49 protein-coding genes and 3 pseudogenes (1 of these 52 running past the window's edge) are annotated in these 57,671 nt (G+C 59.3%); 28 read left to right on the forward strand and 24 right to left on the reverse strand.

The window, feature by feature from the left end; translation table 11 throughout:
• Positions 1-109: 109 nt before the first annotated feature.
• The 5 genes and pseudogenes from ACSQ83_RS31000 to ACSQ83_RS31020 all read right to left on the reverse strand — a co-directional run bounded on the left by ACSQ83_RS31000 (position 110) and on the right by ACSQ83_RS31020 (position 4,517).
• Positions 110-568: a CPBP family glutamic-type intramembrane protease gene (locus ACSQ83_RS31000; RefSeq protein WP_436230762.1), complete on the reverse strand. Its 459-nt coding sequence runs from the start codon at positions 566-568 to the stop codon at positions 110-112.
• 125 nt (positions 569-693) lie between these two features.
• The gene (locus tag ACSQ83_RS31005) at positions 694-1,083 is read right to left on the reverse strand and encodes a hypothetical protein (RefSeq protein WP_436230763.1); all 390 of its coding nucleotides are present in this window, start codon (positions 1,081-1,083) and stop codon (positions 694-696) included.
• 149 nt (positions 1,084-1,232) lie between these two features.
• Entirely contained in the window at positions 1,233-2,855 is a 1,623-nt protein-coding gene (locus ACSQ83_RS31010; protein WP_436230764.1) for an FAD-dependent monooxygenase, read from the reverse strand.
• 201 nt (positions 2,856-3,056) lie between these two features.
• Positions 3,057-3,255, reverse strand: a pseudogene (locus ACSQ83_RS31015) (helix-turn-helix domain-containing protein); the annotation flags it as partial.
• A 110-nt stretch (positions 3,256-3,365) separates the two neighbouring features.
• Positions 3,366-4,517 carry a porin gene (locus ACSQ83_RS31020; protein WP_414954511.1) on the reverse strand — a complete coding sequence of 384 codons (1,152 nt, stop codon included), beginning with the start codon at positions 4,515-4,517 and terminating at the stop codon, positions 3,366-3,368.
• 432 nt (positions 4,518-4,949) lie between these two features.
• Between ACSQ83_RS31020 and ACSQ83_RS31025 the strand changes: the two genes are divergently transcribed.
• The 6 genes from ACSQ83_RS31025 (at position 4,950) to ACSQ83_RS31050 (ending at position 12,311) form a co-directional block, all read left to right on the forward strand.
• Complete coding sequence (locus ACSQ83_RS31025) at positions 4,950-5,972, forward strand: IS30 family transposase (RefSeq protein WP_436230765.1); 1,023 nt, start codon at positions 4,950-4,952, stop codon at positions 5,970-5,972.
• 284 nt (positions 5,973-6,256) lie between these two features.
• Positions 6,257-7,585, forward strand: coding sequence for a c-type cytochrome (locus ACSQ83_RS31030; RefSeq protein WP_436230766.1), 1,329 nt, complete (start codon positions 6,257-6,259; stop codon positions 7,583-7,585).
• The gene (locus ACSQ83_RS31035) at positions 7,582-8,037 is read left to right on the forward strand and encodes a (2Fe-2S)-binding protein (RefSeq protein ID WP_436230767.1); all 456 of its coding nucleotides are present in this window, start codon (positions 7,582-7,584) and stop codon (positions 8,035-8,037) included. Before ACSQ83_RS31030 ends, ACSQ83_RS31035 begins: the two co-directional genes overlap by 4 nt.
• Complete coding sequence (locus tag ACSQ83_RS31040; RefSeq protein WP_414954508.1) at positions 8,034-10,298, forward strand: xanthine dehydrogenase family protein molybdopterin-binding subunit; 2,265 nt, start codon at positions 8,034-8,036, stop codon at positions 10,296-10,298. Before ACSQ83_RS31035 ends, ACSQ83_RS31040 begins: the two co-directional genes overlap by 4 nt.
• Positions 10,299-10,530: 232 nt before the next feature.
• A complete protein-coding gene (locus ACSQ83_RS31045) occupies positions 10,531-10,977 on the forward strand; it encodes a helix-turn-helix transcriptional regulator (protein WP_414954507.1) in 447 nt (148 codons plus the stop codon).
• Positions 10,977-12,311, forward strand: a complete 1,335-nt coding sequence (locus ACSQ83_RS31050) for a type II toxin-antitoxin system HipA family toxin (RefSeq protein WP_436230797.1) — start codon at positions 10,977-10,979, stop codon at positions 12,309-12,311. The genes ACSQ83_RS31045 and ACSQ83_RS31050 overlap by 1 nt, the downstream gene beginning before the upstream one ends.
• Positions 12,312-12,437: 126 nt before the next feature.
• Here ACSQ83_RS31050 and zwf read toward each other — a convergent pair whose 3' ends face one another.
• The 3 genes from zwf to ACSQ83_RS31065 form a co-directional block, all read right to left on the reverse strand.
• Entirely contained in the window at positions 12,438-13,901 is a 1,464-nt protein-coding gene (gene zwf / locus ACSQ83_RS31055) for a glucose-6-phosphate dehydrogenase (protein WP_414954506.1), read from the reverse strand.
• A gap of 292 nt (positions 13,902-14,193) precedes the next feature.
• Positions 14,194-14,526, reverse strand: coding sequence for a hypothetical protein (locus ACSQ83_RS31060; protein ID WP_436230768.1), 333 nt, complete (start codon positions 14,524-14,526; stop codon positions 14,194-14,196).
• A 163-nt stretch (positions 14,527-14,689) separates the two neighbouring features.
• The gene (locus ACSQ83_RS31065; protein ID WP_436230769.1) at positions 14,690-15,079 is read right to left on the reverse strand and encodes a DUF1090 domain-containing protein; all 390 of its coding nucleotides are present in this window, start codon (positions 15,077-15,079) and stop codon (positions 14,690-14,692) included.
• A 475-nt stretch (positions 15,080-15,554) separates the two neighbouring features.
• Between ACSQ83_RS31065 and dapA the strand changes: the two genes are divergently transcribed.
• The 5 genes from dapA to ACSQ83_RS31090 all read left to right on the forward strand — a co-directional run bounded on the left by dapA (position 15,555) and on the right by ACSQ83_RS31090 (position 24,063).
• Entirely contained in the window at positions 15,555-16,427 is an 873-nt protein-coding gene (gene dapA / locus ACSQ83_RS31070) for a 4-hydroxy-tetrahydrodipicolinate synthase (protein ID WP_436230770.1), read from the forward strand.
• A gap of 118 nt (positions 16,428-16,545) precedes the next feature.
• The gene (locus tag ACSQ83_RS31075; protein WP_436230771.1) at positions 16,546-17,721 is read left to right on the forward strand and encodes a porin; all 1,176 of its coding nucleotides are present in this window, start codon (positions 16,546-16,548) and stop codon (positions 17,719-17,721) included.
• A 481-nt stretch (positions 17,722-18,202) separates the two neighbouring features.
• Positions 18,203-21,394, forward strand: coding sequence for an efflux RND transporter permease subunit (locus tag ACSQ83_RS31080; RefSeq protein WP_436230772.1), 3,192 nt, complete (start codon positions 18,203-18,205; stop codon positions 21,392-21,394).
• Positions 21,384-22,583, forward strand: coding sequence for an efflux RND transporter periplasmic adaptor subunit (locus ACSQ83_RS31085; protein WP_436230773.1), 1,200 nt, complete (start codon positions 21,384-21,386; stop codon positions 22,581-22,583). The genes ACSQ83_RS31080 and ACSQ83_RS31085 overlap by 11 nt, the downstream gene beginning before the upstream one ends.
• A complete protein-coding gene (locus tag ACSQ83_RS31090; protein ID WP_414954499.1) occupies positions 22,576-24,063 on the forward strand; it encodes an efflux transporter outer membrane subunit in 1,488 nt (495 codons plus the stop codon). The genes ACSQ83_RS31085 and ACSQ83_RS31090 overlap by 8 nt, the downstream gene beginning before the upstream one ends.
• A 187-nt stretch (positions 24,064-24,250) precedes the next feature.
• Here the strand turns inward: ACSQ83_RS31090 and ACSQ83_RS31095 are convergent, their stop codons facing one another.
• From ACSQ83_RS31095 to ACSQ83_RS31125, 7 genes are all read right to left on the reverse strand, one after another.
• Positions 24,251-25,012, reverse strand: coding sequence for an SDR family oxidoreductase (locus ACSQ83_RS31095; protein ID WP_436230774.1), 762 nt, complete (start codon positions 25,010-25,012; stop codon positions 24,251-24,253).
• 800 nt (positions 25,013-25,812) lie between these two features.
• Positions 25,813-26,550 carry an amino acid ABC transporter permease gene (locus ACSQ83_RS31100; RefSeq protein WP_436230775.1) on the reverse strand — a complete coding sequence of 246 codons (738 nt, stop codon included), beginning with the start codon at positions 26,548-26,550 and terminating at the stop codon, positions 25,813-25,815.
• A complete protein-coding gene (locus ACSQ83_RS31105; RefSeq protein ID WP_436230776.1) occupies positions 26,547-27,272 on the reverse strand; it encodes an amino acid ABC transporter permease in 726 nt (241 codons plus the stop codon). The genes ACSQ83_RS31100 and ACSQ83_RS31105 overlap by 4 nt, the downstream gene beginning before the upstream one ends.
• A gap of 94 nt (positions 27,273-27,366) precedes the next feature.
• Positions 27,367-28,182 (reverse strand): ABC transporter substrate-binding protein, encoded by an 816-nt coding sequence (locus tag ACSQ83_RS31110; protein WP_436230777.1) that lies wholly within the window; start codon positions 28,180-28,182, stop codon positions 27,367-27,369.
• Between the two features lie 292 nt (positions 28,183-28,474).
• On the reverse strand, positions 28,475-28,900 hold the full coding sequence (locus ACSQ83_RS31115) for a hypothetical protein (RefSeq protein WP_436230778.1): 426 nt from the start codon (positions 28,898-28,900) through the stop codon (positions 28,475-28,477).
• A 247-nt stretch (positions 28,901-29,147) separates the two neighbouring features.
• Positions 29,148-29,480, reverse strand: coding sequence for a helix-turn-helix domain-containing protein (locus tag ACSQ83_RS31120; protein WP_414954493.1), 333 nt, complete (start codon positions 29,478-29,480; stop codon positions 29,148-29,150).
• 89 nt (positions 29,481-29,569) lie between these two features.
• The gene (locus ACSQ83_RS31125; protein ID WP_414954492.1) at positions 29,570-30,511 is read right to left on the reverse strand and encodes a LysR substrate-binding domain-containing protein; all 942 of its coding nucleotides are present in this window, start codon (positions 30,509-30,511) and stop codon (positions 29,570-29,572) included.
• A gap of 95 nt (positions 30,512-30,606) precedes the next feature.
• On the opposite strand from ACSQ83_RS31125, the gene ACSQ83_RS31130 reads away from it, so the two are divergent.
• Both ACSQ83_RS31130 and ACSQ83_RS31135 read left to right on the forward strand, forming a co-directional pair.
• Positions 30,607-34,206: an ABC transporter ATP-binding protein gene (locus ACSQ83_RS31130; RefSeq protein ID WP_436230779.1), complete on the forward strand. Its 3,600-nt coding sequence runs from the start codon at positions 30,607-30,609 to the stop codon at positions 34,204-34,206.
• 94 nt (positions 34,207-34,300) lie between these two features.
• Positions 34,301-34,582, forward strand: a complete 282-nt coding sequence (locus tag ACSQ83_RS31135; RefSeq protein ID WP_436230780.1) for a hypothetical protein — start codon at positions 34,301-34,303, stop codon at positions 34,580-34,582.
• On the opposite strand, the gene ACSQ83_RS31140 is transcribed toward ACSQ83_RS31135, so the two are convergent.
• From ACSQ83_RS31140 to xdhA, 4 genes are all read right to left on the reverse strand, one after another.
• Entirely contained in the window at positions 34,571-34,975 is a 405-nt protein-coding gene (locus tag ACSQ83_RS31140) for a GreA/GreB family elongation factor (protein ID WP_436230781.1), read from the reverse strand. The genes ACSQ83_RS31135 and ACSQ83_RS31140 overlap by 12 nt on opposite strands.
• Positions 34,976-35,782: 807 nt before the next feature.
• Complete coding sequence (gene xdhC, locus ACSQ83_RS31145; protein WP_436230782.1) at positions 35,783-36,364, reverse strand: xanthine dehydrogenase accessory protein XdhC; 582 nt, start codon at positions 36,362-36,364, stop codon at positions 35,783-35,785.
• A gap of 13 nt (positions 36,365-36,377) precedes the next feature.
• The gene (gene xdhB / locus ACSQ83_RS31150) at positions 36,378-38,783 is read right to left on the reverse strand and encodes a xanthine dehydrogenase molybdopterin binding subunit (RefSeq protein WP_436230783.1); all 2,406 of its coding nucleotides are present in this window, start codon (positions 38,781-38,783) and stop codon (positions 36,378-36,380) included.
• A 27-nt stretch (positions 38,784-38,810) separates the two neighbouring features.
• The gene (xdhA, locus tag ACSQ83_RS31155; RefSeq protein WP_436230784.1) at positions 38,811-40,316 is read right to left on the reverse strand and encodes a xanthine dehydrogenase small subunit; all 1,506 of its coding nucleotides are present in this window, start codon (positions 40,314-40,316) and stop codon (positions 38,811-38,813) included.
• 512 nt (positions 40,317-40,828) lie between these two features.
• Here xdhA and ACSQ83_RS31160 point away from each other — a divergent pair.
• From ACSQ83_RS31160 to ACSQ83_RS31195, 8 genes are all read left to right on the forward strand, one after another.
• Positions 40,829-41,143 (forward strand): DUF4148 domain-containing protein, encoded by a 315-nt coding sequence (locus ACSQ83_RS31160; RefSeq protein WP_436230785.1) that lies wholly within the window; start codon positions 40,829-40,831, stop codon positions 41,141-41,143.
• Positions 41,144-41,488: 345 nt separating this feature from the next.
• The gene (locus ACSQ83_RS31165) at positions 41,489-41,731 is read left to right on the forward strand and encodes a DUF4148 domain-containing protein (protein ID WP_436230786.1); all 243 of its coding nucleotides are present in this window, start codon (positions 41,489-41,491) and stop codon (positions 41,729-41,731) included.
• A gap of 73 nt (positions 41,732-41,804) precedes the next feature.
• Positions 41,805-42,092 carry a hypothetical protein gene (locus ACSQ83_RS31170; RefSeq protein WP_414967746.1) on the forward strand — a complete coding sequence of 96 codons (288 nt, stop codon included), beginning with the start codon at positions 41,805-41,807 and terminating at the stop codon, positions 42,090-42,092.
• A gap of 42 nt (positions 42,093-42,134) precedes the next feature.
• Positions 42,135-42,551, forward strand: a complete 417-nt coding sequence (locus ACSQ83_RS31175) for an organic hydroperoxide resistance protein (protein WP_414951816.1) — start codon at positions 42,135-42,137, stop codon at positions 42,549-42,551.
• A 203-nt stretch (positions 42,552-42,754) separates the two neighbouring features.
• Complete coding sequence (locus ACSQ83_RS31180; RefSeq protein WP_414951815.1) at positions 42,755-43,207, forward strand: zinc-finger-containing protein; 453 nt, start codon at positions 42,755-42,757, stop codon at positions 43,205-43,207.
• A 46-nt stretch (positions 43,208-43,253) separates the two neighbouring features.
• A complete protein-coding gene (locus ACSQ83_RS31185; RefSeq protein WP_414951814.1) occupies positions 43,254-43,718 on the forward strand; it encodes a hypothetical protein in 465 nt (154 codons plus the stop codon).
• 294 nt (positions 43,719-44,012) lie between these two features.
• Positions 44,013-44,624: a hypothetical protein gene (locus tag ACSQ83_RS31190; RefSeq protein WP_436230787.1), complete on the forward strand. Its 612-nt coding sequence runs from the start codon at positions 44,013-44,015 to the stop codon at positions 44,622-44,624.
• A gap of 215 nt (positions 44,625-44,839) precedes the next feature.
• Positions 44,840-45,703, forward strand: coding sequence for a cytochrome c oxidase assembly protein (locus ACSQ83_RS31195; RefSeq protein WP_414951812.1), 864 nt, complete (start codon positions 44,840-44,842; stop codon positions 45,701-45,703).
• 341 nt (positions 45,704-46,044) lie between these two features.
• Here the strand turns inward: ACSQ83_RS31195 and ACSQ83_RS31200 are convergent.
• Positions 46,045-46,194, reverse strand: a pseudogene (locus tag ACSQ83_RS31200) (muconate cycloisomerase); the annotation flags it as partial.
• Positions 46,195-46,514: 320 nt separating this feature from the next.
• Here ACSQ83_RS31200 and ACSQ83_RS31205 point away from each other — a divergent pair.
• On the forward strand, positions 46,515-46,700 hold the full coding sequence (locus ACSQ83_RS31205; protein WP_414951811.1) for a DUF3563 family protein: 186 nt from the start codon (positions 46,515-46,517) through the stop codon (positions 46,698-46,700).
• A 26-nt stretch (positions 46,701-46,726) separates the two neighbouring features.
• On the forward strand, positions 46,727-47,173 hold the full coding sequence (locus tag ACSQ83_RS31210) for a TerB family tellurite resistance protein (RefSeq protein ID WP_436230788.1): 447 nt from the start codon (positions 46,727-46,729) through the stop codon (positions 47,171-47,173).
• 28 nt (positions 47,174-47,201) lie between these two features.
• Here the strand turns inward: ACSQ83_RS31210 and ACSQ83_RS31215 are convergent, their stop codons facing one another.
• Complete coding sequence (locus ACSQ83_RS31215) at positions 47,202-47,960, reverse strand: SDR family oxidoreductase (protein WP_436230789.1); 759 nt, start codon at positions 47,958-47,960, stop codon at positions 47,202-47,204.
• A 60-nt stretch (positions 47,961-48,020) separates the two neighbouring features.
• Positions 48,021-48,770 (reverse strand): SDR family oxidoreductase, encoded by a 750-nt coding sequence (locus ACSQ83_RS31220; RefSeq protein WP_436230790.1) that lies wholly within the window; start codon positions 48,768-48,770, stop codon positions 48,021-48,023.
• 103 nt (positions 48,771-48,873) lie between these two features.
• Here ACSQ83_RS31220 and ACSQ83_RS31225 point away from each other — a divergent pair, with 103 nt between their 5' ends.
• The 3 genes and pseudogenes from ACSQ83_RS31225 (at position 48,874) to ACSQ83_RS31235 (ending at position 51,348) form a co-directional block, all read left to right on the forward strand.
• Positions 48,874-49,791 carry an AraC family transcriptional regulator gene (locus ACSQ83_RS31225; RefSeq protein ID WP_436230791.1) on the forward strand — a complete coding sequence of 306 codons (918 nt, stop codon included), beginning with the start codon at positions 48,874-48,876 and terminating at the stop codon, positions 49,789-49,791.
• A gap of 168 nt (positions 49,792-49,959) precedes the next feature.
• Positions 49,960-50,223, forward strand: a pseudogene (locus ACSQ83_RS31230) (hypothetical protein); the annotation flags it as partial.
• Positions 50,224-50,466: 243 nt separating this feature from the next.
• Positions 50,467-51,348: a response regulator gene (locus ACSQ83_RS31235; RefSeq protein ID WP_436230792.1), complete on the forward strand. Its 882-nt coding sequence runs from the start codon at positions 50,467-50,469 to the stop codon at positions 51,346-51,348.
• Positions 51,349-51,417: 69 nt separating this feature from the next.
• Here the strand turns inward: ACSQ83_RS31235 and ACSQ83_RS31240 are convergent, their stop codons facing one another.
• Both ACSQ83_RS31240 and ACSQ83_RS31245 read right to left on the reverse strand, forming a co-directional pair.
• Positions 51,418-52,359, reverse strand: a complete 942-nt coding sequence (locus ACSQ83_RS31240) for a diguanylate cyclase domain-containing protein (protein WP_414951826.1) — start codon at positions 52,357-52,359, stop codon at positions 51,418-51,420.
• A gap of 8 nt (positions 52,360-52,367) precedes the next feature.
• Complete coding sequence (locus tag ACSQ83_RS31245) at positions 52,368-56,303, reverse strand: response regulator (RefSeq protein ID WP_436230793.1); 3,936 nt, start codon at positions 56,301-56,303, stop codon at positions 52,368-52,370.
• Between the two features lie 327 nt (positions 56,304-56,630).
• Here ACSQ83_RS31245 and ACSQ83_RS31250 point away from each other — a divergent pair, with 327 nt between their 5' ends.
• Both ACSQ83_RS31250 and ACSQ83_RS31255 read left to right on the forward strand, forming a co-directional pair.
• Positions 56,631-57,248: a flavin reductase family protein gene (locus ACSQ83_RS31250; RefSeq protein ID WP_436230794.1), complete on the forward strand. Its 618-nt coding sequence runs from the start codon at positions 56,631-56,633 to the stop codon at positions 57,246-57,248.
• 183 nt (positions 57,249-57,431) lie between these two features.
• A protein-coding gene (locus ACSQ83_RS31255) for a Gfo/Idh/MocA family protein (protein WP_436230795.1) crosses the window boundary here: on the forward strand, positions 57,432-57,671 show its 5' portion. 897 nt of this gene lie beyond the right edge of the window; only the first 240 of its 1,137 coding nucleotides appear in the window; the start codon lies at positions 57,432-57,434; its stop codon lies off the right edge, out of view.

The raw sequence follows: 57,671 nt of genomic DNA on the forward strand, positions 1-57,671 counted from the left end.
TAGAATTGTGGACGTCGTTTTGTGGCCGATTACGACCTGCCGTTGACTAACGGAGCGCGACCCTAAACAACACGTTCGCTCGCCGTCGTCAGGCCTCTGTCAGCTGTATTCAGAGGACGAACATCGTAAGGCCTGCCGTCACCCAATTTCGCAGGGCATGGACTGCGAGAGTCGCTAAAAACGGGTGCCCACCTCTCGCGTCTTCAATTGCAAATACTGATCCCAGCACCAGCCCCACAAAGAACGTCATGCATATATACAAGATGCTGTAGCTGTGGCCCAACCCAAAGAATGCGGCGGATAGCACGACGGCCATTCCGGTGGGAAGCCGCAGCTTTTTCAACAGTCGGATACAAGCCCATTGCGATACTGCCGTCTCCAACAGCGGCGCCAGGATGCAACCCAGCACGATAATTTTGATGAGATCATTCTTCCCCCAACCTGGTCCGCCGAGCGGCGTTCCAGGATGAAAGACGGCGAATGCGATGGTTGGTATGGACGCCACGTAAGTGAATGCGAGCGCAAGCGGAATCAGCCTTACGGTAGGCAGTTCGATCAGCCACGTCACCAATCTCCGAAAGTGTCTACGCGCGGTAATCATTTTTATCTTATAGACGAGCGTCGTATTGCCAACTGCCGTTAAGAACCTCTCAGCCTTGCGCATTAAAGTGGACGCGCATGCAAACCTGGAGACTAACTGGATGCGATTGCCCGCTTTACATTAGGGTCGAAATGGTTCCGATACCAATCCGCCATTGCTTGCATCTGATCGCCCCCGGGGGGGTTCTTCCCTGCGCCAACAAGTTCGGCGCATGCAGCAGCCACGGCCATAATAATCCTTGCTGATTCTGGAACGTATGGACTGTCCAACCCTTTTTCGTGCCGCTGCCGGATCACTGCGTAGCGCGTGTTCTCGGGTAAGGTCCAGGCGCTCACCAGGAATTCTTGAACGCTCACTGGTTGCCCGTTGACCGCGACTGACCGTCCTCTGCGTTCTTCGACATAGCCGGATAGCTCCAATCTCTCGCAACTATCGATCGCCGCATTCAACACTTCGCGTACCAACTGCCAATCGGTTTCCATATGACCTCGTTCTTTCCTCTCGGAAGAAATTCTTCGTGAGGTGCGCGCGGCTCTGAATTGATACGCGATTCTGGCGTCGTCAACCAGCATCCGGCGTTCAGCTTAGTCGCGTCTAACGCCATTCACGCCCATGGTCGCGGAGCCAGAAGCTAAGTAGTCGCCGCGGCATGACCATCACTCATGCGCAGGACGCGCTCAAGATATCGGTCGAGCGTGGCGACATCCTCCGCGTTGCCGCGCACGGCGACGACCTGGTCCGGGCGGATCAGGACATAACCCGGCGCATCGAATCCATAGCGTGTCGCGGGTTCGCCCGTGGCATCGAATCCGATCGTCTGCACGACACCGCTAAACGGTGCGACGCGCCGAGTGATTGCATCGACTTCGCCAAACGTCACGAGCGTGTGGCGCCCTTCGCACAGCGACGGCCATAACGTGCGCGCCGCCCCGCTCTTCGCATCGGTCCAGCGCAGGTCGAGCGCACGCGTGCCGGAAAATCCCCGTGCAGGATGGCGTGAATTGCCGGCATGTTCGACTAGCAGTCCCTCGCCGTAGGTGATCTCCGTCTCCGACATTTCAGTGCGTAACCGCGCCTGCAATGCCGGTACGCGACCCAGTACGGATACAGCCACGTCGCGCGCGAAACGCATGATCGGATTGCCGGACATCGCCGCGTGCATCAACCGCGATGCATGGCCGATCACCTGATGCGCGACCGGACGACGCTCGGCTTCATAGCTGTCGATCAGCATCTGCGCGTCGCCGCGTCCTTGCAGCACATAGGCGAGCTTCCAGCCCAGATTGAACGCGTCCTGTATGCCGGTGTTCATGCCCTGCCCACCCGCCGGCGTATGGATGTGCGCGGCGTCGCCAGCGAGAAACACGCGCTTGCTGCAATAGCGTGCCGCGAGACGCTCGTTCGTGCGAAACGACGAGAGCCACCCCGGTTGCGACAGACGCGCGCCCGGAGGGCCGTGACGGTCTATCGCCAGTTGCAGTTCTTCGAGCGTCGCGGGCGTGTCTTCGTGTGGTGCTTGCCTGTTGCTGTTGCCGTCACCTTCGCGTTCACCGGACTGTTGTCTAGCGCCTTTGCGCTCGACGATGATCCGCCACACTCCGTCCTCGAACGGAAACAGCGCGATCGTGCCGCCGTCATGCCACCAGATGTGGATGCTGTGCCGGTCCAGGTCCGCACCGTCGATACGCACGTCGCCAAGCAGGAATAGTTCGGGCTCCGTATAACCTTCGAAGTCGATGCCAAGCACGTGACGCACGGTACTTCGCGCGCCGTCTGCCCCAACGACCCACGCGGCGTTCGTTGTTTCCTCACGCCCGTCAGCATGGCGCAGAGTCGCGCTGACCGTGCCGTCGCTCTCCTCGAGCGAAACCAGTTCGACACCACGCTCGATCATGCCGCCTGTGCTCAGATACTGCGCGTTCAGGATTTCCTCGGTCTTCGATTGCGGCAACAGGATCGGTTGCGGATACGCGCTATCGATCCCTTCGCTCATGTCCACATGCGCGAGCTTCTTGCCGCCGTCGCCAAATGTGACAGCGCGCAGCGGCGCACCCGCTTTCGCGAAGGCGTCGTGCATGCCGAGCGCAGCGAGCACTTCGAGACTTGCCGGCCAGACGGCGAGTGCTTTGGACAGGCCGGCTGGATGCTCCAGCTTGTCGATGACACGAGCGGCAATACCGTGCCGCTGTAACGTGAGTGCGAGTGTCAGGCCGGTCGGACCTGCGCCGACGATCAGAACGGGGGAAGGGGTCATCGCGTTCTCCTTGCAGATGAGAAAAACGGCGTCTCTCGATAAAAAAACGGCGACAAATGGACACGGTAGCAACCGTTGTGCCGATGCTGCGAATTCTAATCCGAAGCAGTATGACGGATTTGTCGGAGCGTTTGTTGCCCATTGGGAAAATTGACCGCCCACATACCGTCGCGTCCAGTTGGCACTCCGAATTGCGCCCCGTTACCGCAAGTCCGCGCGAAGCTCACGTACTCCCCGCTCTAACCGTTCGCGCAACAGCGTACCCAGCGTCGCGCCGTCAACATACCCGACTTCAGCCGCGATTGCATCGAGGTCGAGGTCGCTGCCGTGGACAAGTGATCTGGCATTCAACACGAAGATCCTGAAAGTAGAACAGCGGCGATTTGCCGAGCACGGCCTGAGACGTTCAGCGCGCCTATTTCTGCTATCCGCTTTCCCGGGTGTCGTCTACCGGGCCATGGGACGCGCGCATGACCGTTTCATGCGCGCGTGTACTAATGCTAAGTCAACTTAGAAGCGGTGACGCATACCCACGGCGACGACCGTCTGATTGGCGGTCGACGACGGCGACAACGTGTTGATCGATGCAACGTTCGCACCAAAGTTGCCGAGCTCGCCCGATGCGTGCTGATACACGCCTTCCAGGTACACGTCGGTACGCTTGCTGAGCGAGTAATCGCCTTGCAGCGACGCTGTTTGCCACTTCGGATCGCCCGAACCGTTCGAACCCGATACCTTGCCGTCGGTGAACGTATACGCCGCAGTGAGGCTCAGGGCCGGCGTCAGCGCATAACGGCCGTTCACTTCGTAGTTGTCCATATGCAGGTTCGTACCGGCCACGCCCGGCAGCGTCGTGCCGCCGACGTTCACGCCGGTGATGCCATCGAGTTGCGTATGCGTATAGACGAGGCCAACGTTAGCCGGGCCGTAAGCGTAGTTGATGCCGGCGCCGTAGGTGCGCTGCTGTTGCGCGGCGATAGCTGCAGTGCCGTCGCCTTGGGATATAGCGCCACCCACGTTATTACTGCCCGAGTTGTTCAGCTGCAGGTAAGCGGCTGCGACGCTCAGCGGGCCGTTGCCATAAGAAGCACCTGCGCTCCATGCGCGATTGTTCGAGAACTGCCCGGCCGCATTGCTGAAACCGTAGAGGCCGCCGAACTTCACGCCGCCGTAATTCGCGCTCTGGTACTTCACTGCGTTCTTGACCGAGAACGAGTTGTCGAGATTGTCGTTATCGAACGGGTGAGCGGCCAGGTTGTTGCCATAGCCTGCGCCGGCTTCTGACAGCGGCGCCAGATAATCAACCACCGAGTCGTATTGACGACCGAGCGTCACCGTACCGTACTGATTGCTTTGCAAGCCGACGAACGCCTGACGATTGAACATCGTACTGTTTTCGCTGAAATTGCCGTTGTTCAGGTTAAAGCCGCTTTCCAACGTGAAGATTGCGTGCAGGCCGCTGCCCAGGTCTTCACTGCCGCGCAAGCCGAAGTAAGTGTTCGATACCGAACCGCTGCCTTGTTGCCAGTTGCTGTGGCCGCCTTCGTTGTTTGCAAACACAAGGCCGGCATCTAATGTGCCGTAAAGGGTGACGCTGCTTTGTGCGTGAGCGGTGATGGCGAACACGCTCATGAGGCTAGCTGCGATGAGGGTTTTCTTCATGATTTGTAAAGCTCCGAAACATTGCGAGAGAATCGTATTCAAGTGATCGTCGATAACCTGATCGGCGATCCGCTGCGCAGTGTATTCCCGCAGACGATTTCTTTAGCCGCGTTTCAAGCAATAGTATTTTCTGAAGCCGCAATGGCGAAAGCTTAAGCAGATAAGTGCAGGTAGATTAAGGAAAAAACACCTTTCACATTGGATGCGTGAAGTTGGTGTCAAGGCCTATTTGTTGTGCATATGCGACGTGGTCGCTAAAGGACTTTGCAGGACGGCTTTGTAAGATCTACGCCGATCAAACTCTGCGAAAAAAGTTTCACGTCATTTAATCAATGGACTCTTCCACTCACTACTGTTGTCATGCACAGGCTTAACTTTTAGAGGGCGGCCTCAAAAGCGAAGTGCAACACCTATCTCGTATAAGGTGTCGCAATGCCCGAAAAAACTTCGTACCAGCAACTCCAACCTGAAGAGCGCCTAGCCATCGCAAGCCTGCGGCTACAGGATGTGAGTATCCGGGCCATGGCCCGGATACTCGGGCGCTCGCCAGCCACCGTTAGCCGTGAACTGACGCGAAACAGCTCTGCGGTTGGCTATTCATCACAGCCGGCTCAAGCACTGAGCGTCGCACGCCGCAGCGCGGGACGCCGCCCCAATAAGCTTTGCCTGCAAACCGTTTGCTGGCGAGTGGTTCTCACCCTGCTCGAGTGGAAATGGTCGCCCCAACAGATATCGGGCACACTTAAACGTATGTATCCGACCGACTCGACCCAGCACGTTTCGCACGAAACCATTTACACGGCTATCTACGCCCAGCCGCGCGGCGAACTGCGTCGTCAGCTCATTGCCTGCCTGCGCCACGGCCACAGCACGCGCATGCCACGTACACGGGGCACAGACCGGCGCGGACAGATTCCCGACATGGTCAGTATCCACGTGCGGCCGCCCGAAATTGAAGACCGACTGCTGCCGGGGCACTGGGAAGGTGACTTCATCAAGGGCGCGGGCAACCAATCTTCTGTCGGCGTGCTGGTCGAACAAACCAGCCGCCTAGTACTGCTCGCCAAGATGGAAGACGCGAGCGCCGAGTCCGCGTTAGCAGGCTTCTCTGCCAAACTAAATTCGATTGTCGCGCCGCTACGGCAGAGCTTGACGTACGACCAGGGTAAGGAGATGTCGCGGCATAAGGAGCTTGCCTGCGCCACCGGCGTGAACATCTACTTCTGTGATCCACATAGCCCCTGGCAACGCGGGAGCTGCGAGAACACCAACGGATTGCTTCGCCAATATCTGCCCAAAGGCACCGACCTCTCGGTCTACAGTCAGGACGAACTCGATGCCATTGCCGACAGTCTGAACAGTCGGCCCCGAGCAACTCACGCGTTCCATTCTCCATTCGAGGTCTTCGCTGCAACACTTGCCTCAGCCAGCCAAACTCAAGGCTCTAAACACTAGAGCCTCCTGTTGCGCTTCGGTTTGAAACCGCCGAGTGATTCGCCCTTTGGACAGGGGCAGTCTTTTTCATCTTTTTAGCGCGGCTTGCGGGCCGCGTTTTTTTATATTAATTCCCGTTTATTGCAGGACTAAGTAGGCGGGACTGGCTGACCATTTCGCCATTTCCATGCCACGTTGATGTCATCGGCCTTATCGATACCTTAATTGAATCCTTTGGCGCAGCGCGATTCGCAAAATCCTGTGCTATATATGACGGCTGAATCGGACGCATCGATGGAGACGCGATGAAGAGGTCGATCGGGCTGGCGGCATTGCTGAGCGCATTGTTATGCGCCGCGTTTTTCGCGGTGACGCTTGGCTCGCTCGCGCATCCGCACTTCACATCGACGGCTAACGCAGCAGAAACGTCCCCTCTATCGCTCACCGACACCACCCTGCTCAAACACGGCGCGAACCTGGCCGCGATCGGCGATTGCGTCGTGTGTCACACAGCAAATCGCAGTGCACCTTTCGCAGGCGGCCGTCCGCTCGACACGCCGTTCGGCACGATCTATTCGACCAATATCACGCCCGATCGCACAACCGGCATCGGTGGCTGGACGCTTGGCGACTTCACACGTTCAATGCGTCGCGGCGTCGCGCGCGACGGCCACCTGCTCTACCCTGCGTTTCCGTATCCGCACTTCACGCACATGACGGACACCGACATCGCCGCGCTCTATGCGTTTCTGATGTCGCGCGATGCCGTGCAGTCCACCGCGCCCGCGAACCGCTTGATATTCCCGCTGAGTATCCGTCCGCTGATGGCAGCATGGAATCTGTTCTTCTTGCATCCCGGCGTCGAAGCGGATGGCGAAGCGGATGTTCAAGCGCCAGCAGAAACCGCAACGCATGGCGCACAACTCATACGCGGCAAATACCTGATCGACGGCCCCGCGCATTGCGCCGCCTGCCACACGCCGATGAATCTGCTCGGCGCAGAAAAGCGCGGCGACGCGTTCGACGGCAACGTGATCGAAGGCTGGGAGGCGCCCGCGTTGACGACGTTGCTGAGCGCGCCCGAACCGTGGACGCGCGATCAACTCTCCACGTATCTGCGCACCGGTTTCGCCAATCAACATGGTGCGGCGGCCGGACCGATGCGGGCGGTGACGCAATCGCTGACGAACGCATCCGATGCCGACATCGATGCAATGGCCGCGTATCTGCTCTCGCTACAAAAACCAGCCGAAGCATCGCCGAAAGCAACGCAGCAAGCGGCCGAGGCAAACACGAGCAACATCCACAACGGCGCAGTGCTTTTCTCAGCAGCATGCGCTTCATGCCACGCAACGAACGCACCGATGACCACGCTCGGCAGCCGTCCATCGCTCGCCCTCGGCACCGCAGTCAACGCGCACGATCCACGCAACGCGCTGCGGATGATCCTCGACGGCATTCCCACCGATCGCAGCACACGCGCCGCCTTCATGCCCGGCTTCGCGGACACGTTCACCAACGCGCAGATCGCCGATCTCGCCGCTTACCTGCGCTCGAATTTCAGCAGCCAACCCGCATGGACGCTCGACGAAGCCGACATCGAACGCCTGCGCAAGGAGTCTCACGAACCATGATGACGCTCATTGTGAACGGCACGCCGCATCAACTCGATATCGATCCGTCGACGCCGCTCCTCTACGCCCTGCGCAATCAGCTCGGCCTGCACGGCGCGAAATTCGGCTGTGGTCTGGGCCAATGCGGCGCGTGTACGGTGATCGTCGGTGACAAGCCGGTGTTCTCGTGCCTGATGCCGGTCGCGGTCGTCGGCACCCGTCCTGTGCGTACCATCGAAGGACTCGGCAGCATGGACGAGCCGGGCAAGCTGCAACAGGCATTCATCGATAAACAGGCGGCGCAGTGCGGCTACTGCATCGCAGGCATGGTGATGCGCGCGCAGGCGCTGCTCGATCGCGTACCGTCGCCCACCGACGAAGAGATTCGCGCGCACATGGAACCGAATCTGTGCCGCTGCGGTACGCACATGCGCATCCTTGCCGCGATTCGTCAGGCGGGGCAACCCGCATGAACGAGCCGCGCATTCCGCCTGACAACCTCAACCGCCGGCGCTTTCTTGCGGCCGGCAGCGTCATGGTCGGCTTCACGCTGCTGCCTGCCGTCCGCGCGCTCGCGCAGACCACGACGACCGAAGCCGGCACGTTCACCGTGTCCGCGCCGCAGCTCCCGGGCAGTTTGAAGACATCGCCCATGCTCGATGCGTGGGTGAAGATCGACGAGGCGGGCCGCATCACGGTGTTCACCGGCAAGGCGGAACTCGGCACCGGCATTCGCACGGCGTTCATGCAGATCGCCGCCGAACAGCTCGGCGTGACGCCCGAACGCATCCTCCTCGTCACTGCCGACACGAACGCGACGCCCGATGAAGGCTACACCGCCGGCAGTCATTCGACCGCCGACAGCGGCACCGCAATCGCCAACGCGACCGCGCAGGTGCATTCGTTGTTGCTCGAAGCGGCGGCCACACGATTGAACGTCGATGTTGCATCGCTGACGACGCAGGACGGCGAAATTATCGCGAACGACGGCCGTCGATTGACCTTCGGCGAAGCGGTGAGCGGCATCAACTTGCATCGCAATGCCATGCCCGGTGCACCGACCAAAGATCCAAAGACGTTCAAGGTGATCGGGCAGTCGTTTCATCGTGTGGATATTCCGGGCAAGGTAACCGGCGCGCCGCGTTATGTGCAGGACTTGAAGTTGCCCGGCATGGTGCATGCCCGCGTTGTACGGCCGCCGTCATACGGTGCAACGCTGCAATCGGTCGATATCAAGCCGGTACGCGCAATGCCCGGCGTGATCGCGGTCGTGCAGGACGGCAGCTATCTTGCAGTCGTCGCCGACGATGAATGGCGCGCCATCGTGGCAATGCGCGCGCTGTCAGACGCCGCGAAATGGCGCAGTGGTCCGCCGTTGCCCGCACAGTCGACAATCCACGAAACGCTCGAAAAACTGCCCGCGCAGGAAATCTCCGTCGCGAATAAAACGGCCGCCGCCGCGCCCGCGACGCAGACCTTGCACGCGCGTTATACGAAGCCGTATCTGACGCACGGATCGATCGGCCCGTCGTGCGCCGTCGCGTGGCTCAACGACGGCACTATGACGGTCTGGACGCACACGCAAGGCGTATTTCCGATGCGCAAAGGCCTCGCCGAAATGTTGTCGATGCCGCCCGAGCGCGTGCATTGCATCCACGTCGAAGGGTCCGGTTGCTATGGACACAATGGCGCTGACGACGTCGCCGCCGACGCCGCGTTGATCGCACGCGCCGTGCCTGGAAAGCCCGTGCGCGTGCAATGGATGCGCGATCAGGAGCACACATGGGAGCCGTTCGGACCGGCGATGTCGAGCGACGTGACGGCATCCCTGGATGCAAGCGGCCAGATCGTCGACTGGAAGTTCGAGGTGTGGAGCAACACGCACAACAATCGTATTGAAAACGCCGGGCGCTTCATGCCGACGTGGTTTCTGTCGAAGCCCTTCACGCCCGCGCCGCCGAAACCGATTCCAATGCCCGAAGGCGGGGGGGATCGCAACAGCATTCCGCTGTATCGATTGCCGAATCTTTACGTGCAGCATCATTTCCTGCCGGACATGCCGATCCGCGTGTCGGCCATGCGTTCGCTCGGCGCGTATCACAACATCTTTTCAATCGAGAGTTTCATCGATGAACTCGCGCTCGCCGCGCAGTCCGATCCGGTTGCGTTCCGCCTGAAGCATCTCGACGATCCGCGCGCGCGTGACGTGATCGAACGCGCAGCGCAGCGTTTCGGCTGGCCACATCGCGTGCATGACGGCGCGCCGTCGCGCGGCGTGGGCTTTGCGTTCGCGATGTACAAGAACCTGATGGCGTACTGCGCGCTGGCCGTTGAAGTCGCGGTCGAACGCGAAACGGGTTACGTAACGATCGAGCGCGTGGCGTGCGCGATCGATTGCGGACAGATCGTGAATCCGGACGGCGTGCGCAATCAGGTCGAAGGCGGCATTGTGCAGTCGGCCAGCTGGACGCTCCTCGAGGCGACCACCTTCGACGCGCACAACATTACGAGTTTCGACTGGAGCCAGTACCCCATCTTGCGTTTTTCGTCGGCGCCGAAGGTGCTCGATGTCGATCTGATCGATCGGCCGGGGACGCCGTTCCTGGGTGTCGGCGAAGCGTCGCAAGGACCGATGTCGGCGGCGTTGGCGAACGCCATCGCTGACGCGACCGGCAAACGCTTCAGGAATTTGCCGCTGTCACCGGACATGTTGCGCGAGGCGTTGCGGGTTTAAGTGGAGAGGCCGTGACCTTCGCCAGCGACGCCGCGCTCATGCCCGGCGCGCGCGGATCGCCATTCATCCGATCCGGATCCGCCGAGCCTGGTTGAGAGTGGCGCAGGCCGGTCTAACAGGTTATTTACTGTATTTGACATTTACAGCCTATTTATTGTAATTTTCAAAAACAGCACATATACTGTTTCTGTCATTTACAGTTCAAACCCTGTTCGGACCACCAAGGCCGCTTGTGGACTATCCCGTCAAAACCCCCTTCCAGCTAAGACCACTCCTTGTTGGTTTCCGCAAAGCCGCCGGGCTCACGCAAGCCCAGATGGCGAGCCATTTGGGGGTCACCCAGCAGACCTACGCCCAACTTGAGGCAAAACCCGAATCCGCCAGCATGGAGCGGCTATTACAGGTTTTGACCGTGCTCAAGGTCGGTATCGTTCTCACCCAGACGTCGGGCCCGGCGAACATCAAGGGGCGCACGCCCGCAGGCATGCGAACCGGGGAGCCGCCGGTGCCGGTGAAAAAGAGCCTGACAAAAATCCGTGCGACTGCGGTGGCAACCAAGACGGCGGGCAAACGAAAGTCCGCCGTTGTCACAGCGGCAAGCGGCAACGCGCAAGGCTCGCCAAAACCGGTCAGGCGCAAGCCGGCGGCCGCTGCCTCCAAGAAGCGCGAGGACTGGTAATAATGGGCCGCCGCGCACAGGCTAAAAGCCTGAACCTCTGGATGAACGGGTTGCCGGTCGGTAGGTGGGAGACCACCCGGGACGGCGAGAAACTCACCTACTTCGAAGAATGGCTAGCTGATCAACAGGGACGTCCACTGTCACTCTCGTTGCCCTTTACAGCCGGCAACCAGCCTTATCGAGGAGCGGTTGTCTCCGACTATTTCGATAACCTGTTGCCAGATAGCCAGACTATCCGTGAACGTATTGCCAGCCGATACAAAACTGGCGGCACGTCGCCTTTCGAGTTGTTGGCCAAGCTAGGCCGCGACTGCGTAGGCGCGATCCAATTGCTACCGCCGGAGGAAACCCCGGCCAATCTCGAGCAGATCAACGGGCGTCCCCTCAACGAGGCCGAAATCGCGCGGCTATTGCAGGAGACAACCGCCCCGCCCGTGTTGGGCCAACATGAGCCTATCGACGACTTACGCCTGTCGATAGCCGGGGCACAAGAGAAAACTGCGCTTTTGCGGCACGACGGCCGGTGGTTCATCCCGGAAGGCAGTACCCCTACCACGCATATTCTGAAGCTGCCTCTTGGGCTGGTTGGAAACATGCGCGCTGACATGCGCACGTCGGTGGAGAACGAGTGGCTGTGCTCGAAAATCGTCGCAGCATATGGTTTGCCCATTGCACACTGCGACATGGCGACCTTCGAGGACCAAAAAGTTCTCGTCGTCGAGCGATTCGATCGCCGGTATGCGAGCGACGGTTCATGGATCCTGAGGCTACCCCAGGAAGATATGTGCCAGGCAACCGGGACGCCCGCTTCAGCCAAATATGAGTCAGATGGTGGACCCGGAATACATAAGGTCATGGAAGTGCTCGCCGGTTCAGAGCGGTCCGCGATCGACCAGCGGAATTTCTTTATGACGCAGATCGTCTTCTGGATGCTCGCGGCAACCGACGGTCACGCAAAGAACTTTAGCATTGCACACCTGAAGTCGAATCGCTACGAAGCTACACCCATCTATGATGTTCTCTCCGCACACCCGATCATTGGAAACGGGCCGAACCTGATTTCTCCGCATCGAGTGAGACTCGCAATGGCAGTGCGAAGTAAGAATGCGCACAGCCTGATCAATGACATCAGGCGCCGCCACTGGATTGCGCAGGGACAACGAGTGACGCTTGCCCCTGCAGACGTGGAGGAAATGATCACGGCACTGGTCGACATGACGAAAGGTGTTATTGAGGAGGTTGAGGCGCTGTTGCCGGCCGGGTTTCCGAAGGACGTGTCGGACAAAATCTTCAAGGGCATGAAGCGACAAAGCGCAAAGCTCGCCGCCCAGTAGACCGGACTCACGCTTGCTCAGGAAGCGGACTGTCTTGGGCAGCCTCAATGAAACGATGCGACGCGAGACGTGCGGCGAGCTGTTTGCGATAGAAACAGCAGGCGCCCACTCTGGCGTCGAATCGAGTCAGCTACCCAGCGCGTTCGGATCCCGCCACGCTCGCTCGAATGGAAGCCGCCACGCCCGGGGTGCAACAAGCTGATGGATAGCATTCGGCCCCCACGAGCCCGGTGCGTAGAAGCGAACCGGGGGAGGAGATTCGAGCAAGGCTGTCGATACTTCCCACAGCCGCTCAATACCCTCAGCAGTCGTGAAAAGCGTGCGATCTCCCCGCATGGCATCCAGGATCAATCGCTCATAGGCTTCCAGCACTTCGCCAATCAGACCGGTATCGCGCATGGCGAACTGCAAGCTTAGTTTGTCCAGCCGCATCCCGGGACCCGGGCGCTTGCCATAAAAAGAAAGCGACATTTTCGAGGCGTCCGCCAGATCGAACGTCAAATGGTCCGGTCCTTGAGAACCAACGCCTGATCCGGCCGGAAACATGCTCTTCGGCGGCTCGCGAAACGCGATGGAAATGATGCGTTGCCCTTCAGCAAGCCGCTTTCCCGTGCGCAGATAAAATGGAACGCCGGCCCAGCGCCAGTTATCGATCGAACATTTCAACGCAATGAATGTTTCTGTTTCCGATTCTGGACTGACTCCTTCCTCGGCCCGATACCCGGTGTACTGCCCCCGGACAACGTCAGTTGGCTGTATCGGCAGCATGCTGCGAAAAACCTTGTTCTTCTCCTCGCTAATGGGCGACGGTTCAAGCGATGTCGGTGGCTCCATCGCCATGAACGCGAGAATCTGGAACAGGTGCGTGACGACCATGTCGCGAAATGCGCCTGTTTGTTCATAGAAGCCCGCGCGCTTGCCGAGACCCAGCGTTTCAGGCACATCGATCTGAACATGGTCGATGAAGTTGCGATTCCAGATTGGCTCGAACAGACCGTTCGCGAAGCGGAAAGCGAGAATGTTCTGGGCGGGCTCCTTCCCCAGAAAATGATCGATCCGGAAGATCTGCTCTTCTTCGAAGACTTCGTGCAAGCGCGCATTCAGCGAGACGGAACTCTTCAGGTCCGTTCCGAACGGCTTTTCCATGATGATCCGTGAGCGATCCACCAGGCCCGCTTCCTTGAGCATGCCGACTGCGGAGAGCGCGGCATTAGGTGGAACGCTCAGGTAGTGCAGCCGCCGGCACTCCCCGTTAAAGCTCAACTCGGCCGTCTGCACCGCCGACTTGAGCGCCTCCGCACCAGCTGTCAGCGGCACATAGTCGAGATTGGCGCAGAAAGTGTCCCACTCCGTCTGGGCGACCTTGCGAGAAGAAAACTCGTCAAGCGCTTCTTTCGCCGTGCGACGAAAGTCGTCAACGTGAATGTCGTCGAGTGCGACGGCAATGATCCTGCAGCCCGGAATGAATCCTGCGCTCGACAGATGGAACAAGCCCGGCAAGAGCTTGCGTCGAGCCAGATCGCCAGTGGCGCCGAATAGAACCACGACTTGTGGGAACTGTGGACCCACCCCTGCAGAGACCTTGGCCATCGTACAAATCCTTTCTGGGTTGTCGACGATTGGCGAAAGGAATGCGAAAGAGTGCATCCGACGCCGAGGCGATTTGCTGCCACAGTATCACGCGCTTATTGATCAAACTCGCGATGCAGTTCGTGCACCGGCGAGGTGTTTAGATACGACTTTTGCCGGACCCGACAAATTGCTGAGTCTTCCTCGCCTGCTTTCTCAGATCCGGAAGCCGGTCAGAAGACCGTCAGGCGCTTGATGCACGGTCGGACGACTCGCGACACGCCTGAGCCAAGCAACGGTTCCGGCCATTCCCTCATTGAAGCCACTTCCTCACGTCTTTCTCCCACTCCGGATCGCCGCAACCTTTCGGATTTTCCGGCCCAAGTACGGTGATGTAGCCTTTGGTTTTCATACACGACTCGTATGCACGAACTTTCGAGCATTGATCCGGACCCGCCTGCTTCGAGACCGTTTTGCATTGCGCGATCGTCCTGTCCATTGGGCCGAAGTCCACATCGCTCGACTGATTGAGCGATGGCGCATCCGCTCCCGATACGGAAAACTCGACGGGGCTGGTCTGCGCGCAAGCGCTCAACAACAAGCCAGCGAATGAGGTAATGAAGAGAAGATGAACACGCGGTCGCATGGATCGGCTCCTGCTAGAAAGAGAGATGTTTCGTGGGAACAATTGCTACCCGACCTGCAATCAACTGATAGCGGGCACCAATGCCAAGGGCACCGCGTACCCGCTTTGTTCCAACTTCCAGTCCGCGCGATTGCCGGCGGACTAGAAAGCCATCCTGCCTGGTTCAGTCGATGCTTTCCGCCTGTGCCCGCTCCAGGTCGGCATGCGCTTCATCCACCTTGCGTTGGCGCTCTGCAATTTTCTTCGAACTTTTCCCTTGAGTCCTGGCTTCCTGCAAATCGTGTTCGCGTTCCGCCAGCTTTTTCTGCGCCGCATCAACTTTACGCTGGCTCGTGCTGCGCAATTCTTCATCGGTGCAGTTCGCATTCAACCGGGCAAGCGCGGTTTCCAGACCATCGACGCGACGTGCATTGCCATGCGCCTGAGCGTACGTAATTTCCTTTTCCACCGAAGCACGCTTTGCTTCGCAGCCACGCACTTGCGCCCAGACAAGAATCGGACACATTACTGAGGACAACAACAGAACCTTGAGGGCAGTCTTCGTTTTTTTCACTTATTACCTCGATAGAGGTTGATTGACGTGCTCGAACAGCTTCGATCGAGCATCGATGATTCGCCATACTATCCGACCGGACACCCCGCGTGAAGGGGGCATGCCAGAAGCCAGAACGCCCGCATTTGCATGCCTTTGATACCGGCAAATACAACAAGAGTGCAACCCCTGGCTTGCACGGTCATTTCTCGCGGCGCACCCCTGCTTTAACCCGCAACCCAGCATCCCGCATCCCGCTCAATAACCCCGCATTCTATATACGAAAATCGCGTTTTTTAACAGGACGTTTACGCTCGATCCGATAGGCTTCGCTTGATCCAATTGAATGGAATTCGAAGCAAACCATCATGACGTTCGACGATGTATTAACGAGCATTCGCGCCGGCCAAAGATCGCGCCCGGCAGCAGTGTCAACCGCCGCAAAGCCTCCAGGTCCTTCGCGTGCAGCCGGTCGCCGCGCGCAGCGGAGTTGAGCATGGTGTCTGGAATATGGTTGCCTATTGTCACGCCGTTCAAGGACGGACAAGTCGACGTGGATGCACTGCAGCGGCTTGCCGAACGCTACCTGAGCCAGGAGATCAGCGGCTTCGTCGCCCTGGGAACGACCGGTGAAGCGGCGTTGCTCGACCACAGCGAGCGGCATAAGGTCCTGCGCTCCCTGTTTGAAGTCATCGGGACACGCCCGACGGTGGTGGTCGGTGTCGGAGGTCTCAATACGCGCGACATGGTGCAGGAAATCCGCGAACTGGACCACTGGGATATCGGTGGATACCTGGTCTCCGCGCCTGCCTATATTTGCCCCGATCAAAACGGCATTCGCTGGCACTTCAGCGAAGTTGCGCGCGCCACCGAGCGGCCCATCATCTTGTACGACGTGCCGCATCGCACCGGTGTTTGCATCGAGACGAACACGGTTGAGCGCCTCGTCGAACACGCCAATATTGTCGCCATCAAGGCTTGCGTGCCCGCGACTTTCCAAAGGCTCTGCCAACTGCCGATCAGCGTGCTGTGCGGCAACGACGACGCCTATGTCGACTGCCTGATCGCGGGTGGATCGGGCGGCATCCTGACCAGCGCCCATCTCTTCGCCGATATTCTTGCCGAGATCCACGAACGGGTTTTATCGGCGAGAACGGACGACGCCGCTGCGTTTTTCGAAGCGCTCAAGCCGGTGATCAAACTCCTGTTCAGCGCACCCAATCCGGCTGGCGTGAAAGCAGCACTGGCGCTTGACGGCACGATCAGAAGCGAGACTCGCCTGCCGATCATGGAAGCGTCGGCGACGCTCAAAGAGCAGCTCCGGATCGCGCTCGACGCCTGCACCCGGCAGCTCGCGATCATGGCCTGAAACACGGCCCTTCCCCTCTTTAAATACCCCGTTTCTGTTTGCTGCCTGGTCGAAGTATCGACCGGGCAGCAAGCAGTTTTAAGCGCGCTTGGCGCCGCAATACCATGGAGCTGTCAAAATGAAAAAATCCCTGAACACCTCTTTCCTGGCCACCGCTTTGACTGCGGGCTGCGCTGTGTCGGCGCATGCTCAAAGCAGCGTGACGCTGTATGGCGTAATCGATACCGGACTTATCTACACCGACAACCAGGGCGGCCACGGCACCTGGCAGGAAACGAGTGCCGCAACCGAAAACACCGTCTACGGACTCAAAGGCGCGGAGGACCTGGGCGGCGGCCTTCAGGCTGTATTCAAACTCGAGAACGGCTTCAACCTGAACAACGGTACCCAGTTCAATGGCGGCGATGCATTCGGTGAACAAGCGTACGTGGGCCTGCAGAGCAGTCAGTTCGGCACCGTGCTGCTCGGTCGCCAGTTCGATTCGGCGAATGATTATCTTGGCCCGTTATCGGCGGCGGGCAGCGGTTACGGCGGCAATCTTTCGGCGCATCCGTTCAACAACGATAACCTCGCGGCCGACTCGTTGAGCCTGAACAACACGGTCAAGTACGTCAGCACGTCTTATGCGGGCATCACGTTCGGCGGCGCTTATTCGTTCAGCAACAACGCAAACAGTTTCTCCAACAATCGCGCCTATGGTTTTGGCGCGACCTATGCGCATGGGCCGTTCAACGTCGCAGCAGCCTACCTCCAGATAAACAACGCGGGCGGTGGCGTGTTGGGCACCAATCCCAACGGCGCGGTGTCATTAGCCGATGGCAGCGCAGACTTCGTCGCAGCGCGTCAGCGGATCTGGGGCGTGGGCGGCAACTATGTGTTTGGCCCGGCAACCGTTGGCTTGCTGTGGACCCATTCGCAAATCGACAACATGGCTAGCGTGTTCGCCGGCGGTGCGGGCAATATGGCGTTGAACGGCGGCTTGCGATTGAACAACTACGAGTTCAACGCGCGTTACGCGTTGACCCCCGCGTTGAGTCTGGCAGGTGCCTACACCTTCACCGACGGCGCCTATAGCACCGGCGGCACGTCGTCATCGCCACGGTGGCACGAAGTGACGCTGCAGACCGACTACTCGCTCAGCAGGCGCACGGACTTGTATGCGGAAGGGGTGTATCAACACGTCAGTGGCGGGACGGATGGCTCGGCGCTGAACAACGCCACCATCAACACGCTGTCACCCTCGTCGACAAACAGTCAGGTCGCGATCACGGTCGGCATCAAGCACGCGTTTTAAGATTGCATAATGTTGCGGAGCACGGTGCAGCGGGGGACGAACTCAAATACTCCAATGCACCGCGCTTTCGTTACGTCAAAAAATCCGCCGCGAATCAGCTCCTTACAAGCCAATCCCGTCTTAAGCAATCCGCGCCGTAAAAGCCGGTAATAAAAGAATCCGTGCGTCTCTCAGCACCGCTTCACAAGCCGGCGCCGACGACGCATAAAAGCCTCAGACCTTTGTGAATAATGGGGTAGGCGCTTATTTACCGCCTTCAATCCGCTGCCAAAAACGGGCCGGAAACCTTCTAAAGCCCGTCCAAAAATGCGATGGCGCGCTGCAGCTTTGTTTTCCTTTGTGTACATTCCCGGATTGTCTTCGTTTCAGACAAAATCACGTACGCTTGGCGATGTCTATTTGAAATCGGTGCTTATCCGGATTTCGAAAGTAATTAGAAAGAATTCATCGGTTCAGTTCAACCCCAAGTATTGGAACGCTCATGCTCGGCCTAGTACGTATCGCCCTCCGACGACCCTACACCTTCGTCGTCCTCGCGATCCTCATCCTGATCATCGGACCGCTTTCCGCGATCAGAACGCCGACCGATATCTTTCCCGATATCCGCATTCCCGTGATCAGCGTCGTATGGCAATACACGGGCTTGCCGCCGGATCAAATGGTCGGACGAATCACGTCGCCGTTCGAGCGATCGCTGACCACTACAGTCAACGACATCCAGCACATCGAAGCTGAATCGGTGAACGGCTTCGGCATCATCAAGATCTTCTTTCAGCCGGGCGTGAACATCAGTAACGCGAACGCGCAGGTGACCGCCGTTTCGCAGACGCAATTGCGTCAGTTGCCGCCGGGCACCACGCCGCCGCTGATCCTGAACTACAACGCATCCACGGTGCCGATCATCCAGCTCGCGCTCTCGGGCAAGGGTCTCACCGAACAAAACCTGGGCGACCTCGGGCTGAATCAGTTGCGTCCGGCGCTGGTGACAGTGGCCGGTGCGTCGATCCCGTATCCCTTCGGCGGCAAGTCTCGCCAGATACAAATCGATATTGACCCGACTGCGTTGCAAGCGCGCGGACTGTCTGCGCAAGACGTCGCCAACGCGCTCGCCGCCCAGAACTTGCTGACGCCGATTGGTACGGAAAAGATCGGCGATCACGAATACACGCTGCAGTTGAACAACGCGCCTTACGCGCTTAAAGCGCTGGGCGACCTGCCGATCAAGGCGGTCAACGGCACTACGGTTTATATCCACGATGTCGCCAACGTCCGAGACGGCAGTCCGCCGCAAACCAACATCGTGCATGTGGACGGCAAGCGTTCGGTGCTGATGTCGGTGCTGAAAAACGGCTCGGTGTCCACGCTCGGCATCATTGCCGGCATCAAGCAGCACGTGCTCGACGCCAAGGCGTCATTGCCCGACGCGCTGCAGATTGCGCCTATCGGCGACCAGTCGCTCTTCGTGCGCGCGGCCATTAGCGGCGTGGCGCGCGAAGGCGTGATCGCGGCCGCGCTGACCAGCCTCATGATCCTGTTGTTCCTCGGCAGCTGGCGTTCGACGGTCATCATTGCGACCTCGATTCCGCTCGCCATTCTCGGTTCAATAGCGACCCTGTCAGCGCTTGGCGAGACGCTCAACATCATGACGCTCGGCGGCCTTGCGCTCGCGGTGGGGATCCTGGTCGATGACGCGACCGTGACCATCGAAAATATCAACTGGCATCTGGAGCAAGGCAAGCAAGTAGAGGAAGCCATTCTCGATGGCGCCGCGCAGATCGTCACGCCGGCGTTCGTGGCGTTGCTCTGTATCTGCATTGTGTTCGTGCCGATGTTCTTCCTCGACGGCGTCGCGCGTTTCCTCTTCGTGCCCATGGCCGAGGCCGTGATCTTCGCGATGGTGGCATCGTTCATCCTGTCGCGAACGCTCGTTCCCACGATGGCGAAGTACCTGCTGCATCCTCACAACCTGGATGAAGATGCGCACGAAAAGAAGCGCCCCGGACCACTTGGACGATTCCAGCAAGGCTTCGAACGGCGCTTCGAAAAGATTCGCGCGGGCTATCACGGCCTGCTGGAACTCGCGCTGAATCATCGCGCACCGTTCGTCAGTTGCTTCCTCGGTTTCGTGCTGGTCTCGTTCGCGCTGGTGCCCTTGCTCGGCCGCAACTTTTTCCCCGATGTGGACGCCGGGCAGATCCTGTTGCACGTACGCGCGCCGGTCGGCGTGCGGGTCGAAAAGACCGCGCAGATTTTTGCGGATGTGGAAGGGTCGATTCGACAGATCATTCCAACCGCTGAACTCGCCACCATGGTCGACAACATCGGCCTGCCGGTCAGCGGTATCAATCTCGCCTATAACAACACCGGCACGATCGGCTCGCAGGACGGCGACATCCAGATCGCGCTGAACGAAGATCATCGTCCGACCGCGGAGTACGTGCGGCAGATGCGCGAGAAGTTGCCGCGCCTTTATCCGGGCGTGACGTTCTCGTTCCCGCCGGCGGACATCATCAGCCAGATCCTGAACTTCGGCTCGCCGGCGCCGGTCGACCTGCAGGTGCGCGGCAACAACCTGTCCGGGAACTTCGCTTATGCGAACCGGTTGTTGCGCGAGATCCGCCAGATCCCCGGCGTAGTCGATGCGCGCATCCAGCAAGCGCAGAACTCTCCCACCTTCAACGTCGACGTCGACCGCACCCGCGCGCAACTGCTCGGCATCAACGAGCGGGACGTGACCAACAGCCTGGTCGTGAACCTCGCGGGATCGAGCCAGGTCGCACCGACGTTCTGGTTGAATAATGCGAACGGCGTGTCGTATCCGATCGTGATGCAAACGCCGCAATACAACCTCGATTCGCTGGCCTCGTTGCAAAACTTGCCGATCACGTCGAGCTTGCAAAGCAGCGGCCAGATCCTCGGCGGCCTCGCGACCGTCCAGCGTACGAACACCAACGCGGTCGTGAGCCAGTACAACATCCAGCCGATGGTCGAGATTTTCGCCACCACGCAGGATCGCGATCTTGGCGCGGTTGCGTCCGACATCCAGCGCGTGGTGCAGCGTAATGCCGGTACATTGCCGAAGGGTTCATCGGTTGCGCTGCTCGGCCAGGTGCAGACCATGAACAGCGCCTTCGCCGGCATGTTGTTCGGGCTGCTCGGCGCAGTCGTGTTGATCTACCTGATCGTCGTGGTCAACTTCCAGTCGTGGGCCGATCCGTTCGTGATCGTCACCGCGTTGCCGGCCGCACTCGCCGGCATCGTCTGGATGCTGTTCGCGACCCACACCACGCTGTCCGTGCCCGCGCTGACGGGGGCGATCATGTGCATGGGGGTGGCGACCGCCAACTCCATCCTCGTGGTCAGTTTCTGCCGCGAGCGTCTGGCTGTTCACGGCGACCCGTTCAAGGCGGCGCTCGAGGCCGGCTTCACCCGTTTCCGCCCGGTGCTCATGACCGCCCTTTCGATGATCATCGGCATGGCGCCGATGGCCCTCGCGATGGGCGAAGGCGGCGAACAGAACGCACCCCTTGGCCGCGCCGTTATCGGCGGCCTGATTTTCGCTACCACCGCGTCGCTGCTCCTGGTCCCGGTGATCTTCTGCATCATTCACTCGCGCCTTGGCCGCGCGGTTGTCCCGACACCCGTTACGGGAGGTCCTGCTCATGTCATCTGAACCTACTATTACCACTCAACCCGTGACCCACCAACCCGTGCCGCGCCGGCGGCTCGTCATGATCGGCGTAGTGCTTGTGGTGGTGGCGTTGCTCGTGGTCGCCGCCGGCGTCACGCTGCGTTTCGTCGATGCCCGCAACCTCAAGACCTGGACCAACGCGCAGGTCGTCCCGACGGTCAACGTGATCCATCCGGTCAGCGCGTCAAACGGTCCGACGCTCGACCTGCCCTCGCATCTCGAAGCGTATTCGCGTGCACCGATCTTCGCGCGCGTGAGCGGTTACCTGAAGTCGTGGAATGTGGATATCGGGGGACCGGTGAAGGCCGGGCAATTGCTCGCGGTGATCGAGTCGCCGGAACTCGACCAGCAGTTGCTGCAAGCACGAGCGGACCTGGCCAGCGCGCAAGCCAACGCGGCGCTGGCGGGAACGACCGCGAAACGCTGGCAGGCGCTGCTCGGCACCGACTCGGTCGCCCAGCAGGAAGTCGATGAACGCACGGGCGACTACACCGCGAAGAAAGCGACCGTGGCGGCCGCGCAAGCCAATGTGGATCGTTTGCTCGCCACCAAGGGCTTCGAGCGCATCCTGGCGCCGTTTGACGGCGTGGTGACGGCTCGTGACACTGACGTGGGCGCGCTCATCAATGCAGGTAGCGGCGGCGTCGGACAGGAGTTGTTCACAGTGTCCGACGTCAAGCAGTTGCGCGTGTATGTACAGGTCCCGCAGAGTTACGCCCCCGATGTCCGCAGCGGAACGACAGCGACGCTTTCCGTACCTGAATATCCCGGCCAGCAATTCACTGCGCGCGTGATTGCATCGGCGGATTCGGTCAATGCAAGTTCGGGCACCACGCTGGTTCAATTACTCGTCGACAACTCCAACGGCAAGCTCCTGCCAGGCGGTTTTGCCAGCTTGCATTTCAAGCTGCCGGTGCAGGCCAACGCGGTACGGGTTCCCGCCAGCGCACTGGTTTTCGACGCGCGCGGCCTGACGGTCGCGACGCTCGGTGCGAACGGTCAGGTCGTGTTCAAGAAGGTGACGATCAATCGCGATTTCGGCGACTCGGTCGAGATCGGCTCGGGGCTCGTTGCAGACGACCGCGTGATCGATACGCCGCCGGATGGTCTGGTTGACGGCGATCACGTGCAAGTCGCCAGCGCCGACAAGAAGGTGGCCGCCAATGGCTAGGTTACGTACGTTGCGCGCTCCGGCTTTGTTCGCCACAACCGTAGCAAGCACCTTCGCGCTGGCCGCCTGCTCGCTTGCGCCGGATTACAAGGTGCCGCCAACGCCCGTCGTCGCGCAATATCACACGGTCGGTCCGTGGATCAGCGCGCAGCCCGCCGACCAGTTGAGCCGCAACGGCTGGTGGAAGATGTACAACGACGCTCAACTCGATGACCTCGAGCAGCGCCTGCTCGCGAACAATACGGACCTTGCCGCGGCATTCGCACACTACCGGCAGGCTCAGGCGTTCGTGGATCAGGTCTCAGCCGGCCTGTTCCCGAAGGTCTCCGCGAATGCAGTTCCACAACGCGACCGGCAGTCGTACAGGCGGCCATTGCGTGTGGGCGGCCCTAACGACTACAACTCCGCCACGCTCGGCGGCGAGGTCGACTACGACCTTGACCTGTGGGGCCGCGTGCGCGATTCCGTGGTAGCGGGCAAGGACGAAGCACAGGCATCGAAGGCCGATCTTGCATCGGTGCAACTGAGCCTGCAGATTCAACTCGCCGACAGCTATATCCGCCTGCGCGGTCTCGATCAGCAGACACAGTTGCTGACCGACACCGTCGCGGCATTCGCGCGTGCGCTGCAACTCACGCAAACGCTGCACGGCGGAGGACTGGTTTCGGGGCTCGACGTATCGCGCGCGCAGACGCAGTTGTCATCGGCGAAATCGCAGTTGTCGCAGAACCTCGCACAGCGCGCGTTGATTGAACACGCGATCGCCGAACTGGTGGGCGCGTCCGCGTCCGAATTCACATTGCCGCAGCAAACCGCCGCGATTCCCCTGCCCGTGATTCCCACCGGCTTGCCCTCTACGTTGCTGCAGCGGCGCCCGGACATTGCAGCGGCTGAGCGTCGCGTGGCTGAAGCCAATGCGAAGATCGGCGTAGCGCGTGCTGCGTATTTCCCGTCCATCACGCTCAGTGCGCAGGCCGGATTTCAAAGCACCGCATATTCGAATTTGATTAGTGCACCGACGTTGTTCTGGGCGATCGGTCCGCAACTCGTGCAATACGTTTTCGATGGCGGCTTGCGCCGCGCACAGCTCGATTCGGCGAAAGCGGCAACCGATGAAGCCGGTGCGCGTTATCGCGGTGTCGTGCTGTCGGCGTTCCAGCAAATCGAGGACAATCTTTCTCTGTTGCAGGACCTTGGCACGGCGCTCGACCAGCAACGCGATGCCAGCAACTCGGCGCAGTATTCCGTTGATCTGGCGCTGCACCGGTATCGGCAAGGCGCGGTGGGTTATCTCGATGTCGTCCAGGCGCAGACCGCCGCACTCGACGCTCAGCGCGGCCTGCTCGATATCCAGACACGCCAGCTAAGCGCGAACGTGCAGTTGATCAAGGCGTTGGGCGGCGGCTGGTCAAGCGAAGAGTTGGCGAGCACGGCGGCGGCTCCGGTGCTCGTAGCAGCAGGCGAGAAACCGAAAGAATAAATGCAGGCTACGCTGTCCTGTGCGCAAACGGGCACCGCTCAGTATTGCAACGGGATGTCTTAGCCAGCCGCGGCTATTTCCATGTTGGTTAGGACGGGAAAATCTTCCCTGCCGTGTGCCAAGTTATATGGACAGCTAGAGCTCTGCGCTCAGCCAAGACGACGCGTCCAATGCCGCACGCTGTTGCTCACTTGCCGCCAGTGACATCGAGGAACGTGCCGGTGATGAAAGAAGCCTCGGCGCTCGCTAGCCAGAGGATCGCCCGCGCAACCTCTTCAGGTTGACCACCGCGTCCCATGGGGATCGAATCTTTGACGCGGTCCACCCGTCCCGGCTCGCCGCCGCTCGCGTGTATGTCGGTGTAGATGTGCCCAGGGCGAATACAGTTGACGCGTATCCCGTCCCGCGCGACTTCTTTTGCAAAACCCGTGGTAAATGTCTCAACGGCACCCTTCGACGCAGCGTAATCGACATATTCGTTAGGACTGCCGAGCCGGGCCGATGCCGACGAAATGTTGATCACGGCGCCGCCCCGCCCATTGTGACGATACGACATGCGCTTCACTGCCTGTTGTGCACAGAGGATAGGACCGATCGAATTGACCACGAAAATACGCTGCATCCGCTCGAATTCGAGATCCTCTATCCGGGACTGCCGCGCGAGTACCGCGGCGTTATTCACCAGTACATCGATCCGGCCGAACTCCCGGTCGATCGCGGCGAATAGCTGAGCGACCTGCTCTGGATCCGAGCTGTCCGCACGCATGGCTAACGCGCGGCGCCCGAGCGCTTCTACATCGGTTGCTACCGCCTGGGCGGCAGATTCGTCGGAGATGAAGCTGATTGCTACGTCGTACCCTTGTGCTGCAGCAAGACGTGCAGTCGCCGCGCCTACGCCACGACCTCCACCCGTTATCAGAATTAACGGCGCTTGGGCGTCGGTATCCATTTAGCAAACCTTCTTGTGGTAGTGAGATAAGAATTGAGTGCCGAGACTGACTGAATGCAGGCGAGCTCATGGGTGGCATTCCCCATTCCATCCCGGCACTCGACGCACACAAGAATAACTACAGCATGATGCAAAGGCAAAGCAGATTAACTGCCGGTCCGAGTTAGAAAAACTCCTGCGATAAAATGTACGCCCTCGTTCTTGCAAGGCCCCGGAATCCAATGTTGGTATGATTTCTCAGTTCATCGAGACGATCTGCATCCTGAAGACCCTGGACTTTTAACGACAAGCAGTTTTGCTTTGAGCTGACTCAAGATGGCAATCGATATTACCGGCCGCACGTTTGGCAGGCTTACCGCCATATCCCGCGAGGACGGTTCTCGCTGGCTTTTCAGGTGCGCGTGCGGCGTCGAGAAGGTTCTTGCGGTTCAAAGCGTCAAGTATCGCAAGACGCTATCGTGCGGCTGCTTGCGTCAGATTGAAATTGCAGCGGGCCATCGTTTTGGCCAGCTCACTGCGTCTCACTATGTGAATCACGGCAAGAACGGCGCACGCTGGTTTTTCCAGTGTGACTGCGGAACCGGAAAGATCTTTGCCTCTAGTTACGTGCGAAGCGGCTTGCGAACGTCGTGCGGATGCCGCGGGCGGGTTGCCAAAGCTGTCCAAGTGGCGGAGCCAAGAGCAGACATCTGGCCGTTTCCAAAGTGGCCCAGGAAGCGCGGCGGCTAAGCGACTTTCAACATCTCTTCGCTATACCAATCAAACGCGCGCCTGGGACTGTTGAGAAAAGGCCTCTTGCCTTACTCCCGCGACGGCGCGATCGCCACGGGGAACGCCGTCACCCGCGATTCGGCAGGTTGCGCGCGGCCCAGCAACAGACGGGTCGCCAACGCATCGAGCGAAGTGCACAGGATCAAATAGACGAGCCCCACAAACAGGAAGATTTGCACGGGATAAATCATCAACCGGCTATTCACCTGGTTAGCGAGAAACGCAAGTTCCGGCACGCCGACGATATAAGCGAGCGACGTGTCCTTGACGAGCGATACCCACTGGTTAATAAACGACGGCGCCATGATGCGGATAGCCTGCGGCAGCAGTACATGACGCATCGCCTGCCAGCGTGTCAGCCCCAGCGAGAGCGCCGCTTGGCGCTGCCCTCGCCCCACTGCTTCGATACCCGCATGAACCGAATGCGACAGGTACGCCCCGCCGATCAGCGATAGCGCGGCTACGACCGTTGCCAGACCCGGTACGTTGACATGAAGCAGTACCGGCAGCAGGAAGAAGGTCCAGAAGATCAGCATAAGCACGGGTATGGCGCGAAAGAACCCGATTACTGCGAGCAGGATCATGTGACCTACGCCGCGCGTCATCGCAAGTCCAATGCCTCCCGCCAACCCGAGGATCGCGGACGACACAGCGGAGATCAAGGCCATCACCAGCGTGAGCGCGGCGCCGCCAAACGGACCATCGGGAAACGTGCCGACGAGCAAGTACGGTAGATTGGACAGGATGGCGGACAAGGCGTCGTTCATCGGCGCACCGCCGCTCGCGAACCGCTGCGCTGCACTACCACGAGCACAACTTCCAGCAGAGCAATCGTCAGTATGTACAGCACCGTCGCCATGCCGAATGCCTGAAACGTCTTGAAGGTCTCGGTATCGACCTGACGCGACGAATACGACAGTTCAGCCAGCCCGATCGCCATGGTCAGCGACGAATTCTTGACGATATTCATGTACTGCCCGAACAAGGGCGGCGTCGAGATCCGCACCGCCTGCGGCAAGATCACATGAACGAATGCGGCCAACGGCGTGAGTCCAAGAGCGGCTGCCGCGTTGTGCTGACCCACGGGTACACCCGATAACCCCGAGCGAAATTCTTCGCCAATGAACGTGGTCGAATAACAGGTCAATCCGATCCACCCGGCCACGAATTCAAACGATGGCCAATACATTTTGAACATGCCAACGTCCGCAAAATGCGGCGTATTCAACCACGTCATGACCGCGTCGGGCAACAGCGTCGCCACGCCGAAATACCAGAACAGCAGTTGCACAATCAGTGGTGAATTGCGAAACACCAATACATAGAGCGCAGCAGCGCGACGCACCGGCGCGGCGCGCGAAGTGCGCGCAAGGGCAAGCAGGCAGCCGCATAACGTCGCCGTAACTATGACTGACGCCGACAATGCCAGCGTCATGCCGAAGCCCTGCAGCAGCCAGATCAGATACTTCGGCGCAAGCCATCCGTTCATTGGAATCATTCAGCTAAACACGAATGAGAAATTAAAATGCCAAGCCCGGTTCGACCGTTTGCGGTCGAACCGGGCTTGGCCGGACACTCGGCGATCAGCTCTTCTGCGGGTCGCCGATCTTGAACAAACGCGGCAATGGCGCGCGGCTTTTCGGTCCGAACCACTGATCGTAGATATGGCCCGCAGTACCGTTTGCCTCGAGACCCGTCAGCGTGTCGTTGACGACACTCAGGCGCGGCTCGCCCTTGGGCACACCCACGCCCTCATAGTCGTTCGAGATGGTGAAAGCGGGAATTTCGTACTTGTCGCGGTCCGGTACGTTAGCGAGCAAGCCGACTAGCTTCGGACCATCCTGCGTGATCGCCTGGACGTTGCCCGTCCGAAGGGCGGCAAATGCAAAAGGCGTGTCGTCATAAGCCACGATAGTGGCTCGCGGAAACTGAGCGCGAACTTGTTGCTCGTTGGTCGTTCCTTTATCCGCGCCGATGCGTAAATCGTTCAGTTGATCCGGCGACTTCAGCGTGCCCTTCTTCGCGATGAATTGCGTACCCGAGGCGAAGTACGGCGTGCTGAAATCGACCTCTTTCTTGCGTTCATCGGTAATGGTGAAATTCGCAAAAACGAGATCCACTTTCTTCGATGTCAGGAACGCAATGCGGTTGGCCGGATTGGTCGGCTGAATATCAAGTTTCACGCCGAGTTTGTCAGCGACCGCTTTCGCATAGTCCACATCCAACCCGACTATCTTGTTCGTCTTTGGATCGACGAAGCCAAAGGGCGGATTACTGTCAAAAGTCGCCACGCGTAGCACGCCTGCCTTCTTGATATCGTCGAGGCGATCGGCATGCGCCAGGCTCGACATGAGCAGCATGGACCCCATGAAGGCTGCAGTGAGAAGATTGATTTTCATTTTGTATTGGTCTGCGCAGTTGTAGATAGAGCGAGCACACGAAGGGTGCATCACAGCCGGAAATGTAGCAGCGCTCCGGGCTGTGACGAACCATCAATTCGTGTTGTGCTAAGCGTCAGACGGAATAATCAATACGGGGGCGGTGAAGGTACAGATACAGATACTGGCAGGGTAATGGCGTCGCGCTCACGCCTGCCAGGACCACGAAGAATGCAATATCGCTTTTTCATGGCGATCGCTTTCCGTCGGAAGTCTGCAGGCGTGACCACTAGAACGGATGCTTCTCCTGAACTCAGGACATCGCGGCCAGGGCATCCATTAACTGCAGGGTCGGATAGTCTTGCACCAGCTTTTCGAAACCGCGCACGACATCCGCTTCCATCTCCCGGATGCCCTTCTCTCCGCTCACAGTAAATTTACCCGTCGCGTTGAATTGCCGGTTGAAATAGTCGCTCACCTCATCGATTCTTTCCGGGTTGGCCGAGTCGGTGTAAAGGACGGATCGCGGCGACGCCGCATCGTAAAACAGGTTGTGTTTCCATTTGGGCACGAACGAAACTGGTTTCGACTCAGTGATCAGGAACGAGCCGATGAGTTGTAGCCGACCCTTCTTTCCCTTCGGCGTCGCAAACGTCCATACCTTGCGCGGCAGGCGTTCTTTTAGTTGCTCGAGCACGGCTCCGTCAGATCCGAGCGTACCAATGCGGCCCTCTTTCACATCGAGCGCGAAGTCCTTCCAATGATAGAAAATATCCACATCTCTCCCAGTTCTTAATCAATTTGCCACAAGGTCTCAGGCCGATAAATCCGGCCGAGAATAGATCAGTCCATTCTAATGCCCACGGCGGTACGCCGTTTGAAACCGTTTCCCGCTGTACGGCGGACGCTCATTCACCGCTCTCGTTTTTTCCGTTGCCACGGCTAAAAAGCCCGCCGGAAGCTGCAAGCAGACGCACGCTTCGCGTTCAGAAATCATAGTCGTCGCTCGCCTTCCTGGGCTTGCCTGCGCGCATTGGGCGACGCGTCGCTTCAAGGGCCTTGCCATGCAGGTCGGCATCCGGATCGGCAACAGCGTCCAGGGCCTGCTCCAGACCGAGCGCGCAGAGAACGGTAAAGCAGACGCCGATTGCCGTGCCTGGCCTGCCGAGTTCCAGTGCGGTCAGGGTATTGCGGTTGATGCCGGCCTTGCTGGCAAGATCCGCGACCGACCAGCCGCGCCGGATGCGCGCGATCCGGACACGCTGACCCAGCTGGACAACCCGCTCGGCAGCTTGCAGCGGTATCACAAGATTGCTCATTTAGATAGGCATTAAACGCATTAATGCCTATTATACTAGGCAATGACCAAACCCGTCCGCCAGCGCCCAAGCGAGACCTCCCATGCATGTCAGATCGCCGAGCGCTCGAGCATGAAGGTTTGAAACTGGATCAGCGTCGGATCGGATGAGCGCTCGGGATGCAGGCGAATCACGAACTGCCACGACCCCGGCAATTCATGCTCTGGAAAGAGTCGCACCAGACGGCCGTGGGCCAGGTCGAAATCGATCAGCGGCGACCGGCCGAGTGCAACACCCTTCCCCGCAATCGCAGCGCCGATGATCGGATTAAAGCTGCTCAAGCGCACCAGGTTCTGCTCCGGAAGCACGCCGGCACCGAGCAGTGCAAACCACGTCTGCCAGTCTATTTCACGGCTCGATGCGTGATGCTCCTCTTGCAGCAAGCGATGCTCGGCGAGTATCTGCGGAGTAGCGGTCCGAGGGTCGATCAACAACGGACTGCACACGGGGAACACAGTCTCCCGGACCAGCGCCCGGTCGCTGGGATGCGAGTTCGGCGTATCGGTTGTCGAGCTTGACAATGGCACGCGCAGAATCGCGATATCGATCGTGTCATTCTGCCAATCCGGTTCATCGTCAAACACCCTCAGGTTCACCGCGATTTCCGGATGGCGCGTCGAGAACTCAACCACGTGAGGCGCAAGCCACAGCGATGAAAATGGCGCATTCGCTGAAACCGTCAACGTGCGCCGTCGCTTGCGCCGCCTCACAGCTAACCGCTCACAGGCCTCGCCCAACGGAATCAGACTCGCTTCAATGGCCAGCAGCAACTCCTGCCCCGCAGACGTGGGTTGCGCGCGTGAAGTCGTACCGCCGCGGTGCATCAACGTTGTACCCAACGCCGATTCCAGCGCGCGCAATTGATGGCTGATGGCGCTCTTGGTAACGTTGAGCTCTTCCGCCGCGCGGCTCAGGCTGCCGAGTCGGGCTACGGCTTCGAACGCCTTCAGGGCGGCCAGCGGAGGAATGTGGGGAGAGAGTCTTGGCATCATGGGTAAAGTTTAGCTCAACCCCGGTTGAGAAAGCATCGCTCGCGCGCCGCGCAGGTCCATGCCACGATGATCCAATACCTTGAGGAGTTATCCGGATGTATTTCGATCTTCGCCTTTGGCAATTGACCAAGGGACTACGCGGGCACATGGTGCTCAGCATCGTCGTCGGATTGCTGGCCTTGCTGGCCGGCATCGCGCGGTTTGTGTTTCTCGGCCAGTTGCTCGCGCAGGTGTTGCGAGGCAATCCCTGGCAGTCGTGGGTGGCGCCATCGGTGGCTGTAGCGGCCGCGATCGTACTGCGTGCGCTGCTGGATCACTGGCGCGCGAGCATCGCCTCCCGCACCGCAGCGCGAGCCCAGGAAACGCTGCGTGGCCAGTTGTATGACCGTATCGTGGCGCTCGGACCGGCGTGGTTCGCCGAACAACGCACGGGCGGCGTGATGTTGTCGGTCATCGATGGCGTCGAGCAGTTGCAGACCTTCTTCGGGCAGTATCTGCCGCAACTGGCCGTGGCCCTCTGCGCGCCGTTTGCCATCTTCGGCATCATCGCATTCTGGGACCTGCCCGTGGCCACCGTGCTCCTGGTCGCCGCCCTGGTGGCGTTGTTCGGGCCGATCGCCGTACACATGCATGAACGCCGCACCAGCCTCGCGCGCGCCCAGGCATTCAAGGAGTTCGGTGAAACCTTTCTAGATGCAGTCCAGGGCCTGCCAACGCTCAAGGCGTTCGGGCAAAGCCGCGTCTGGGGCGAACGCCTCGCCACGCAGGCGCGTGCTGTATCCGACAACACTTTCTGGGTGCTCGCGGCAGGCCTTCTTACACGCGGCATCGTCGATCTGGGAGCCGCCCTGGGCGCTGCTCTGGCGCTCGTGCTTGGCGCGTGGCGCGTGACTCATGGACAGATGGACCTGACCACGCTCCTGATCGTATTGATGGCGGGTACGGAGATTTTCCGGCCGTTGCGCGAGCTGCGCAGCGTCCTGCATCAAGGCATGCTCGGGCAAGCCGCGACGGCGGGCATTCGCTCACTGCTCGAGGCCAACCCGCCGATGCCGCAGGCCGGTACGGACTCGTTGCGCGACGCGCCGGCATCGCTGGATTTCGACGATGTGCGTTTTGCCTATGCCGGCGGCCGCGGTCTCGCGCACCGCGGACTCACGTTCTCGGTGGCGGCCGGCGAGCGCATTGGCATCGTGGGGCCGAGCGGCGCAGGCAAGTCGTCGATCGTTCGCCTGCTTTTGCGCCAGTACGATCCTCAGGCCGGCAGTATCCGCATCGCAGGTCAGGATGTGCGTACGCTTGACCCCGATGCACTGCGCGCGAAGATCGCGGTGGTTGCGCAGGACACAATGCTGTTCGCGGGTACCGTCGAAGAAAACCTTCGGCTCGGGAGGCCGGATGCCACCCATGATGAAGTGGAAGCCGCCGCGCGGGCAGCCTACGCTCACGACTTTATTTCGAGCCTGCCTGATGGCTATCAGACTTCGATTGGCGAACGCGGTGTGCAACTGTCAGGCGGCCAGCGCCAACGGCTTGCCATTGCACGGGCACTGCTGCGCGATGCCCCAATCCTGATACTGGATGAAGCGCTCTCGGCCGTCGATGCGGAAAACGAGGCGCTGATTCAGCGGGCGCTGGACCGCCTGATGCAAGGCCGCACCACGCTGATTCTCGCGCATAGACTGTCGAGCGTGATCGGTGCTGATCGCATCCTGGTTCTGGACGATGGCCTTGTCGCGGAAAGTGGTACGCATGACGAACTAATGAAGCGAAGCGGGCTGTATCACCGCTTGATGGCGGCGCAAGTGACGCCTCGCAGTGTGTCGGCATTACGCTCAGATACAACGGCTCTTCAAACAGCCGTGCTTGGAACGAAGACCGCGCAAGCCGGTGAGACGGAAGAAGACACTGCGCAAGGTCCGCGCGAGCTCGATGCCGATGCAAGAACCCTGGGTTGGAAGGCCACGCTGGGGTCCCTGATCGCGGCAATCCACCCGTGGCGAGTGCGGCTTGTGTTGACCATTCTTTTGGGCGTTGGAAGAGTGACGGCTTTCATCGGTGTAGGTGTGCTGGGTGCATGGCTGGTTTCCGCGCTGCGTGCCGGCAATCCGCATCAGGCGATCGCGGCGTATCTGTTGCTCGTTGCGCCGCTCGCAGCAGTGTTGCACTGGCTTGAATCCTGGCTTGCCCACGACATGGCGTACCGGCTGCTGGCGGATCTTCGAATCCGCTTGTTCGGACAGCTTGATCGTCTGGCGCCCGGCTATCTCCTCCGCCGCCGCTCCGGCGATCTCGTAACGTTGGCGACGCAAGACGTTGAGACCATCGAATATTTTTATGCGCATACGGTCGCCCCGGCAATAGTCGCGGTGCTGGTGCCGGCCGCGGTCATAGGCGTCCTCGCAACGGCGGCCTGGCCGCTTGCACTCGGACTGCTGCCGTTCCTGGTGTACGCGATGCTCTCGCCGGTGCGCGGGCGCAACCGTATCGATGTATTAGGCAGCAAGGCGCGCGAATCCCTAGGTCTGCTCGGCGCGCATATGACGGAGACCATTCAGGGTTTGTCCGATCTGCTCGCGTTCCAGGCAACCGGGCGACGGCGCGATGCGTTCATGGCGCTGGCACGCGACTATAGTGTGACGCGGCTCTCGCTGCTGGCGGATCTGGCTCGTCAAACTGCGCTGCTGGATGTCGCGACCGGACTCGGCGGCTTGGCTGTTGCCGTGATAGGTGCGTTCCTGGTCTCGGCCGGGCAACTCTCCGCGGGGTGGCTGCCGATGCTGATCCTCCTCGCCGTGGCAGCCTTCATGCCGGTGGCTGAAATTGCGCAGGTGGGCAGGCAACTGGCCGATACCATCGCGTCGGCTCGGCGCTTGAGAGTCGTCCATGACGAGCCCGTTGCCGTGCTCGACGGAGAACGCGACTTGCAACCATCGCCGGGTGGATCGGAAGTCCGCTTTGACGACGCCCGCTTTGCTTACGCCGAGCGCGCGCAACCTGTGTTGAATGGCGTGTCTTTCTGCGTGCGTGCGGGTTCTACTGCGGCGCTTGTTGGCGCCTCGGGCGCCGGCAAGAGCACGATTGCGAATCTGCTGCTGCGTTTCTGGGACCCGGACACAGGTTCGGTTCAACTCGATGGCGTCGACTTGCGGCGCCTGCGGCTCGACTCGCTGCGCTCGCACGTTGCCCTCGTGTCACAGGACACGTATCTCTTCAACGACACCCTTGAGGCAAACATCCGCCTCGCGCGGCCCGACGCCAGCGCGGAAGCGCTACAACTCGCGCTTGCGCAGGCATCGCTTGGGGACTTCGTGGCAACGCTGCCGCAGGGGCTCGCCACGCGGGTGGGTGAACGGGGCGTGCAGTTGTCGGGCGGGCAGCGTCAGCGTGTGGCCATTGCGCGTGCTTTTCTCAAGGATGCACCGGTGCTGGTCCTGGATGAAGCAACGTCACACCTGGACGCCATCAGCGAAGCACAGGTACATGCCGCGCTGAAGACGCTCATGACCAATCGCACGACGCTGATCATTGCGCACCGGCTGGCTACCGTGCGCGAGGCCGACCTGATCATCGTGCTGGACCACGGCTCGGTGATTGAAGCGGGTCCGCACGCGCAACTGCTGGCGAACAACTCGGTCTATGCGCAACTGGTTAACCGGCAACAGGTGGGCAACGGCTTGCAGCAATCCGCGTGAGGTCTATGCTTACGTGAAGATCATCGGAAAAAGGGTCGAATTTGCAGGCCGACGCCGTTGGTCTTTCTGCGGCGGTGTACGAAGGGAGGTGGGAATGTTCCAGTCTCATCGGCAGAAAGCCTTGAGAGCGTTGCCAGTGCGCGTGATGGATCGCAAGGCCAGCCAAGGCAGGATCTTCGATGTGTGTTTGGGGGGAGAGGCAGAGGTAAGCCGACAAATCTACTGGCCTTGGAAGACGGTTTTGGCGGCGGCCCTCAGCGCGAATTTTGTTACCGGCATGACGGACACAGCAGTTGAGTGCGATGCCTTGCGCATCGCCCCGCTCGTCCGTGCACGCCTTGATCTTGACGCACGCCTTTGGAAGTCAATCGGCTAAGGCCAGCTGTTCTGGACGGAACAAAATGCTTTTAACGATGTATTGAACCGGCACGCCGCTTGGCGGTCGACACTCCACTTTCTGCCCCACCCGTGTGCCGAGAAGCGCGAAACCCGTGGGCGAAAGAACCGATATACATCCCCGTTCATAGTCCGCTTCATCGGGATAGACGAGCGTCCATTGATGCGCTTCCCCGCTGGCAACAACCGTGCATTCGATTCGGGTGTTCACCATGACGACATCTGCCGGCACCTCGGCGGCATCAAGCAGCATGGCGGTACCCTCGAGTTCCTCCACGAGCATACGGTGCTCGGATGAAGCACCCGACGCGCGCGCGCAACGCTTGAGCCGTTCCATATCGAGTTCGGACAGGATGGGCATACCTTTGGGCATGCTCTTGGTTCTGGATCTCGTTAATGGCGATGATTGAATTTTATTGAGTGACATAGGGTACCTCGTGGGTGAATTAAGAATCAAATGGGCTAATGCAACCGCCATCAAATCACTTGTTCTACTGTTAGTTATCCTGTGCGATAAACCAGGCCATGCCGTTGATCCGTAAAAGACGTTGCGTGCGGCTGCATCGCTGTCCACGGTCCCGGAGAACCGGTGGATAAAAGCTTTCCTGGCGGTTTAAATCGCGGACGAAAATGATTGGTCACATCGCCGAACAGACGCGCACACGTGCGTTTCCGACGTCGGTTCCTGGTAGGGATCGACGCCGATGCGGTGATGTGAGATGTGCGGGAGGAGAAGGCCCGGTTCGCGCGTTAACTGACCATCAGTCGTTACGCAGGAGCCGGGCACAAGGAAGTGCCGACATGTCCGCCGGACGTGCGCGGCTCCGATTGAGCTGCGTGCCCCTCGATTTTTCGCTCGCACGCAGGCACCTTCCGGTCACAACCGGAAAATGGAACACTGCGAATGAATGGAGCGAAATGAGAAACACGGCGGTTACCTAAGTCAAGAGCGCTGGGGAAGGACAACAGAAGCACATGACTTCATTAAAGCGTGTTTGTCAGGATATTGCAAGCTTCCAAACTCCGAATGCGCCTTCCGCTCGCCCAAGGAAGCCCGATTCGGAACAATCCGGTTTGGGGAAACTGCCTTGCTGAAGGGGAACCTGGATGCTGCAACGATCCGTTTTTGCCGGCGCTAGATCACCCTGCATGACGAACAGGGAGTCGCCGACAGCTCCCTTCATCGATAAAAATTGCTGCCTTCGCGCCCCGAGCATAGTTGAGCGCCGTACTGCGCCAAAGCCCTGACCTGCATCAACTGCGCACAAACGGCGACAGCAATGGAAGCCGGCGCCTTGTCCACAATCCCTTCCACGCCAATCGGACAGGTCATCTCCGTCAAGCGCGCCGGCTCAACACCTCGATCAACCAATCGCCGCTCGAATTTCACGCGCTTCGTCTTCGACCCGATCATGCCAAAGTAAGCGAAATCGTTACGTCGCATGATTCGAACTGCTAGCGAAAAATCGAGCGAATGGTCATGCGTCATCACCAGGAAGCACGCGCCGGAAGGCGCCGAATCAACGATCACATCCGGTGTATCCGTTGCTTCGATCTGCACGTTGTGGGGCACTTCATCGGGGAATGGTTCGTCGCGTGCATCGACCCATTGAACCACGCAAGGCAGCATGCCCAGCAACTTGACCAGCGCGTGGCCGACGTGCCCGGCGCCGAACAGCACGATATGCGTCGGCGGTGCGGCCGGCGGTACGGACACCCCGCTACGACGGCCGATCAGCACGCGTTCCTGGAGCATTTCCATAGCAAGCCTCGAATCAATAAGCGGCTGAGGGCGCAGCAACGGCAGTAGCGGCAGCTACTGCCGCGCGAACCGCATTCACGGCCTTCAAGATTTCCTCGCTCGTCGCGGGCGCGTTCAGCGGCGGATTCACCGTGTTATTGCCGACACTCGCCACTGCGTCGCGGATCGCAAAGAACACTGAAAACGGCAGCAGCAAGGGCGGTTCGCCAACAGCCTTCGACCGGTGGATGCTGTCCTCCGCATTGCGGTTCTTGAACAGCCGGACGTCGAATACGGGCGGGCAATCGTTGACGGTCGGGATCTTGTACGTGGACGGCGCGTGGGTCATCAGCTTGCCGCCCGCGTTCCACCACAATTCCTCGGTCGTCAGCCAACCCATGCCCTGGATGAAACCGCCTTCGACCTGTCCCACATCCAAAGCCGGATTGAGCGACGCGCCCACGTCGTGCAACGCATCGGCACGCAGCACACGCATCTCACCGGTCAGCGTGTCGATCACGACTTCGGAAACTGCTGCGCCATAGGAGTAGTAAGAGAACGGCCGTCCCTGCATCTTTCCCTGATCCCAGTAAAGCTTAGGAGTCTTGTAGAAACCATCGGACCATAACTGCACCCGCGCGCGGTACGCCTGCATGATCACTTCATCGAAAGGAATTGCCTTGTCACCGACCACAATCCGGTCGTCGATGAACCGTACGTCGCGCGCGTCGACTTCGCCCGCGCCATAGTGCTCGGCAGCAAGCGCGGCAAGCCGTTCGCGCAATTGACGCGCAGCATCTTGCGCGGCCTTGCCGTTCAGATCGCTGCCGGTCGACGCCGCGGTCGCCGATGTGTTCGCGACTTTGCTCGTGTCGGTCGCCGTCACGCGCACGCGGTTAAAACGAATGCCGAGCTCGTGCGCGACGACCTGCGCGACCTTCGTGTTTAGCCCCTGCCCCATCTCCGTGCCGCCATGATTCACGAGCACCGAGCCGTCGGTATAGATATGCACCAGCGCGCCGGCCTGGTTAAAGTGAGTCACATTGAACGCAATGCCGAATTTCACCGGCGTCAGTGCGAGTCCCTTTTTAAGCACATCGTTGTTCGCATTGAATTCGCGCACAGCCTCGCGACGAGCGCGGTAATTGCTGGTCGCTTCGAGCTCGTCGAGCAGTTCGTGAATCACGTTGTCTTCAACCGCCTGTCCGTATGGCGTGACGTTCTGCTCGGTCTTGCCGTACAAATTCCGGCGGCGTACATCGAGCGAATCGAGCCCTACCGAACGCGCGACGTTATCCATGATGTATTCGATCGCGAACGCGCCCTGCGGTCCGCCAAAGCCGCGAAACGCCGTGTTCGACTGCGTATTGGTCTTGCCGCAGAATCCATCGATAGAAACGTGCGGCAGCCAGTACGCATTGTCGAAATGGCACAGCGCGCGGGTCATCACAGGGCCCGAAAGATCAGCCGAAAAACCGCAGCGCGACGTCATGTCGACGGTCACGCCATCGATCAGTCCGGTGTCGTCATAACCCACTTCGTACGTGTAGTGAAAATCGTGCCGCTTGCCGGTGATCATCATGTCGTCGTCGCGATCCGGACGCAGCTTCACGGGACACAGCAGCTTCCATGCAGCGAGCGCCGCGCAACACGCGAACAGTCCCGATTGCGACTCCTTGCCGCCGAAGCCCCCGCCCATCCGCCTGCATTCGACCAGCACGTTATGCGACGCCAGGTTGAGCATATGGGCGACCATGTGCTGCATTTCCGACGGATGCTGCGTCGAGCACCACACGTGCATGCCGTCGTCGTCTTTCGGCACGGCGTAAGAAATCTGACCTTCGAGGTAGAACTGTTCCTGGCCGCCGAGCAGCATTTCGCCCGTTTCGCGATGGGCGGCCCACGCGATCTTCGCGCCGGCGTCGCCGCGCGCGAGCTTCATTGGCGGGAGCACGTGCGAGTTAGCGGCGCGCGCCTGTTGCGGTGTCAGGATTGCAGGCAACTCTTCATACACGACCTCGGCCCGGCGCGCGGCGCGGCGGGCAATGTCGTGGGACATCGCGACGACAATGAACATCGGCTGACCGACGAACTGCACGATGCCATCGGCGAGGATCGGGTCATCACCGTGAATGATCGGGCCGACATCGTTCACGCCGGGGATATCAGCGGCCGTGAAGACAGCGACAACGCCAGGCGTTGCCCGCACGGCGTCAAATGACATCGATACAATTTTTGCGTGCGCCTTCGCGGACATTCCGAGCGCCGCGTGCAGCGTGCCGGCGACCACCGGAATGTCGTCGGTGTAACTCGCGCGGCCGCTGACATGCAGATGCGCCGATTCGTGCGGACGCGAAACGTGGACCTGCGTGAAGTCAGCTTCAAGGAGATCTTTGGCTTCCTTCATGTCCCTCAGGAACGGTTCAGCTTGCTGATTCATTCTGTTGTTCTCCGTGTCCGTTGAAGTTCAGGAAGCAGTCACTGCGCGTACATCGAGCGCCGCTTTCGGCAACGGATTATTTGGGCGTGTCTCAAGCCAGAATCGATGCAACGTGTTCTTCGCGGCTTCGAGCCGATAGTCGCTCGACGCGCGCATATCGGACAACGGCGCGTAGTCTTTCGCGAGCGCGAGCATCGCGGCCTGCGCAGTGGCTTCGTGCCAGTCGGCGTCGCGCAGCACGTCTTCCACGTGGGTCGCGCGCTTGGGTGTTGCGGCCATTCCGCCGAACGCGATGCGCGGGTCACGTATCACGTCGCCATCGGCGATAAACGAAAGCGCCGCGCACACTGCCGAGATATCCGAGTCGAAACGCTTCGATAACTTGTAGGTGCGGAACTTCAGGTTTGCGCGCACGCCGGTCCGCGTGGGCACTTTCAAGCCGAGGACAAACTCGTGCTCGGCCATGTCCTTCTTCTGATACGCGAGGTAGAGGTCTTCGAGCGGCATGACGCGCTCGATATCATTGCCGCGAACGATCACGTGCGCGCCGAGCGCGATCAGTCCGGGCATGGAGTCGCCAATCGGCGAACCGTTCGCGATGTTGCCGCCAAGCGTGCCGGCATTGCGAATTGGCAGCGACGCAAAGCGCTTCCACATTTCCTTCAGCTCGGGATAGTGCTTGGCGAGTTCTTCGTAAGCTCGTTCGACCGTGACGCCCGCGCCAATTTCAATCCAGTCGCTCGACGTTTCGATCTTCTGCAATGCGTCGATTCGCCCGACATAGACGATGTCGCCAAGATCGCGCATCAGCTTCGTGACCCACAGGCCGATGTCGGTGCTGCCGGACAGAATGCGCGTCGATGGCTTGGCCGCCTTGATCAGCGCAAGTTCTTCCACGGTGCGCGGTGCATCGAAGCGCTGGCCCCCATGTTCGTAGTGGAATGTGTCTTCGCGTTCGAGCGTGGCGAGCGTGCGGGACAGCGCGGCGATATCGACCGGGGCTTTTGGCGCGGGGATTTCGAACATCCGCTCCGCCGCGTCAACGATCGGCCGGTAGCCGGTGCAGCGGCACAGATTACCGGTCAACGCGTCGGAGATATCGGCGCGTGACGGAACGGTCTTGTTCGCGCATGCGTGTTCGTGCCCGTGCTTTTCGTACAAGGACCACATCGACATCACGAAGCCCGGCGTGCAGAAGCCGCACTGCGAGCCGTGGCATTCGACCATCGCTTCCTGCACCGGATGCAGCGAACCGTCGGGCTGGCGTAAGTCTTCGACGGTGAATAACGCTTTGCCGTCGAGCGTTGGCAGGAACTGGATGCACGCGTTGACCGTCTTGAACTTGACCCCGCCCGCTTCGTCGCGTTCGCCCAGAACGACCGTGCACGCGCCGCAATCGCCTTCGGCGCAGCCCTCTTTCGTGCCGGTGCAGAGCGCGTCTTCGCGCAGGTACTGGAGGACGGTGCGGGTCACGGCTGCGTCGCTGACCTCGCGGATCGCGTTGCGGTGGTAGAAGCGGATGGGCTGGCTCATGTCTCGTTGCTCGCGTTGGTTTGCGCTGCTGCTTTTAGGGCTGTCGTCGCGTCTTTTTAGCGTTGCTGTGGTGGCGTCGAAGCATCGTTCTGCGCTTTTTCGGCCGGGCTGAGCGCCGCCACAGTGACGGTTCGCAAAGTATCACCGTCAATATTCAGAACCCATAGCAGGGGAGATATGCACGTCATATCGCTGCGGCGATAAGTCACGGGATGTGGGGCTGGGGGTATGTCCGCGCGCCTCACTGCAGCCTTATTTACGACCGCGAACTCGCTAAAGAACCTGATTGTTTGTATCGCAATGTATCTGCGGGGCGCAGGGACACACAACGTTTCGCCTGAGGTGCCTGCCGGACACAAGCCAGATACGTCGGGGCGGTCTAATTCATTCACGCCAGCCCTGCATCACGGCGCATTCGAATCCAGTCCCAAGCCAGTCCGACTCGATTCAGCTTTAACCACTCAACGCGCAAACCGGTGTTTGCGGAAACCCACTTTCAAGAGGTAGACATCATGAAACTCGTCCAATCGCTGATCCTTGCCGCTGTTGTTGCCATCCCGGCCGTCTCGTTCGCTCAATCGAACGAAACCCTTACCCGAGCCGATGTGCGTGCCCAACTGGTCCAACTGGAAAAAGCCGGCTATAACCCGGCGAGCGACCAGACGCAATATCCGCAGAACATTCAAGCGGCGCAAGCGCGCGTCAACGCCGCGAACGGCGTGTCAGCAAAATCGCACGGCTCGTCGACCAGCGGCACGGCTGCGGCAGGTTCCCGCGCGACGGAGTCAGATGTGATCGGCTTGAGCTCGATCTACGCACGCCCTTAAAAGATTCCGTCTTTAACGGCGCCGCGTGAACGCGATTTCGCAGTAAAGAAATCAGCAGGGCCTTAGCCATCGGAGTGCGAACTCCGATGGCTAAGGCCCTGTTTGTACGTGTGTTGTCTTGTTCAACCGCGGGACATTCTCGAGCGCTCGGAAGCGGTCATGCCGTGCGAGCCCTCCTCGTCATGCGTCACATCACGAATTTGTATCTCATCGTATCCAGGCATTTCATCGATACAAAACCGTGGATTTTCCCGGTTTTCCCGACACAAACTCGATACCTGCCGGCGTTCTAATGCATCAACGCCGGATTCACCGGTACTGATCAAACCCTCTCAGGAGAATGATATGAAACGCTCAATGATTATTTTGGCTTTTGTTGCAAGCGCAGTCTCAGGTTTGGCTCATGCAGCCGGCACAGTCAGCTTGGCCAGCGATACGGCCAGCAGCGTCCAGACACCGCAATGGTCGCCGGCGCGCAACAGCATTGCTCCCAAGACCCGCGCGGAAGTTCGTCAGGAACTGGTTCAAGCGCAACGCGACGGACAGGCCGCTTACCTTAACCGCACGCTGTATCGCGGAGGCATGTAACCAGGCATTCGTCATCGAGAAAATTCAGTTAGTACACCCTATCTAAAGCTTTGTTCCTACCGGAACTTTCATCATGAACAAACATTTCATCGGCGCGGCACTTAACGCGATCAGCGCGGCGATCGCCGCCCCCGTGTTTGCCAGCAGCGGCTACGACCCGGCGCCTCACTACAACCCGATCGTGGGCGCACCCACGTCGCAACGCGGTCAAAGTGCTCAGACGATCCACGCGGAACTCGCCAGCGCAGAAGCCGACGTGAACACGGCCGCCCAGTCGTTTGGCGGCGTAAGCGAAACCCGTTCGCAATCGGGCGTTCGCAGGCTGACAGACGATACCCGCTCGCCCTATTTGCATCACTGAACGACCTTTCCGAACGCAACGTAAGCAAACAAGGAGTCAACGATGGCACAGCTTGAAAAAGTACTTTATACCGGCAAGACCCACACGACAGGTGGCCGCGACGGCGCGTCCCACAGCGATGACGGTCGTCTGGATATCTCCCTTTCCGCTCCTGGCAGCAAAGGCGGCGGCACGAATCCCGAGCAACTGCTCGCCGCAGGCTGGTCTGCCTGCTTTATCGGTGCAATGGGGCTCGCGGCTGCCAAACTGAAGATTGCTTTACCCGCCGACACGGCAGTCGACGCCGAAGTGGACCTGGGCACGACTGCGGGCGCTTATTTCCTGCAAGCACGCCTGAGTGTTAGCCTTCCCGGCCTGAACCGTGAAGTCGCCCGATCTCTCGCGGACGCTGCGCACCAGACCTGTCCCTATTCCAAGGCTTTAAGCGGCAACATCGACATCGTCATCACGGTTGCCTGAGCCAGACGCGGTGGCTTGCGGTATCGCTTCTGCTGTTGAGGCGGTTCGATGCCGCAAAGCACTTCATGGCACTGCACCAACCGCGTCTCTTGCCGATCGCAAGAACCGGTGAAAATCCACGGGAACGACACTCCCGGAGCCCGCCAAACCACTGAACACATGGCTTTTGCTATATTCCGGGTTTTCTCTGGCAACCTTACGTCATGCGAGTCGGCCGTCCCGTTCAAGCCCTGCCTCATCCAAATTGCGACTATTGCGGTGCAAAGGCAACGCTTGTGCGGCCCGGAGAGGCCGCTTACCCGTATCAGGACGGGCACGGCCCGCTGTGGCTGTGCGCGCTGTGTGAGGCTTGGATAGGCATATTTTCACGCAGTACCCGCAACCTTCCTCTCGGCCGGCTCGCGAACGCCGAATTGCGGGAATGGAAAGCAAAACTCCACGCTGCGCTGGAACCCATGGCTGAAACAAAGGCCAGGCGCGACGGCGTAAGCATCTTCGAGGCAAGATCGAAGGGCTATAAGTGGCTGGCCGGGGAACTCAAGATCGAACCGAAAGCTTGCAACATCAATTTGCTGGATCTGGAGCAATGCAAGGCGGCGGTGCATGTAATTGAACAATTCGAACAAAATCGCAGAGCTGCTACCCCTTCAGAATAACCGCGACCTGTACGTTAACCTGAGGACAACTCTCCCCGACGACTCCATGGCCCGTACCCTACCGTTTAACCGCAGCGCACAAGCAACGCGAGTCCGCCTGTCCAAAATGCTGCTTCTCCCGATGCCCAGGATGGAGGCGGACACACTCTCGTTGCATGCTCATTGCGCACTGCAGGCGCTGCGTGACGGTAATGGATGGATGGCGGGGACGCAGTCCCTTGCAGAAATCCTGATCCTGACGGCGTGCGTCGTCGAGGCAGGCTATGGACAAATCTCACGCGAAGCGTGGCTTCAGAGCGAGACAGCGCTCAACGCGGCGTTCGCGCAAGGCCAGGTCACGGGTGTCTGGAAACTGGACGATGCGAGTTGCGAGCAACTTGCCAGCATCGTGTGCGTACACGATGCGCAACTCCACAACGCTCCGCTGGGCGTACTCGCCGCAGCAAGCGAGCGCCTCGAGCGCCTGAAAGCTGGCGAAGCGGACCCCGTGCCGCGATTAAAAAGGGCGTGAACGGGACAGCCGGTGAGTCATTTATCGTGTCTGCAGGAGCGGGTTTTCACTGTGTCAAATCTTCACAACACTGCGTGCGTCCTTCGTGAAATAAAGTGACATCGGTCATATCTAAATGATTAAATTGACCACGCTGATTCCGATGTGACCGGACTTGCACCGCACGCACGAAGTCATGTCGTTGTGGATTGGCGTCTGTGAAGATCGGCCGGAGACGCACCGGTCAAATCTAGCGAGAGCACTATGCCGCCTTGGTTAGCCGTCGCCTTAGGCGCTGGAGTTTTCAGCGCAGTCGTGAACGTGACCTGCAATGCGGTTGCCCGCAAGCGCAACTCGGCACGCAGCGCCACCGAGCGTATTCACGCCGGTCGCCATACTGCATTGACCGCGGCCATCACCCTCGAAGAGTTTGCTCACCGCTGTCAGATGACAATCGATCGAGCGGAACGCAGGGACTTGTCGGAGCAGCGGCACGTACAGTTAGGCGACATAGAAATACCGCCCTTTGCATTTCCCGATGACATTCAATGGCGTGACATCGACGCCGGAAAGGCATCGTATCTTCGGGCCTTCAGCGCCGATCAAACGCATAACGCCGAGCGGATTCAGTCGAACGATCGATGCTCGAATGTTGACGAGTTCGCCGCAACCATTAAAGGACATTGCGCTGAATTCGGGCGACGGGCCTGGCTGATGGCGGTTGACCTACGCGAAGAAAACGAATTGGGCGCGATCAAGGATCACGACTATCTGATCGAATTCGACGCAGCACTCAGCCGATACATCGCCTGGGAGCAGCGCCAAAGAGCCCGCATTGAAAGAGTCCCCACTCCATCACACGTGACTCCAAGTCCACAGCGTTCTGGAAGCAGAACACGGGGACTCGCTGTGGGTGGCCCTGCGTAAGTCTACGGTCGCCTTTAGTGTCGGCTAGCGGCGCTTACCTCACCCAGCAACTGGGCACCTTACGGTTTTCTTCGACGTTCCTGACGAAAGCAAGCCTTGCACGCACCTGCTAACATGCGGATCGCCAAGGCGACGATGCGGGCGCGTCAATCCCCTGCACGAAGTCTCTGCTTCAAATCGCTGCTTTAAGACCCCATTACCTACGCCGGCCTTTCATGTCTCTGCTCAACCTGCTCGTCCCATGGGAACCTTCTTTCGGGCTCGTGGCAGTGTTCGTCATTACAGCCTTACTGTATGTGCGAGGATCACGCCTCGTTCGTATCAGCATGGCGCGGCGAATTGCGTTTTGGGTGGGGCTCGCATTCTTCTACATAGCGCTTCACACACGCCTCGACTATTACGCCGAGCATGAATTCTTCGTGCATCGGCTCCAGCATCTGGTGCTGCATCATCTTGCGCCGCTGATCCTGATGGCGTCTTATCCAGGCAGCGTGCTGCGTGCCGGCCTGCCGTTGCGTTGGCGCAGTGCGCTGCGGCGTTGGCAATACCGCAGGCCAGCGCGTGTGCTTGCGGCTGTCGTACTGAATCCAACGTTCATATCGGCGGCGTTTGTCATCTCCGTCGTCTTCTGGCTGATTCCATCTGTACAGTTCGTCGCCATGCTCGACTGGCGCATCTACACGTTCATGAACTGGTCGGTCGCGGTGAGCGGACTGCTGTATTGGTGGATGCTGCTCGATCATCGGCCACATCCGCCGAGCCGTACCCGGCCCGGCTTGCGAGTGCTGTCGCCGGTCATCACCATGACCCCGCAAATTCTTGTCGGCGCGATCATCACCTTCTCGACGCATGACCTCTATCCGATTTTTTCACTTTGCGGCCGCGCGTTCACGTCAGTTCCGGCGACGCTCGACCAGAGTCTGGGCGGACTCATCATGTGGGTACCGGCCGGCGTCCTTGAGGCGATCGGCGCCATGATGGCCTTGCGCCATCTGATGCGTTTATCCGAACTTCCTTCACGCGTGCCACGCAAACAGAGGCCTGCAAAACGGCGAGCAAAACCGGCGCTGGGGAATTGAGAGGTCTGCTGGTCCGGACCTCTCTCGAACGATCTTCACGTCGCCTTCGCGACTATCAGGCTCCCGCGCGCACGCGTTCAACCTCCGTGCTCTTCACATCATCGCGTTGCTTGAAAAGCGTAAAGTCGAAATCGATCAGCACGAACTGAACTCTTCCGCCGCTTCAGCCTTTTCAAGCTCGGGCACAAGCCCGTCGTGAGATAGGTTCAGGTTAATGCAGATTATTTCGGATCATTGCTTCGGATCATTAATTCGGATCACTACGCTTCAGCGCTGCAGTCGCTCGACTCGTTCCCGTCCGAGCGTGATGCCCACGCTCGGACCTTGTGGCAGATGCGAAGCGCGATTGATGCAACACTCGCCGCGCCCGTCCGTCCACCGGACCGGCAATCTTGACGGCGAAAACATCGGCGCAATGGTTGCTTGCTAAAAGCGATTGCATTGGTGGCGCCATGCAGTGTTTCGTCGGCCATGATCGGCACGCAGGCCAAGTGAGCACACATGGTAGGAACAAACGTTCCGGCAAGTCCAACACCGCTTCCGACTACTTCATACCTTGCCGGTATGAAGAGACCATTCTTTCAACAGATACATAAAACTAACTCAGTGCCATACCACGTGATTCATTTTGGAGTGCTGCACGCGACTCTCATTCCCAGCTAATTCACCGCGCCTACGATTCGTTCGTCGATGCACAGGTTCAAGTTCGAACCCTCATTCAGATGCGAAAAACGCGTTTGGCACGCATCGGATTGAAGCGACGATGCGGACCGCCGGCCCGACATGCGTCGCACCACTCAAGGAGCACATCATGTTTGCCGCACTGTCCAAACAACTGGGGTCGTTGTTCTCACCTTCTCACTATGACCAGCGCGAAGAGTATCTGGCATCCTCGTCCGATCTCGAGGATCTCGAACGCCGCATGCGTCATCTCGACCGCGGCGGTTATCCGTTCAGTCTGCATTCGAGCACCGTGCCGCGCGACCGCGAACTGTGAACAATCAACAGACAAGGAGAATCGATATGCGTCACTATCAATGCGACAGCCCTGAAGCCGCAGCGCGCATCGTCGCGGCCTGCTTACTATCGGATGGACACATAGGGAATGAAGAGCTCGACGTGCTCGATCGCCACGGCATCGAACAGCGATTGTCATTGCGCCCGCATCAATTTCTGGCCGTCGTGCAGACGCTGTGCGAAGACCTGACGTCGGCCGCCTACCTGAATTGGGCCGACGCGTGCAGGCTCGACTCCGCCGTCGTCACGCAACTCGCGGCCGATGCGCAGGACCCGCAAATGCAGCGCGACATCATCTGGCTCTGCAAGGAAGCCATTCATGCGGACAAGCATATCTCGGAGGGAGAAGCCCGTTTTCTTCGCCAGTTGCGTGCTGCATGGGAATTGCCGGAGCATGTGGATTGGGTGCGCCCACGCGAGGTGATCAGGCTCGCGCGAGTGCATCGCAAGTGAGTTCACGCTACGCGTCAACGGACTTAAGTCACCACGGTATCGTTCGCCCTTCCCAGCGCGTGAACGTTCCTGTGGGGCTGTCCGGGCCGAGCATCGCAACGCGCACCGCCTCGCGCGCGCCTTCCTCGACGGTCTCGGTGCCCGAATATCCGTTGAGCGCAGTCTTGGTGTAACCCGGGGAGACGGCATTGACCTTGATCCCTTCCGGCTCGAGTTCGATGGCCATTGCGACCGTCAACGCGTTAAGCGCCGTCTTGGATGCCGGGTAGACGGGGCCGAAAATCCCGCGGTACGGGAAGGCCGGGTCCAGGTTCGTCGTCAACGATCCAACGCCGCTCGACACGTTGACGATGCGCGCACCCGGCGTCGCGCGTAAAAGCGGCAACATGGCCTGGTACACAGCAAGCACACCGAACACATTGGTGTCCCACACCGCGCGCATTTCATCGAGGGCCACGTTGCTTGGGCGCGTCGTCTTTGCGTACTCCTCGACCGACTGACCGGGCTGCTTTTTCGTATTCGAAATAGCCGCATTCTGGATGAGGACATCAAGGCGGCCAAACTCGTTTCGGACTCGCTCCGCCGCCGATGCGATCGAAGCCTGATCCGTCACGTCGAGTTGAAGCGCGACGCTGTCCAACCCAATTTCGCTGGCCGCAGTTTCACCGCGTTCGAAGCTGCGCGACCCGACCAGCACAGTCAAGCCGCGTGCAGCGAGTTCCTTCGCTATTTGAAGACCGATTCCTTGATTCGCCCCGGTGACGAGAGCAACGGGTTTGTCGTGCATAACAATCTCCTTTTCGATAGGTGTGGCGTATCTACGCCATGTTCAATCCATACCGTGCGTTCAGCGAATTTCGGCCGCCCACGCTTTGGCATCGGCGCCGGCCGGGATGCGCATTGGGGACGACGGATCCGTTGCCGCGAGCCACACGGCTTCAGCCACGTCCTGTGCATGGGTGACGGGGCCGGAGGTGTCCTGGAACTGCGCGAAGACAGCCTTGACGGTCTCCGCGTAGGCCTCGTTGTCGAGACCATGCATGTGGGCGTGGGCGTTCTCTGCGAACCGCGTGTCGGGTGCACGGCCCGGCAGCACCAAATGTGCTCGCACGCCAAACTGCTCGAGCTCCATCGCCATCGACTCGGTGAATGCGTTAACTGCAGCCTTGCTCGCCCGATAAGCCGCAATCAAAGGCAACGCCCTCAGCGTGACGCTCGACGTGACATTCACGACAACGCCAGCTTTACGCTGCCGGAACTGGGGCAGCACCGCCTGCGTCAATGCGATCGTGCCGAAGGTATTGGTCTCGAAAATTTCGCGCACCGTTGCAATCGGGACCAGTTCCGCAGGGGACGCCGCGCCGAAGCCGGCGTTGTTGACGAGGACGTCGATCGGACCGGCTGCCTCGACAGCCTGACGGATGCTTTCCGGATTTGTGACGTCGAGCGCCAGCACGCGCAAGCGCTCCGAAGGCGGCAGGATGTCGGCGCGCGGCGTGCGCATTGTGGCGATGACTTGCCAGTCGCGGGTCAGAAAATAGCGGGCAATCTCAAGGCCAAATCCGGAAGAGCAGCCGGTGATCAAAACGGTTTTCATGGGAGTTCCTGTGTGGGGTGGTTTGTGCCTGTCCACACGATAGACCGCCGCGACCGTACTCGCTACAATCGATAATCCGAATTTCATGTGCGAGAGTCCGGCAATGATCGATCCTTTAGCCGAAGTCGTGACGCTGTTGCAGCCGGGCGCCCGGTTTTCCAAACTGGTTCTGGGCGCCAGCCCCTGGCGCGTGACCCGCTCGGATGTCGGTCAATCGCTCTATTACGTGGTTCTCGAGGGCGGGTGCCGCATGACGATCGACGGGCATGAACCTATCGAAATCGTCTCTGGGGATTTCGTGCTGATTCCCGCAGCCTACGACATCACCACGACCAGCCTCGTACCGCCGCCGCCCGGCGTTCAGACGCTTACACCCATCGCGCTTGGCAACAATGAATTCAGAATTGGGACACCGGATGGCCCGGTCGATCTGCGAATGATGGTCGGCCACTGCAGCTTCGGTTCGCCTGATGCAGCCTTGCTGGTCTCGTTGCTGCCGCAATTCGTGCATGTCCGCGGTGAAGAGCGGCTCGCCACGCTCGTCCAGCTTGTACGCGATGAATCGCGCGCGCAGCGTCCTGCGCGCGAGGTCGTGCTGTCACGGCTGCTGGAAGTGCTGCTCATCGAGGCGCTGCGGTCCACAGCGGAAACAGGCGCGTCGCCTGGCCTGGTTCGCGGGCTGTCCGATCACCGCCTCGCGGCCGCAATCCGAGGGATGCACGAACACCCTACGCGTGCGTGGACGGTGGCTGACCTCGCGAAAGAAGCCGCGCTATCGCGCTCGACCTTCTTTGAACGCTTCAATCACGCGGTCGGCATGGCGCCTATGGAATATTTGCTCACGTGGCGCATGGCGCTCGCCAAGGATCTGCTGCGCCGCAATGAAGGCCGCGTCGCCGACGTTGCGCTGCGAGTCGGCTACAGCTCCGCCAGCACCTTCAGCGTCGCTTTCACGCGGCACGTTGGGCGGCCGCCTTCACAGTACGCGCGCGAGGAGCAGCCGGTTATAGAAGACACGTAAGCAAGGGGCATGGCAATCGAATAGTGCTTATTTATTTTTTGTCGCCATGTTGATTTATCTGGACTCCGGATTATCTCGGTATCGTTGGCATGGCGCAATTCATCCCGATGAAGCTGCTGACGCTTTCCTTGGGCTCACCCTTTTTCATGTTTGCACGCCATGGCCGTGACCCCTGATGCCATGCGCGGACGCGTCTCGGCGGTCAACATGCCGTTCATCGGCGCGTCAGCCGAACTCGGTGCATTCGAGTCGGGCGTCGCCGCTTCATTATTTGGGACGGTTGAAAGCGTTGTCTTAGGTGGCGTTGGAACCCTATGTGTTGCAGCGATATGGACGGCAGCATTTCCCGCGCTCAGGAAGGCAGACCACGTTCATCCAGACTCGCATGCATCCGAAGCACGCTGCGAACCGGCAGCAGACAGTCCGACCTAAGCAGCTCACGCTAACAAATACTGGCGGCCAAACTGGCTAAAGTCATATCGACTTTCACACTTAACCAACAGACCGTCAGATCGCCATATATTAGAATGCGGCAAGGCTCCAACTTTCACGGCCGCTTAGCGATGCGCTTCAAGATTCGATTTAAGGTCCAATACCGTCGCAGTTCCCCCGATTAGATTGCATCGGAATGCCGCATCATGGCGAAACACATTAAAAATCCTGAGGAAGAACCGAATGTCAGTAAACAGTGAGCGACTTCTTTTAGTAGACGACGATCCGATGACGATTCGGATCATGAGTCAAATGCTTGCCGCCTACCCTGATCAACAGTTCGCCACCTCAGGTGAAGCTGCCATTCTGCTTGCAAAGGAATCGCCACCCGACCTCATTCTCCTCGATGCCGATATGCCGGGCATGACTGGATTTGACGTATGCGAAATCATTAAGGCCGACGCAAATCTGGCACACGTCCCGGTCATTTTCGTAACGAGCCATGACGCGCCTGCGCTGGAAGTCGATGCGCTGAGACTGGGTGCGGCCGATTACGTCACGAAGCCGCTTGTCGCCGCGCAACTCAAAGCCCGCGTGCGCGCTCAACTCCGCGTGAGGCAGATCGTGAATGATATCGATCGTGATTGTCGAGCGGGCAAGCTAAGAACATGGGCGGAGACGCCGGCAAGGCCTAACGTGCTGATCATCGAAGATGATCTTGCCACCATCCAGCAAATGCGTCGAACACTGGAAAGTGTAGGCGCCTTATATTTTGCGGCCTCTCGCGAAGAAGCATTACAGCAAGCGCGTAGTCATGCGCCGACCCTTATTATTCTCGACAACCATTCCGCGCAGAACAACGGATTCGAGATTTTCGCGGCACTTAAAGCCGAGACCGCGCTCGAACATGTGCCTATCGTTTTTATGGCGCCGGCGGCCGACATCGAGGCTGAACAGCGCGCTCTCGACCTGGGCGCAGCGGATGTCATCGCCAAACCGTTCAAGGGTGTTGTCCTGCAAGCCCGCATTCAAAGCATCATTAATACAGTGCGACACATCGAAGCAGAAATTCACGACATCATTCAATACTGGCAGACGGCAGGCGGAAGGAAACATTCGTTGTAGAAGTAAAAGGCCGGGCCGGAACTGCGTCTTGCAGTCATGTTATTTATCTGTGAGCAGCGCACGCCCGGCTCAGGGTACTGTCAACGTACAGACGCGCGCACGGCCCGTGCGCTTCGCTTCATAGAGCTGTTGATCAGCGGCCTTCAACAATAGCTCAGGCGTGACGGAGGGCGTTGGCACCATGGAAGCAACGCCCAGGGAAATGGTCACGACCTGATCGACCTCGGAGCCAAGATGCTCCACATTCAATTCGCTCACGCGCGCTCGCATTCTTTCCGCAATTGCACTCGCGCCCGCAAGTTCAGTCTTTGGCAAGAGACAAGCGAACTCTTCACCCCCATATCTGGCCAGCTTGTCATAAGGTCGGCGAAGCGCTTCAAATAGCGTCCTTGCGACAAGTTTCAAGCAATTGTCACCGGCTTGATGACCATAGCGATCGTTATAGAGCTTGAAATAGTCGATATCGATCAAGATGAGCGAGAGGGGTGCGCTTTCTCTAAGACACTGGCGCCAGTCAGTCTGCACATCCTCGTCAAATTTTCGACGATTCGCCACGCCGGTCAATCCGTCAAGCAACGCGCTTGCGCGCAGCAAATCACCTTGCAACTTCAGGGTCAGGTGTGTGCGCACGCGCGCACTCACAATGACCGGGTTGATGGGTTTCGTGATGAAGTCGACCGCACCTAAACCCAAAGCGATGACTTCGTCGGCCTCCTGATTCTGCGAGGTCACGAAGATAATCGGAATGGCGCCGGTCAATGGGTCAGCTTTAAGTCGGCGGCATACCTCGTGACCATCGATGTCATCCATCACCACATCCAGCAGGATGAGATCGGGCAGTTCAGCGCGGCAGATTTGTATGGTTTGCGTTCCGCTCGTTGCCATGAACACGTCGCACTCGTCGCGAAACAGCTCGTACAGAACACGAATGTTCGTGGGCTGATCGTCGGCAATCAGGATCTTGGGACGGCGATTCGTGTGAAGTAACCAGCTTTCCAGAATATGCTCCATTGTCACGATCACTTCAGCATGTCACGTGCGCTAAGCGCCGCGACCGCGAAATTCAATTCCCTCACCTGCGCCAGGAACTGATCGAATCGGACCCGCTGTTCCGGACCCGTGTGAACAACCAATGCCTCGGCAAGCGCCACGGCCTGTAAATTCGACGACTCAAGAAATGCCACTATCTCGTTCAGGCGCTGCTTCCATTCCGCTAGCGGCAATTCGGCCTCGAATGCCGGCGCCTCGATTGTGTCACCTCCAAATTCGCGCGCCAATGCAGCAACGCTGTCCCTCAGCAAACTTCTCAGATCAGCGACGCCTTCCTCAGTGATGACAACGTTCGTTGCCGGCAAATCAGCGTGGCGTAGATCGTATTCAAGCTTGCCGGCCCGCGCGGCAAGAGCGCGGGCCCCCACCGTTCCCGCAGTCCCTTTGATTGCATGCAGCACGGATGCGGCGCCAAGCGGCTCGCCCTTTGCGATTTGCTGGCTAAGCAACGCGAGTTGCTTTTCTGTCTGGGGCCCGAAGTTATCCAGGACGCTGTTGATCAGCGCAATATTGCCACCAAACCGGGCAACAATTGAAGCTTTCAGTTCAACAACAGAGTCGGCAATATCTTCCACTCCGGACGACGCTTGATCCGATTCAAACGCGGAAGCGGACGCGATTTTTGTCCCGTCGATTTGCGCGTGCAGCACTGACACCAGCCGCTCGACATCGATCGGTTTGCCTACGTGATCATTCATGCCGGCATCGAGACACGCTTGCCGATCGGCGCTCGATGCATTGGCCGTCATCGCGATAATGGGTAGCGCGGCGCAGCGAGGATCCTTTCGAATCCGGCGTGTTGCTTCGAACCCGTCGATATCCGGCATCTGGATATCCATCAACACTGCATCGAACGGAATGCCTGCTGTTGTCGCCCTTCTCACGCCTTCGATCCCGCCCTCGGCGAGGTGTACCTGAGCGCCCTCCGCTCTTAGCACGCCCTCGGCAACCTGACGGTTCACGGCGTTATCTTCAACCACGAGCAGATTAAGCCCGGCCAGGCGAGCAGCGGGTTTGAAAACCGGTGCGTGAAGCACAGGCTGCGGCGTATCGGCCGTCCTCAGTGCGCTAAGCACGACGTCGCTCAGTTGCTTTGGCGTAATCGGTTTGGTCAGGAAGCCCGCGAACGGCGCATCGCCGCTATCGTGAGACTCAGCCAGGACTTCGCGGCCGTATGCGGTGACCATGACGACGACGGGAAGCGGCAGGCTGTCTTTCGCGTCGCGAATAAGCTTTGCCGCATTCAACCCATCCAGGTCCGGCATGCGCCAATCCATGAGTACCACGTCATAAGGCGTTCCTTCGCGGACCGACTCGCTGATCTTCCTGACAGCGTCGATACCCCCACAAACAAAGTCCGCCTGCCATCCGAGCGTCGCGACTGTTCGGACCAACAACTCTGCTGCCATCTGATTGTCGTCGGCAACCAGCAAGCGTAGAGGCCGATCGATCACAGGTGAAATAGCGGGAGTGTTCGCGCCATCGACGCCAAGCGTGATGTCGAACCAGAACCGGCTGCCCACGCCTACTTCGCTTTCGACCTGAAGGTCACCGCCCATTAATCCGACTAGTCGCTTGCAAATGACCAGTCCCAGACCCGAGCCGCCGAAACGACGTGTTGTCGACGTCTCGGCCTGAGTAAAGCCCTCGAAAATACGCCCAATCTGCTCACTGCTAATGCCGATGCCGCTATCGGTCACCGCAATCCGTACGCGCGCCGCGGCATCCATGCGTTGCAACAGCTGGACGCTGACGATCACTTGTCCGGTCAACGTGAACTTGAGCGCATTGCCGGCCAGATTGATCAGGACCTGCTGCAACCGCAGGCTATCGCCGATCAAGCCATTGGGAAGCGCCGAGTCCAGGTCAAACAAAACTTCGACATTCCTGTCGCCCTGATTACCGGACAGGACGACGCCCAGGTCCTGCATCAACGGTTCCAGCTCGAACGGATGCACGTCGAGTTGCAGCTTGTCCGCATCGATCTTCGAATAGTCGAGGATGTCGTTGAGCAGGCTAAGCAAGGACTTCGCCGCTGTCTGTGCCTTGCTGACGTAATCGCGTTGACGCAGATTGAGATTGCTTAGCTGTACGAGATGCAGCATGCCCAATACCGCGTTCATCGGAGTGCGGATCTCGTGGCTCATGTTTGCGAGGAACGACGACTTGGCCGCGCTCGCCGCATCAGCCTGCTCCTTGGCCTCACGCAACCGGAGTTCCAGTTGATGCTGGTCGGTAATGTCGCGGTTGATTCCCGTCATGATGGCCGGCAGGCCGTTGGCATACCGTTCGAGCCGGATGCGCGACTGGATATAACGAATCTCCCCGCCTGGCAGCACGATTCGAAAGAGCGGGAGCTCGCCGCCGTGTCCATCGATCGCCGCGTTGAGCGACTTCATGGTGGCGTCGATATCCTCAGGATGCACGCGCGTGCGCCAGTGATCGAAATTCAAACCGTGGCCAAGCAACGCCTTCGGTTGCTCGTAGATTTCAAACATGCGCGCGTTCCAGTGGAGCGCGTTGTCCGCCAGGTTCCAAGACCAGATGCCAAGCTCCGCAGCTTGGGCGGCCAGCAACAATTGATCCCGCGCGGCGGCCAGCGCCTCGCGTTGTCCGTGCTGTTCAGTGAGATCGGTAATGACGCAGACGAAACACACTTCGCCCGCGACAACCATCGGGGCCGTGGAAACGTGCGCCGGAAAAACGGAGCCGTCCTGTCGCAGTCCCGCTAATTCGCGTCCGCTGCCGGCGCCGGTCCTGCCTTGTTGTGCAAACAGTGCGACGTATTCGTTATAGGCATCGACGAAGTTATCGGGAACGAGCGTCCTGATGTTCTGCCCGACCAGTTCATACGACACGTAGCCGAAGGTCTTTTCACCCGCTGGATTTAACGAGCGCACAACACCCGTGCCGTCGATAGTGATGATCGGGTTAATGGCTGTATCGAGAATGGCACGCATCATATCGAGGCTTGCCGCCAGCCGTTCTTCCGCTGCGGTCCTTAGCGCGATGAGGCGGATGAGACGCCAGCCAAACAGCGCCAGCGCGATAACCAGCGCGCCTACACCCGCCGAATGCCAAAGCGTGTCGGACCACCAGCCCGCCAATATTTCCTGCTGCGACAACGCGGCAGCAACGAAGAGCGGATAGTCCTGCAAGCTTCGAAAGCTATTGAGGCGTACGACGCCGTCTTGTGATGACTTCGTTAAGAAGGTGCCTGATCTGGCCTGTTCGTGAGCGCGAAAAAGAACCGTCTCCGACACATCCGCGCCCTGAAAGCGGGTCTCGAACGGTCTCCGCACGACCATGCGCCCGTTGCCGAGTATCAGCGCCGCGGCGCCGCCATGCCCAATATCCAGGCTGCTATAAAACCGCAAGAAGAAATCGATGTCGATAGTTGCCACCACGACGCCGGCGAAATTACCATTCGCATCAGCAATTCGCCGCGACACGGGCACGACCCACTTTCCGGTTGCACGGCTGAGCAGCGGCATACCCACGCGAGCGCCGCGATCCGGGTTGCTCCGATGAAAGATAAAGTAATCCCTGTCAGCGTTGTTATAGCTGCGCAATTTCCCGGAATCCGCGCTCGCGATCAACTGACCGGTCCGATCAAAAACAAACAAGCCGTTGAGTTGCGGCAGCTCGGTCAATCGGGACAAAAATACGTGGCGGAGCCGTTCCAGGGAAGCCGGGCTGGTGCCGTCGTGTTCTACACGCTCGGTGATACCCATGATCGCTATGTCGGACTCTTTGATCGTATCGTTCGCGTGCTGCGCCATCGCGCGGGCGAGATTCGTCGTGGCCGATGTCATTTCCTTCACCTGCACATGACGGGCAGCCGCGCTGCGCCAGAGATCCGTGCCTACGAGCAACACACAGACCACGACGATAAATGCAGTCATCCGGAATGCGAGCGAATGCTGTTTTGCCACTGGTCGACCTCAAAGGATGCAAGCTGATTTAGGACTGGTATAGGACTTTACGGCAACAGCGGATGGCACTTGAGGAAATAGCCGGATATCTTGCGATTATCAGGGCGCTAGCATAGGTTTGAATAGCGGCCCGCCGGGCAAATATGCTCCGCGGACGTGGACCCGGACCGGTCGATAATTCCGCTTGCGTTCGACACTTCAACTTAGGCCGAAACTTTTTCAACTGCTAATCAACCATACTTTGGCATGCCGTCCAGCAACGTCTGTTGAACGCGTTTTACATGACGAGGAACCGCTATGAAAGAGACTTCGTTTCAAACCATCGAACCCAAGATCCTGTATTTCGGCACCCCCGTGGCGCTAGTCAGCTCGGTCAATGAAGATGGGACGACCAACATTGCGCCTATATCGTCTTTCTGGGCACTTGGCTGGACCATGATGCTGGGACTGCTCGATGAAACCAAGACAGCAGACAATCTGGCTCGCCATGCCGAGTGCGTGGTCAACGTGCCTTCCCCGCAACTGTGGCAGCAGGTCGAGAAGCTCGCGCCGCTCACGGGCAAGGATCCTGTACCGGAACTCAAGGCGAAACAGTTCACCTTCGAGAAGGACAAGTTTGAAGCGGGTGACTTTACGTCGCTACCGGGTGAGCTTGTCAAGCCGGCCCGCGTCGCTGAATGTCCCATGCAACTCGAAGCGCGCGTCCGTCATGTTCATCGCATGGGTGGTGAGAAACTCGAGGCACTCGGTGGTGGTGTTGCGGTGGAAGTGGAGATTGTCCGGCTGCATGCTGACGAGACCTTCGTGAAGGAAGGCAAATATATCGATGCGGAAAAGTGGTCGCCGCTGATCTACAACTTCCGTCACTACTTCCGGCTAGCAGGAGAGGAACTAGGTAAAACGTTCCGGGCTTAGTCCAGTTGCGGTCCTCCATTGTCACGGAGCCCGCATGATGGATCACACTTCATATCCGGCTAGCGGACTCAGATGTCCGAATTGATCGGAATCCAGAACCATTTATCTTCATTGCGCTGAACCCTATTATTCCGATGCCGCTGGGCAAGATTGATCCGCTCAGCCTTACATTGGAGAATTCTCTTGAACAGCATCGCGACGCGAGCTACGGGCTCCGGAAAAATAAGGGTGGGCGTCATCGGCCTCGGCCATTGGTCGGAATATGGGCACCTCCCCTCACTCAAACTACTGCCGGACTATGAACTGACCGCGGTGTACAGCCGCAGCCTGGAAAAGGCAGCGGCGCTGGTCGAGCGCCATGGATTCAAGCACGCCGCAACCTCGCTGCAGGAGCTGGTCTCGCATCCGGAAGTCGATCTCGTA

This window comes from Caballeronia sp. LjRoot29 (genome assembly GCF_964252755.1).
Lineage (GTDB): Bacteria > Pseudomonadota > Gammaproteobacteria > Burkholderiales > Burkholderiaceae > Caballeronia.

What these genes read in the sequence shown, in the direction of transcription:
- ACSQ83_RS31035 (WP_436230767.1), top strand. Translation starts at nt 7,582, where the DNA reads ATGATGACGCTCATTGTGAACGGCACGCCGCATCAACTCGATATCGAT.
- ACSQ83_RS31165 (WP_436230786.1), top strand. Translation starts at nt 41,489, where the DNA reads ATGAAACGCTCAATGATTATTTTGGCTTTTGTTGCAAGCGCAGTCTCA.
- ACSQ83_RS31195 (WP_414951812.1), top strand. Translation starts at nt 44,840, where the DNA reads ATGTCTCTGCTCAACCTGCTCGTCCCATGGGAACCTTCTTTCGGGCTC.
- ACSQ83_RS31210 (WP_436230788.1), top strand. Translation starts at nt 46,727, where the DNA reads ATGCGTCACTATCAATGCGACAGCCCTGAAGCCGCAGCGCGCATCGTC.
- ACSQ83_RS31120 (WP_414954493.1), bottom strand. Translation starts at nt 29,480, where the DNA reads ATGAGCAATCTTGTGATACCGCTGCAAGCTGCCGAGCGGGTTGTCCAG.
- ACSQ83_RS31075 (WP_436230771.1), top strand. Translation starts at nt 16,546, where the DNA reads ATGAAAAAATCCCTGAACACCTCTTTCCTGGCCACCGCTTTGACTGCG.
- ACSQ83_RS31175 (WP_414951816.1), top strand. Translation starts at nt 42,135, where the DNA reads ATGGCACAGCTTGAAAAAGTACTTTATACCGGCAAGACCCACACGACA.
- ACSQ83_RS31085 (WP_436230773.1), top strand. Translation starts at nt 21,384, where the DNA reads ATGTCATCTGAACCTACTATTACCACTCAACCCGTGACCCACCAACCC.
- xdhA (WP_436230784.1), bottom strand. Translation starts at nt 40,316, where the DNA reads ATGAGCCAGCCCATCCGCTTCTACCACCGCAACGCGATCCGCGAGGTC.
- ACSQ83_RS31125 (WP_414954492.1), bottom strand. Translation starts at nt 30,511, where the DNA reads ATGATGCCAAGACTCTCTCCCCACATTCCTCCGCTGGCCGCCCTGAAG.
- ACSQ83_RS31180 (WP_414951815.1), top strand. Translation starts at nt 42,755, where the DNA reads ATGCGAGTCGGCCGTCCCGTTCAAGCCCTGCCTCATCCAAATTGCGAC.
- ACSQ83_RS31140 (WP_436230781.1), bottom strand. Translation starts at nt 34,975, where the DNA reads ATGCCCAAAGGTATGCCCATCCTGTCCGAACTCGATATGGAACGGCTC.
- ACSQ83_RS31135 (WP_436230780.1), top strand. Translation starts at nt 34,301, where the DNA reads ATGTTCCAGTCTCATCGGCAGAAAGCCTTGAGAGCGTTGCCAGTGCGC.
- ACSQ83_RS31105 (WP_436230776.1), bottom strand. Translation starts at nt 27,272, where the DNA reads ATGAACGGATGGCTTGCGCCGAAGTATCTGATCTGGCTGCTGCAGGGC.
- ACSQ83_RS31250 (WP_436230794.1), top strand. Translation starts at nt 56,631, where the DNA reads ATGAAAGAGACTTCGTTTCAAACCATCGAACCCAAGATCCTGTATTTC.
- ACSQ83_RS31245 (WP_436230793.1), bottom strand. Translation starts at nt 56,303, where the DNA reads ATGACTGCATTTATCGTCGTGGTCTGTGTGTTGCTCGTAGGCACGGAT.
- ACSQ83_RS31080 (WP_436230772.1), top strand. Translation starts at nt 18,203, where the DNA reads ATGCTCGGCCTAGTACGTATCGCCCTCCGACGACCCTACACCTTCGTC.
- ACSQ83_RS31170 (WP_414967746.1), top strand. Translation starts at nt 41,805, where the DNA reads ATGAACAAACATTTCATCGGCGCGGCACTTAACGCGATCAGCGCGGCG.
- ACSQ83_RS31060 (WP_436230768.1), bottom strand. Translation starts at nt 14,526, where the DNA reads ATGCGACCGCGTGTTCATCTTCTCTTCATTACCTCATTCGCTGGCTTG.
- ACSQ83_RS31090 (WP_414954499.1), top strand. Translation starts at nt 22,576, where the DNA reads ATGGCTAGGTTACGTACGTTGCGCGCTCCGGCTTTGTTCGCCACAACC.
- ACSQ83_RS31235 (WP_436230792.1), top strand. Translation starts at nt 50,467, where the DNA reads ATGTCAGTAAACAGTGAGCGACTTCTTTTAGTAGACGACGATCCGATG.
- ACSQ83_RS31025 (WP_436230765.1), top strand. Translation starts at nt 4,950, where the DNA reads ATGCCCGAAAAAACTTCGTACCAGCAACTCCAACCTGAAGAGCGCCTA.
- ACSQ83_RS31130 (WP_436230779.1), top strand. Translation starts at nt 30,607, where the DNA reads ATGTATTTCGATCTTCGCCTTTGGCAATTGACCAAGGGACTACGCGGG.
- ACSQ83_RS31110 (WP_436230777.1), bottom strand. Translation starts at nt 28,182, where the DNA reads ATGAAAATCAATCTTCTCACTGCAGCCTTCATGGGGTCCATGCTGCTC.
- ACSQ83_RS31240 (WP_414951826.1), bottom strand. Translation starts at nt 52,359, where the DNA reads ATGGAGCATATTCTGGAAAGCTGGTTACTTCACACGAATCGCCGTCCC.
- ACSQ83_RS31100 (WP_436230775.1), bottom strand. Translation starts at nt 26,550, where the DNA reads ATGAACGACGCCTTGTCCGCCATCCTGTCCAATCTACCGTACTTGCTC.
- ACSQ83_RS31160 (WP_436230785.1), top strand. Translation starts at nt 40,829, where the DNA reads ATGAAACTCGTCCAATCGCTGATCCTTGCCGCTGTTGTTGCCATCCCG.
- ACSQ83_RS31005 (WP_436230763.1), bottom strand. Translation starts at nt 1,083, where the DNA reads ATGGAAACCGATTGGCAGTTGGTACGCGAAGTGTTGAATGCGGCGATC.
- dapA (WP_436230770.1), top strand. Translation starts at nt 15,555, where the DNA reads ATGGTGTCTGGAATATGGTTGCCTATTGTCACGCCGTTCAAGGACGGA.
- ACSQ83_RS31020 (WP_414954511.1), bottom strand. Translation starts at nt 4,517, where the DNA reads ATGAAGAAAACCCTCATCGCAGCTAGCCTCATGAGCGTGTTCGCCATC.
- ACSQ83_RS31010 (WP_436230764.1), bottom strand. Translation starts at nt 2,855, where the DNA reads ATGACCCCTTCCCCCGTTCTGATCGTCGGCGCAGGTCCGACCGGCCTG.
- ACSQ83_RS31040 (WP_414954508.1), top strand. Translation starts at nt 8,034, where the DNA reads ATGAACGAGCCGCGCATTCCGCCTGACAACCTCAACCGCCGGCGCTTT.
- xdhB (WP_436230783.1), bottom strand. Translation starts at nt 38,783, where the DNA reads ATGAATCAGCAAGCTGAACCGTTCCTGAGGGACATGAAGGAAGCCAAA.
- ACSQ83_RS31095 (WP_436230774.1), bottom strand. Translation starts at nt 25,012, where the DNA reads ATGGATACCGACGCCCAAGCGCCGTTAATTCTGATAACGGGTGGAGGT.
- ACSQ83_RS31205 (WP_414951811.1), top strand. Translation starts at nt 46,515, where the DNA reads ATGTTTGCCGCACTGTCCAAACAACTGGGGTCGTTGTTCTCACCTTCT.
- ACSQ83_RS31030 (WP_436230766.1), top strand. Translation starts at nt 6,257, where the DNA reads ATGAAGAGGTCGATCGGGCTGGCGGCATTGCTGAGCGCATTGTTATGC.
- xdhC (WP_436230782.1), bottom strand. Translation starts at nt 36,364, where the DNA reads ATGGAAATGCTCCAGGAACGCGTGCTGATCGGCCGTCGTAGCGGGGTG.
- ACSQ83_RS31225 (WP_436230791.1), top strand. Translation starts at nt 48,874, where the DNA reads ATGATCGATCCTTTAGCCGAAGTCGTGACGCTGTTGCAGCCGGGCGCC.
- ACSQ83_RS31185 (WP_414951814.1), top strand. Translation starts at nt 43,254, where the DNA reads ATGGCCCGTACCCTACCGTTTAACCGCAGCGCACAAGCAACGCGAGTC.
- ACSQ83_RS31220 (WP_436230790.1), bottom strand. Translation starts at nt 48,770, where the DNA reads ATGAAAACCGTTTTGATCACCGGCTGCTCTTCCGGATTTGGCCTTGAG.
- ACSQ83_RS31215 (WP_436230789.1), bottom strand. Translation starts at nt 47,960, where the DNA reads ATGCACGACAAACCCGTTGCTCTCGTCACCGGGGCGAATCAAGGAATC.
- zwf (WP_414954506.1), bottom strand. Translation starts at nt 13,901, where the DNA reads ATGGCCAAGGTCTCTGCAGGGGTGGGTCCACAGTTCCCACAAGTCGTG.